This window comes from Roseovarius sp. D0-M9, from assembly GCF_037083805.1.
Taxonomy (GTDB): domain Bacteria; phylum Pseudomonadota; class Alphaproteobacteria; order Rhodobacterales; family Rhodobacteraceae; genus Roseovarius.
Map to the genome: position 1 here is coordinate 1 of NZ_JBAPKZ010000008.1, position 57,671 is coordinate 57,671.

Sequence of the window (57,671 nt, forward strand, 5' to 3'; positions counted from 1 at the left end):
TTGCCGACACCAAAGCAATCCTAGGATTTGTGAACTGCGCATCCGTGACTTCGCCTGACCTGAAGTTCGCCACTTGCTTTTCGGATAGGAATGGCTCGCTCCCGTCGGGCAGTCCTATCGCCGGGTCCCAATACTGCGGCGAAGTGCCAGAAAAACGACGGCTGACTTACGGATGCATTGTGGTGCCACCGCAGTCGGGATTTGAATGCTTCGCCCCCCTGAATAAAAATTCATGAAAACGTAAAGTCGCGGACACTCTCGCCTAGATCCGGTAGCTAATCTTGACCGTCTATCTTCGCATGCTCTCCCAGAGATTCATCCTCGTAATAGTGCTCTACCCTCGCGATCAGGTCCTGCATCCGAACGCCCAAACCGAGGCTCAAGGCGTGCAGCGCGGAGAGAGAAGGTTGCCGGCGTCCGGTTTCCAAAAGCGAGATGAACCGGGCTGAAACATCGGCACGCGCGGCAAGTTCTTCCTGCGTCAGTCGAGACTGCTCGCGCCCTTCGCTCAGCGCGGCCGCGAATGCTGCCACAAGTTGTTCGTTTTGCCGATCCATACGGCAACCAATTCCGCATGGGTTGACATGTCGCCACGAACAGTTGTTCTATCTGCGCAAATGAATGAATTCGCCATGCTGGAGTGTGGATGCAATACGCATCTCATAGCGGCGGGAACGCCGCCGTCTGAAGCCAGCTGGCGTTTCTGTCCGTATCCCTAGCTCGCAACGACCGCCACGGACTCAGCAGAGGCTGACGAAGTCTACAAGCCGCAATCAGCCACCTCGGGAGCCCCATGAGCTACGCAACTATTTCAATCGGAAACCTTCTCACCGACATCAATTCACGGTATTTCCTGCCTGCTATCCAAAGGCCATACGTCTGGGGGGCCGACCAGGTGATCACTCTCATCGACTCGCTCCTGAAAGGGTATCCGATCAGTTCATTTATGTTTTGGTCGATCGATCAGGCGCTAAAACGCGAACTGAAGATCTACAACTTCATCGAGAACTGGAAGCCGGGCATGCAGAACCCGACCGCATCGACGGATGGCCGGGATATCATTCTGGTGCTGGACGGCCAGCAACGCCTCACGTCGCTGTTGATCGCACTGCGGGGCACATTTTCCGAGAAGGCCAAATACAAGCGTCGGACGAGCGCCGATGCGTGGACGACGAAAACCCTCTACCTGGATTTGCTAAAAGACCCATCCGCCGAGAGTGAGGAAGATGAAACCGATCTCGGGGTCAGCTTTGGTTTGCGGTTTCACCCCCATTCCCCGCGAAATGATCATCGCCATCACTGGTTCCGGCTTGGCGACATGCTGAACTATCCGAGAGAAGATCAGCTAGAGGCCCTCATCGACGCGACTTTGGAAAAGGTGCACCATGGTGTGACAGCCTATGAGCGGGAGCTCGTCACAAAAACGCTACGCCGACTTCATCAGGTGATCTGGTCTGACGAAGTGATCAACTACTACACGGAAACCAGCTCGTCGGTGGACCGCGTGCTGGATATCTTCGTGCGCGCCAATGATGGTGGCACCAAACTGTCGAAATCCGACCTGCTCATGTCACTGATTACCTCAAAGTGGGAAAACGGGTCGGCCCGCGATTCAATCTTTGGCTTTGTCGATCACATAAACAATAACTTGGGCAACCCGAACAAGATCAACAAGGATTTTGTTCTGAAGGCCTGTCTGGTTCTGTGCGGCTTCGACGTGCACTACAAGGTTTCGAACTTCACAAATCAATCCATTGCCGAAATCGAGTCAAACTGGCCAGCAATCAAGGATGCCCTTGAGCGCACATTCCAACTGTTGAATGCGATGGGCATCAGTGCCGATAACCTCACGTCCTTGAACTCCGTGCTGCCAATTGCGTGGTATCTGTTTCATGAACCAGAAGCGACATTGCGCGGATCGTCAATTTTCGACCAGCAGAATGCGAGGGCCGTCCAGAGGTGGCTGCTCAACAGCCTGCTCGTGGGGGCCTTCGCGGGAACCTCGGATCGAACGATTGCAATCGCGCGTGCTACACTGAAAGAGGCGCGCCAGACCAGCCGTGATTTCCCTGAACAGCGACTATATCACTCCTTGGCTGTTGGTGGGCGCATCACACAATTGGATGAACGGGCCGTCGAGGATTTGCTCGAGCTCAAGTATGAAAAGGGCAAGACCTTTCTTGTCCTGTCGCTTCTCTACGGTGACCTTGATTGGAACGGAACGGTCTACCACGTCGATCACATCATTCCTAAAGCACATGCCAACCGCCGAGTTCTCATGGGGATGAACATGCCGGAACATCGGATTCAGGACATCACCGGGTCAGTTGATCGACTTGGAAACCTGCAATTGCTGTCAGCGCAAGAGAACATGGAAAAGGGTCCCCTGCCTTTTGAGTCCTGGATCACGGGGCGGAGTGATGCCTATCGAGATAAACATCTGATTGATTACACGCCTGACCTTTGGGCCGCGTCGATGCTACCGGATTTCGTGCATGGCCGAGAGCGGTTGATCCGCCAAAGGCTGCTGAATTTGACGCAACGAGAAGCAGCCTGATGCCAGAGGCGAGGTGGACCTATCTACGGTCTGCTGGTGGCCGCTCTGAAGGACATCGACCTACCGTGGGCGGAAACCCCGAACGGATGACGCGGCTTCCCCACCCATCAGGGGTTTTGCCGACACCAAAGCAATCCTGGGATTTGTGAACTGCGCATCCGTGACTTCGCCTGACCTGAATTTCGCCACTTGCTTTTCGGATAGGAATGGCTCGCTCCCGTCGGGAAGACCTATCGCCGGGTCCCGGCATTGACTCGAAGTCCTAGAGATTACCAGAGCGATCGATGGGGATGCGTCTTGGCGCCGCCGCTTCCGGGGGATGAAAGCTCCCATGTTGCGCCTATCTGTGCGGCTACCAGACGTTTGCGTGCATGATGGCAATCAAGATTACTCTGAGCGTATCCCTGTCGGCCCCCAATGTCGGCCAGAGCGCCCGAGAGAGCTACTTAGGTCTTGGATTGTGGCACGCTTGCGCCACTTCGCTACCGTCTTGGGGTTGATCCCAAATTCCTGGCTCAGTTCCGAGAGCGAAGCTTGCGAGCGCTGTATTGCTCCTCTGACGGCATGCGTTGTCGTGGCGCTCCCGTGACGAACTTGTCCCATATGGCTTCCTTCCATTCCATAGAAAGGAAGGATCACACCATCAAACCGGGGGATCAAACACCTAGGGGAAAGATGCTGACGCGCGCTACAAGGCAAATGATTAGGTTCTTCAGACGGCAGAAAAACTGGGACATCACCTAACCGAAAGATATGCATGTCGGGATCGATTCGCACCGATCCGAAAAGGTAGTTTGATATCGACGCCCGGGCAGCGGCAGAGCTTGGCGCGCACTACCGCGATTTTCAAAAAGAGTGGTTCATCTGCGCCAAGGCCGTTGACCGGGCACTCGTTTGACCGTGCGATTGATACCCAATTTGGTATCATGTGATGCAAACTAAGTATTGGATTAATCAATCCTGATCCTGTTCACTCGCTAAATCAGAAGTTTCCAACTGAAAGGATGTTATCATGACAAAACTATCCGTATTCAAGTTGTCTGCCATCGCCCTGTCCGCTTCACTTCTCGCAGCGCCTAGCACGGCGATCGCTGATGATGTCGTCGAGTTCAATGCGAGCGTCTGGCTGCCAGCCACTCATCCATTGGCCAAACACTCCTATGTCGAGTGGCTTCCCCGTCTTGAAGCCGCATCGAACGGGACGCTCAAGCCCCAACTTTTCACCGGCCCCGTCCTGCTTGCGCCCAGTGAGCATCTGAGTGGCATCCGTGACGGCATCGCGCAGGTCGGGTATCATGCCGGCACCTACACGCCATCGGACATTCCCGAGGACAATGTGCTGGCCCAGGTGGCCTTCGGCTACGACGATCCTTTCCCGGCCGCATTTGCGATCACCGAGGCGAACATGACGTTGCCGCAGCTTCAACAGCAGTGGAAACGCAATAACATCGCCTATCTGGGCGGATATTCCACGTCGCCTTACGTGCTGCTGTGTTCTAGCAGGATCGAAACGCTTGCCGACATGGCCGGCAAGAAAGTGCGTGTGCCGGGCGCCGCACAATCCGATTGGCTCGCGAGCGTCGGCGGGGTTCCGGTGAACGTGCCATCGAGCGAAATGTATGATGGACTGGACAAGGGCCAGCTCGATTGCGCTGCAATCTCGGCCATCGATCTCAAAAGCCGTTCGCTGTGGGATGTCGCCGATCATGTGACGCTCATAAGCCTTGGCCTTTACTGGTCGGGCTACTCGCAAGGCGCGAACCGCGATTTCTGGCAGAGCCTGACCGATGATCAGCGTCAGGCGTTTTTCGACACTCTGCCCGAGGCAATGATCGACGAGACTATCCAGTATATGGATGGCGACGCCGAAGCTCTGGCCGAAGCACCCGATCAGGGCGTCACCATAGTTCAGCCTGCCGACGACCTGATCGCATCGGTCAGTGACTTTAGCACGGTGGTCCGCGGAAATGCCGAGAAGCTTGGAGCGGATACGTTCGGTATCGATGACTCAGACGCGCTGCTGTCAGGTTTCGAGGAGATTGTCGCAAAATGGGAAAAGCGCCTCGAAGGCGTGGACCGGAGCGATCGCGATGCGCTGGTCAAGATCGCCCGTGAGGAACTGTTCGGCAAGGCGGACGCCTCGACCTATTCGATGGACTGAAGCAACTGAGAGAGGGCTGAGAGAATGCTTTCCACTGTTTCTCGGCTTTTGCGAGGCCTGAATGCTGCGATCATGGCAATTTCAGGCCTCGTTCTTCTCCTGATGATGTTCCTAGTCTCGGCGGATGTGTTCGCCGCGACCTTTCTGGGCAAGCCGCTCCAGAACGTGATCGAGATCGTCGCCTATTACATGATGGTCGGGATCGTCTTTCTCCCGCTAGGCAGCGCCGAATTGCGCGATGAGCATATCAAGACGGATATCTTCACGCAGATCCTTCCGCGCAAGCTGTGGCTCGTCACCCAGACGCTTGTCGGATTGGCGGGCGCCGGGATGCTCGGTCTTCTGCTCTACGTCTCCTTTGACAAGGCCGTGCAGGCAACAACGCGCGGCGAGATGATGATGGGCACCACAATGATAGACATCTGGCCGAGCCGGTGGATCGTGGTCTTCGGGATCGCCTTTTTCCTGATTTGTCTGATCTTCGCCACCGCGCGCCAGCTGTTTCAGGCGCCAGAGCCTGACGGGCGTCCGGCAGACCGCATTGAAGGGGGGCTGTGATGTCTGGAGAAGCAATCGGTGTCATCTGCGTCTCGCTCGCCCTTTTCATGATCCTGCTGCGGCTCAGTATCGGTCTCTCGCTGATCATCGTCTCGTTCATGGGATTTGTCTGGATCGCGAATGCAAAGGCGGCCCTGAGCATGATCGCTTCGGTGCCCTTCGCGTTTGTCGGCGACTGGAATCTCTCTGCAATCCCGATGTTCCTGTTCATGGGATATGTCGCCAGCGCGACGGGTCTGACCACCGGCTTGTTTCACACGGCGCGGCTGTTGCTATCGCGCCTGCCGGGCGGGCTGGCCGTGTCCAGCGTCGGGGCCAGTGGGCTCTTTGCGGCGGCGTCCGGGTCCAGCATCGCCACCTCAGCGGCGATGGCCAAGATCGCAACGCCGGAAATGCTCAAACACGGGTATCACCCCGGCCTCGCCACGGGGGTCATCGCGGCGGGCGGCACCTTGGGGTCGATGATCCCTCCCAGCATCCTGTTGCTGCTCTACGGTTATTACGCCGAAGTCTCCATCGGACAGTTGTTCATAGCCGGTATCATCCCCGGTATCCTCACAATGGTGTTCTACTCGGCGATGATCATCATACGCTGCAAGCTGAATCCGAGTCTTGCGCCGCCAGTGGACGACCATCCGCAACTGCGCGAAATCCTCCTCGCTCTGCGCGATGTCTGGCCGCTTCCCGTTTTGATCATGAGTGTCATGGTGGGTATATTTGTGGGATTCTTCACACCGACGCAGGCCGGCTCCATCGGAGCGCTCGTTGCCTGCCTGATCGCTGTGGCGCGCGGCGCGATGACGTGGCGGGCGCTGCGCAGCGCGATCAGGGAAACGCTGCACGGAACGGCTGGCATCTTCCTGATCCTGATCGGGACCACGATGTTGACCAATTTCCTTGCGCTGTCGGGTCTGCCGACCAGCATATCGGCGGGCGTGCTTGACGCCGGGCTTGGCACCTACACGCTGCTTCTCGGTATCGCCGTCGTTTACGTCTTTTTGGGGATGTTCGTCGATTCTATCGGCCTCATGCTCCTCACCCTTCCGATCATCATGCCTCTGGCGGATGCCTATGGGATCGACCTGATCTGGCTCGGCATCATCGTGGTCAAGCTGCTCGAGATCGGGCTCATGACACCGCCCGTTGGGCTCAACGTCTATGTCATCAGCGGCGCCGTGGGCAACGCGGTTGCCCTGAACACGATCTTTCGCGGTGTCGCGTGGTTCATCGTGACCGACCTGATTTGCCTGTCGGTGATCGTCGCCTTCCCCGAGCTTGCGACCTTCCTGCCGCAGTTCATCAAATAACGACGATTCTCCGAGCAACGGAGCCAGCATAAAGGATTTGCAGCAAATGACGCGCAAGACGACCCGTGTCGGTATCGAAGTCGGTGGCACGTTCACCGATATTGTCGCCATAACTGATGGCGTCATGCGTGTGGCCAAGGTGCCCAGCACGCCCGCCTCTCCGGATGTGGGCGCGATCAATGCCCTGTCCAAGCTGGACATCGCGCCGGCAACCATCAGTGAATTGATCCACGGCTCAACCGTGGCCACAAACGCAGTGCTGGAGCGCAAGGGCGCACGCCTCGCGATGCTCGTGACCAAGGGCACGCGCGATATTCTGTCGTTGCAGCGCCATGACCGCAAATCCATCTACAACCTGCAATATCGCAAGCCCGAACCGATCATCGAGCGAAACCATATCTACGAGATCGACGGACGGATGGCCGCTGATGGCGCCATCATCGAACCACTGGACGAGCACGCCATCCGCGCCTTGCTGGACCGGATCGTCACATCCGCAGACTACGATGTCGTCGTGATCTGTCTGCTCAACAGCTATGTGAACACGGCGCACGAGGCCAAGGTAAAGCAGATCTTGCTGTCGGTAGATTCCGGCATCGCCGCAATCTGTTCGTATGAAGTGTCGCGGGAGTTCCGGGAATATGAACGCGCATCGACCACCGTTCTGGCCGGATTCGTTCAACCTGTAGTCAAGGGCTATCTGGGCCGGCTCGCCGCCAGCCTCGCCGAGGACGGATTCGATGGCGGGCTGAGCGTCATGCAATCCAACGGCGGGCGAATGCCGGCAGCCTCAGTCGGCGACCAGCCCATCACCGCCTTGTTGTCGGGACCCGCCGCCGGGGTCGTGGGGGCAATCAAGGCGGCTGAGACGCTCGACATGAAGGACCTGATAACGCTGGACATGGGCGGCACCAGCACGGATGTCGCCATTATCCAGAACGGGCGCCCCGGCATGACCGCGCAGCTGGAAATTGATGGTCTGCCCATCAGGACCCCAGTTGTCGATATCGTTACCGTGGGGGCCGGGGGGGGGTCGATTGCGTGGATCGACGATGGGGCAATGTTGCGGGTCGGGCCCAGATCCGCCGGCGCCGACCCAGGACCTGCCAGCTATGGCCGGGGCGGGATTGAGCCGACCGTGACGGATGCCAATCTGGTGCGCGGCAGCTTGCGCGCCGAGACGCTGATGGAGCAGGGGATTAACGTCGACCTGGACGCGGCGCTTACCTCGTTCGACGCCATCTCCAATGCCCTGTCGCTGTCAAGCGGCGACATGGCGGATGCCGTCATCCGGGTAGCCGAATCCAACATCGTTCGTGCGATCCAGAAAATTTCTACCGAACGGGGCAACGATCCCAGGCGTTTCACGCTGGTCGCGTTTGGCGGGGCCGCCTCGCTCCACGCCGCCCGCGTCGCCGAGGAGTTGAACATCGACACGGTCCTGGTGCCGATGAATGCCGGCGTGGTATCGGCCACCGGGCTTCTGAGTTCCGATTACGTCCACTATACCGTTGCCACGCAGCGCCACCGGCTTGCCGAGCAAAATCTTGCCGACATCCAGATGACCATCGCCGGGCTCAAGGCGAAGGCTCGCGATCACCTCGTTCAGGAGGGCGTCAGCGGTCCGCCCAGTTTCGACGTCTTTCTCGAAATGCGGTATGTCGGACAGGCTTTCGAGATATCGGTCAAGTTGGACGAGGCGAACGACGCCCCCGGCATTGACGAAATCGGGCGCGCCTTCGCCGCCGAGCATCACCGGATCTTCGAGTTCTCCAAACCCGCGGGTGCATTGGCTGACATCGTGTCGTTCCGCGTCGGTGCGCGGATCGCGGCGCAAGCTGTCGAGCCGGAGAAGGAGACGGATGCGGATCGGGCCCCGGACCCCGCACAATTTGTCGAGTTGCGCGAAAAAGAGCAGACGCTGCGGTGCGAAGTAATGCGCTCGTTATGGCTCGGTGCCGAGGCGCGGCCCGGGCCTCTGCTGATCGAGGATGGCACGACGACCATTCTGGTGCCGACCAACTGGACCGCCCGCCGCACGCAATCGCAGCATATCGTTCTGAAACAAAGGACAGCATAAATGACGCTTTCAGACGTGGACAACGCAATTCTCAATCGGGCGCTCATCGCGGCGAGCCACGAAATGGGGGCTAAGCTGATCCGCAGCGCCCACTCTCCGATCGTGCGCGAGGCGCAGGACTGCTCCGCGGCGCTGACCGACCCTCAGGGCCGTGTAGTGGCGCAGGCGGAGCTTACGGCGATCCAGTTGGGATCGATCTCGCATACGCTCGAGACGTGCCTTGCGCTCTTCCCCGCCGAGACGCTCACGCCGGATGATTTCCTCATCAACAACGACCCGTTCAATGGCGGTCAACATGTGCAGGATATTTTTCTCTTCTCTCCGATCTTCTTCGGGCAGGAGCTTATCGGGTTCAGCGCATCGGTCGTGCATCACATCGACGTCGGCGGCGGCGCGCCTGGCCTGAACGCAGAGGCGCGTGATGTCTTTCAGGAGGGGCTGATCTTCCCGCCAACGAAATACAGCTTCAAGAGGGACTGGAATGGTGGGCCGCTGGAGCGGATGATCGCGGCCAATGTGCGTCTGCCGGAATCCACCATCGGTGACCTGAATGCGCAATTCGCGGCAAATCTGATTGGTGCCAAGCGCCTGACCGTTCTCGCGGAGCAATATGGCGTGCCAAAACTGCTGGCCGCGATGGCGGGCGCCTTGAATTACTCCGAGCGGCGCATGCGCAACGCGATCATCGAGTTGCGTGATGGCGTTTACACGGCCGAGGCCGAGATCGAAGGCGCGACCACCGCGATCGCGACGACGACGATCCGCACGCAAGTCAGGATCGACGGCGATCAGATGGACATCACATTCGACGGAACCGACGCGCAGTTGGACACCAATCTGAACTGCCCCTACGCCTCGACCATCGCGGCCGCCATCGCTTGTGTGAAATCCGTGCTCACGAGTGACGATGTGCCTTTTAATGATGGCATCGCGCGCGCCGTCCGGGTCAGTGCGCCGTTTGGGACTGTCCTTAATCCCCGGCCCCCGGCCGCTGTCAGGGCACGCCTTCTGGCCAGTCACCGGGTATTCAACAGCATCATGATCGCCCTGTCGGAGGTGTGCCCCGAGCAGGTCATCGCCGAAGGGTTCGATACGACAACACCGATCTGCCTGTCGCATCAGGGTGCGTCTGGATACAATATCTACCTTGAAATTCTGGGCGGCGGATATGGCGCGGGTGTGAACAATGATGGCGCGGACGGTGTTGATTGCCCTTTATCCAATTGTTCCAACATCCCCATAGAAGCGCTGGAAATGGATTATCCGTTCATGCGGATCGAGAACTATGCGCTACGCGCAGGCTCGGGCGGCATGGGGCGCAGGCGCGGCGGGCACGGATTCGAGCGCAGCTACCGCGTGCTGGAGGATGGGGTGTTGTTTTCGACCTATACCGATCGCTTCAACATCCAGCCGCGCGGGCTGCGCGGCGGAATGCCCGGCGCGACCTGCTCGATCCATGTCGAACGCGGCGAGACAAGGATCGCGCTGACCTCCCGGTCAAGCAGCAGCCTTGAAAAGGGCGATTTGCTGGTGGTGCGAACCGGCGGCGGGGCTGGCTATGGAGACCCCGATGAGCGCTCCGCACACCTGAACGACAAAGACCAACGTCTCGGTCTTTTGTGAAACTGAAAGAAGGATATCCGGCATGAGTGTCAAAGTTCTCTACCTCGTGAAATATGAAAATGATCAGAAAGCCGCCATGCTGTCGTCGGAGACGATGCGCGAGCGGGCCGCGATCCATCGCAAGGCCATCGCAGATTTCGGCGGCGTGCCGATCGCGCAATATGCGACGTTCGGCGAGTATGACATGGTCTACATCTACGAGATGCCCGACAACGCGCATCTGGCGGCTAATCTGCACCTAACCGACTCCTACGGGCTGGCAAAATATTCCAAGGCGATTGTTCTGATGTCGAACGAGGAAATGACCGAATCCATGGCCATCGCTGCGAACACGAAAACCGGGTATTCACCGGCGACTTGATGGCGATGCCGTTTCGGCTCATGGTGCGCAGTAAGCCGATGATCCGGCAACGCTCAAGGATGACCTAGGATGTCTGTCCGACCCACCATCCGCCATCTAATCGTCCTAAAAACGGTTGTCGAGGAGCGCAACGTCACAAAAAGCGCGGCGCTCCTGAATTCGTCGCAACCGTCTCTCAGCCGCACGATAAAGGAACTTGAGGCAATCGTCGGGTGCCAGCTTTTCGATAGAACTACGAGGTCGATCAACCCCACCAACGCCGGGCGCGAGCTCTATGCGCGCGGCATCCAGGTTCTCAATGATCTCGATGCCGCGGTTACCTTGGCACGAGACGTCGCCGATGGCCGGTCCGGGGAGTTGAAGATCGGGTATATGGACTTCGCGATTGTTGGTCAGCTTCCGGGCATCCTGCGGCGCTTCAGCAAAAAGAACCCGCGCGTGCGCGTCGATGCGCAATGGCACATGTCGCAAGATCAGATCGACTTGCTGATGAAGGGCCGGATGGACGTGGGGTTCATCAGCGGGTCGCCAACCGTCGGGGCACTTGAAAAGCGCGAAATCTCCCGCGAGCGCCTGATCGCCGTGTTTCCCGAAACTCATCCGTTGGCAAAGCAAAAGTCAGTCAGTCTTTCCGATCTGAATGGTGAGAACCTCGTGCTCGGGGATGAAAACTGGTATCACTACACTGATCTGTTGATCGAGCTATGCGTCCAGCAGGGGTTCGTGCCCCGCGTTTCACAAACGGCCAGAACGCGCGACGGCATCCTCGGGTTCGTCTTGGCCGGGGCTGGAGTTACGATCTATCCCGAATGCATTCTGAATGCGCCAAGGCAAGGTTTGCATTTTGTGCCCATCGAAGGCATCGGCCGCCCGGTGATCATTTCCGTGGTATGGCGGAAAAACAGTCAGAACCCTGTTCTGACCTCTTTTCTGAGAGAGGTTCATCCGCCTGAGGCGCATCCTGAAGCAACGAAAACCTGAGTTTCGTGCTGAGAGTGCGTATTCTGGAACATCCGCCCACCCATTCCGACAGCATGCGCCCACCTGTTCCGGGCTATCCGCCCACCTGTGACGCGTTGCCGTGAGGCAGCGTGTTTCGGGTATCAGGTTTGAGGCATTTCGTCATCCAGTTTGGCGATGGTTTTGCGCAAGGACGCCCCCTCGAGTTCGAGGCGGTAGGCATTGTGAACGATGCGATCGAGGATGGCGTCGGCGAAGGTGGGTTCACCGATGACGTCATGCCAAGCCTTGATGGGCAATTGGCTGGTGATCATGGTCGCACCGCGGCCATACCGTTCTTCGACGATTTCCATCAGGTCGCGGCGCTGCGTGCCCGTCAATCGGTCCGGTCCCCAGTCATCCAGGATCAGCAGCTGTGCTTTCGTGATGCTGCGGGACAAGCGGGGAAAGCGCCCGTCGCCATGGGCCAGTTCCAGTTCTTCGAAGAGGCGTGGCATCCGCTTGTAGACCACGGTGACGCCGTCGCGACAGGCCGCTTGCGCCATGTCCTCGAGGCTGAAGAACTGAAGGTTGCGCAACCGTGCCAGAATCCACCGCTCGACCAGCAAAACCGCGACCTCGGGCTTTGCTTTATCCTTCGGTTTGTGCGGTCGCGCCGGCACCACGGCCGTGTCGTAATGCATGGCTAGATCCGCGTAGGTCCGATTGATCGCAGGGTCGTAGAAGCAGGCCTTGGTGACCCGGCCTTCAGATTGTCGGACACAATCTTCGCCGTCACGCCCCCGAAGAAGCCGAAGGCACGCACATGGCTCGCGATCCAATCCGGCAATGATTGCGTCCAGGTCGCCTCCGCAAAGGTATAGCTCGAGGCCCTGAGGGCCGCGACAAACAGCTGTGCTGGGCGCACCTCGCCGGTCATGGGGTCGATCACGTCGACCGTGTGTCCCGCGTAATCGACAAACAGCCGCTCGCCCGCCGGATGGCGCTGACGCCGCACCGGCGACAGCCTGCCTTCCCACCGCGTGTAAAGCTCGCAGAACCGGGAATAGCCGTAGCCTTCCGAATGATCGGCGCGATATTCCTCCCACAGCAGCGACAGCGTCACGCCCTCGCGGCGCAACTCGCGGTGAATATGCGGCCAGTCAGGCTGGGTCGCGCGATTTGACACATCACGCGCCGTCCGGGAGTAGATTTGCCGTTCAAGGTCAGTGTCAGAAAGGCCTGGCGGCAGCGGCCAGCTCAGGCCCAACTCGTCGGCCCGCTCAAGGTAGCCCCGAAGGGTGGTGCGCTTGATCGCCAGGCTTGCCGCAATCTGCCGCGTCGACAGACCCTCGGCTGACAGCCGCAAAACATCTCGTATCTTCCGCATCGGCAATCTCTTCATCGGGCTTCCTTCGTGCCAAAAGGGCGGAAGGAAGCCGGTTACAGATTGCCTCGCAGCAGCACGTCACAGGGGTGGGCGGATCTCCAGGTCCAGCCGCATCGTGGCCATGCCTTGACGACGGGACAGCTCCTCGTAGCCGGCTGAGAGATAGGCATTGAAAGCTGGCACGTTGTCGAGCTCCACCTTCAAGGTCAGGATCAGCGCGCCGAGTTCCCGCGCCGCCTGCTCCACGCGCTCCGTCAGCTCCGCGGCAGCCCCGCCGCGCGCCTCTTCGGCGAGATAGACATAGGTGAGGTGTCGCACTTCCGGCCCGACGCCCTCCCGTAGAGCGAAGAACCCAACGTCCCGTCCCGCAACATCATGAAGGTAGAAGGAGACGTCCTCACGGTCTCCAAGCCACTTGTGATGCCATTCCATCTCGTCGAAGGGCACTTTTGCATTGGGATTGAGCAACGGAATTTCCGTGTCCAGCAGCATCGCTGCCAAGGGTGCTAGATCGCGGTCACGGTTGCGACGCAGGGTGAGTGCCATGGGTCCTTCCTTCGGCTGGGCCCGGCGCCAGTCCGCCAGGGTGCATCATGAACGTCGCGCGCCTCACACAGATGGCCCGTCCTCGTCAACCGGGGAGGCTGCTGAAACTCTGGACGGCCTGACTAACGGCGCAACCCAGACCCAGGCTCAGTAGCTCAGGGAGGCCCGCCTTCAAGCACGCCGGCAGGACCGATATCCTTTCAGCACGACTTCTTCAGAAGCAGCCTGTTAGTGCTTGACAGTAGTTCGCGGCCTTGAGCACATCCCTGAAACGAATCCCAATGTCGGTCAGAGCGCCGGAGAGACTCACTGAGCCCCAATATGCTCGTGAAGGCTCCTTGGGGTGGCCGATGGACCGACATGCGCACTCAGCGGCCACTATAGGCGCTCCCAGAGGTGCATGGTTCATGCTGGGAATGGGATGTGGCTGTGGCGTGGGTCGAAGAGCCCTCAGTTTCGTGTGCATACTTCCCTGTATGGTCAATCTGTGCGATGATGACGCAAGTGTGAATCATTGGTTTGCTCAAATAGCTCTTACCGCCGGATTTTCGGCGTTGATTTCCCGGATGGCACCACTGGCTTCAACAGATGGTTGCCGATGGGTAGATGGCGAGAACACCAGTAAATGCTTACTTACGGGCTTTTCCTTTGGTTCTTGGTTGGATGAGCACATGTGGGCTTCTAATAACTGGGTCACCTTATACTATACCTACCCACCCCACCTCTCTACACTGATAGCACACCCACACCCACACCCCACTCATTTCCTATAGCACCAGCAGTGGAAGCAAAGGCAGCGAAACGTTGGCACATGGCTGACAGGGCTCCCTGACAGCAGCCATGCTCCTCGTGCGCATTGGAACCTACTTCGTGGTGAAACCGCTCCAGCGCCTTTTCAGCTCATCAAGTGCATCGCCGATGACGTCATTCATCTCGCGCCAGTCGTCGAGCCCCATTCCTTCGCGTTCTGTCTTGCGTAGTAGTTGTTGACCTGCCTGCTTCTTCGCCTTCCTTCTCTCCAGATCGAGCGCACGCAGCCGTAGGTCAATCCCGTAGACGCCGCGTGTGCGCAACTGTGCCTCAGCGTCCTCTAGAAGGTGCTCCGAGGGCTCGGTCCTGGGAAGCTTGAAGGTGAGGAGGTCCTTGGTGAGCTTCCGGAATGAGATTTGGCTTAGATCGTCAATCGTGCTCAGATCACGTTTCTTCAAAGTGTTTGTCCCAGATATCGTGACTTCTATTCTGGCGCGGCGGTCTTGATCTGCCAGAACCTCCAGTGTGTTCTCATCTCGACTTCTTCGGTCTGCGATCTTGTGCTGAACGCTGACGTGGAAGGGTTGGTATTTTGCACCTTTCACGACAGTCGAGTTTAGGAAGATATCGTAACCGGGATTGGTCGTAAGAATGCGATCCCGGATCGAGTGATTGTAGATGTTCCCATCTGTCTCGTGACGGTCGTTTCTTCGGCGAGAATTCTCATGCGCGAACAGATAGCGAACCTTTGGAACAACCTTGCCGCGCTCTGTTTCCCGTTCATAAATCTGGCGCGCATCTGCATCGCGCGGCCTTATCGAGTCGGGATCTGAAAAAAGACTGGGGCGCGTCCAATGATGGCGTTGGAGAAGTCCAACCATCCTTTCCCGGCGCAAAACGGCCTCCTCCGGCGTGGTGGATTGCTTGGGATAGAAATCGACGGATATCTCGATGAGGTGCAGCTTCACCGACCCGACAATTCCATAAGCGCCATCAATGGTTCTCACGATTTTGGCGAGGACATCCGGCGTCGGCTCCTGGATCATGATTGCGAGCGGGTAACCTGCGAGGTTCTTTGGATCGAAAGCGAATAACGGTGCGCCCCATCCCTCTCCCAAATCTTGATTATGCAGAATGTCTTTAACGTAGCAAGTTGCCTTGGCTTTGTTCTTGATCAAACGATTGAGCACGCTCGCCTTCGTAGGCTTGTTGACCTGCAGAGTAATCACCATTCTGTCGATTAACGCATGGAATCTATAGTCGCGCCGGATATTCGCATCCGGCTTCATGGTGATCCTCCCCTCCCGATCAGCGCGCATACGTCCAGATGACGAAGTTGCGGACGCCGCTGTCGGCACATATCGGAGCCGGGAGGCCAGTTTGGTGCTTGATGGTAACCGCCGATACTCCTCGGCATGCGCTTCGGACTGATATTCGAGCGCGATCTCAAATGGGACGAGCGTCGCACGACTGTGCACGTCCGGCTCTGCAAAGATATCCGATTGACCAGTCCGTGAACCCGGCAGCAAGCCGGTTATCGCATCCAGAGCGCGCTTGATCTCCGGCGAGGTCTTGACCTTCTTGCCGCCGTGGGTGGCAGATCCGGATTCCAGATGCTGTAAATAGTCGGCCAAAATGCGCTTGGCAGAGCGGAGTGTGGCGTCGAGGTTCGAAGGCTTGATCTTTTCATCGAACAGTTCTGTCCATTGACGGGCTAGGGCGTGTTTTGTGATTTCCCGCTTGCGACCTTCGCGTCCTTGGTCCTTCCGTGCGCGTTTCTTATTCTGGACGGCCAGTTTGATCTCGGCCATTATCGCAGCGACGCATTTCAGGATCTTCTTGGTATCTGGCTGCCTTCCGGGTCGTAGGTTCGCACCTGGACTGCCGGCAATCAGCCAATTTCCCAAGACCACAAGCTCCGCGTGTCTTCTTAGTTCGCCTTTTGCGTTGATCGCATCGGCGGACGTGGGGGGTGTCTTCTTCTCCATGTCTGCCCGCCGCCGGGCCATTACGGTGTTCGCCCGCCGCACGAAGCTCTCAATGGTTGGCGCAGTTTCAAGCTCTCCGACCTCGAAAAGCTCTGACTGAGCGGCCAGTTTTTTCTCACGAGTTCGCCATACTAATTCTAAGCTGCGCATCCAATACCACTCCGGTGAGAAATCGAAATCGGAGTATGAGCAAACAGTGTAATCAGCAAGGCCGAGGCTGCGATCCACGATGCCAAGGTGTAACCCAATCCGATGTGAAGCTTGTCGCAAGAAGCAGCTCCCGCCCTGCCGCGCTTTTGCGCAGCGATCCGGACCCGAAAGGACTGGCTGTATCTGTCCACGATCCTGGATCTGCATTCCCATCGCGTGATCAGCTGGCGAGGCCCAAATATTTGACGCGATCGGCGAGCCTCCCTACTGTCCTCGCGTAAACCAAAATGGGAGAAACCTCGATGCTGACGAGATTAAAACGACCTTGTTTGGCTTTCGCTCTGGCAGCCGCGGTCGCCGCGCCACTTTCGGCACAGGACGCGCGAACCACTCTGCCCCTTGATGCCTTACAAAGCGGCGGCGCAGTTCAGCTGGTGGCCAACAGCGCCTACCTTCCCGCAGAAGGTCACGAGGCCGCCGCGACACCTTTCAACGGGACACTTCGTCTGGAGGCTGTTGAGATGCAGATGGAGCCGGCGCTGGAAAGCCGCGAGGTAATGGGACAGGACGCGATGATATTTCCCGGCGTCGAACTGCAATTCTTCACCCACGAGGGCGATCTGGTTCCCACCACGCAAGCGGTCATCACTCCGGACGAGGACATGTCCAATGGCAGCTTCTGGCAGATCATCATTCAGCCGGGCCGGGTCTGGTCCGAAGAGGGTGACAACGGCTGGTCGAGGGCCTCGTTTCCCTTCGCGCTGATGAACCGCCTGGAAACCGATACCCATAACGGGGTCGCGAGCTTCGCCTACAAGGATGGCGCGGTGACCGATGTGCGTTTCCAGATCACACAGCAGACTGCTCCTTTCTACATCCCGACGCATTTTCAGGCCTGGGGCGCCCTGGAAGCGGAATACACTCCAGCGACGCCTGCCGAATTCGACGAGGCGCGCACGAGCTATGCGACCGAGCTTGAGGATCGTATGCCCACGGCCCCTTGGTCCGAGCTGGTTGCCGCGTCGCCCGCGGGCGCGCTGGACGGATTCGAGGGCGATACCGTTCCCGAATTTACCGTGATGCATGCCGCTGTCAAGGACGGCACGCTCTACTATCAGCCCTCGGAGACGCCGCAGGGCCCCTATCCCTACCCCACGGAAATGCGCTTCGGCGTGTGGTCGGTGACAAAGTCCGTGGGCCCGGGGGTCGGCATGCTGCGCCTCGCCGAGAAATACGGCGACTGGGTTTTCTCGCTGAAGCTGATCGATTACATCGACATCGACCCGCCGCATGACGGCTGGGAGGATGTCACTTTCGGTGACGCGCTGAACATGGCCACGGGCCTTGGCGGCGGAACCGTGCAGGCGAACCCAAACAGCTTCTCGGTGGATTACAGCTTTGCTGGTGCCTATGACGAATGGTATCGCGCCCGCTCGGAAGCGGAGAAGGTGAAGCTGCTCGAGAAGGTCGGCAATTACCCGTGGGGGCCGGGCCATGTCGCCCGCTACCGCGACCGAGACATGTTCTCGCTCGGTGTCGCGATGGATAATTTCCTCAAATCCGTCGAAGGAGAAGACGCCAATATCTGGACCATGATCGCCGAGGAGGTCTTCGAGCCCATCGGAATCCATCATGCGCCCATGAACCTAACGTTCGAGGAAGACGGTAAGATGGGGCAGCCGATCATGGCATGGGGCTGGTATCCCACTCTGGACGATCTTGCCAAGGTCAGCGGTCTGTTGCAGGCACATGGCGCTCATGACGGGCAACAGATCCTGCACGAGGGCAAGACGCGCTCTCTCTTTTCGATCGAGGGTGCGCTCGAGCAAGGGCCATCGACAGAGCTGAAATATGGGGCGCTTCGTTACAAGATGGGGCACCACTACGTCCCCTTCAAAACCTCGGATTCGAGCGAGACGATGTGGATTCCCTTCATGTCCGGTTGGATCGGAAACCGTGTCGTCCTGGCACCAAACGGGATGACACTGATCCGCATCTCCAATGCGTGGCCCGCCCCCGATGAGGCAGCCGCTGCCGCCGAGGATCCGACGCCAATGATGGAAGCGGCGCACCGTCTGGTGCCGTTCGACAAGTGATTTGAACGTTACTGGCCTATACAGGGAGCCGCCCGAGGTAAAGCGGCTCCTTCTCATTTTTCACTCTGCCTTGGCGCATCATCAAATTCAGAAGAAATCATGGGGTGGGCTCGGTAACCTGAATGCATGTCTAAGATCTACGCCAACACAACACCTACGGACGCCATGCGGACCCTCTTCAAGGTCGCAGCGGAGGACAAAAGACACTCTTTAGATCCCTTTTGGCGGGTCTTACCCCTGCAACGAAATGAATGTGGCGACGGCGCAGAACAGTCCCACCAGCAGCAGTGCCAGACAGGTGAGCTTGATATTCCCTGAGCGCACAAGCGGTCCCGCTTCCAACCCCATGATGCGACTGGTGATGAGAACATTTGCGGTGAATGGCGAGGATGCCGCAGTGATGCCCCATCCAATAATAGCGGCAAGCGCCAGCCAGACCAACGCAGGTTCTGGGACAAGCGGGTGAAGCACGCCCAGCACGATGCTGGCCGAAACGATTGGGTTGATCGCCCAGAGCCCCGCACAGACCATTCCAGCAGGCACTAAGGCGATGATTGCGGGTAGGAAAAGGTCAGGCGGTGCTGACAGCGCTCCGTCGAAGGACGCGATGGCATTGGCAATCACGGCTCCGAGGAAGCCTGCGCCGGACACGATCACGATCTCATTGACCCCTGTTTCCGCCGTGACGGCCAGTTCGTGATGCAACTTCGGCGCGGTGCCAATCCATGTCTGCAGGGCCCACCACGACAGTGAAAAAGCCAGAACACCCAAGAGCACTGACGCAGGCATCGATAGTTCAGCCAGCTGGTTCAAACCAAATGCGACCGCGACCAGAAAGACAACCCTCAGCACCACTCGCACAAGGATCATCTGTTCAGGTAGCGAGGGCAAAGCTCGGGCCAAATCGGGTTGAGCTGCGGCGCTTTTCGAGAAGAAGTAGCCGGCGGCCACGTAAAGCACTCCAGCACCGATCCCGAACGGCAGAATCTGAAAATAATCGACCTCCGGCAGGATCGACAGTGTGATGATTGTCGACAACGCCAGTGGCGACCACATAGGCATCGCGGCAAAGCCACGGAGCATGGCAAGGGTCAGATCTTCGACCGCATTCTGACGCATGAGCGTGTCACGGCTTTGGGCGAGCAGCGTCGCCATCAAGCTGGCCGCCCCGAAATTGAGGAAGATCGCAAAAATATGCGTGCCAAAGGTGACGAAGAGATACCGCGCCCCGCGCGGCCGACTTGCGACGATGGACGCGGCGCGGCGGATGTCGGGCGCACGCGAGGCGGAGCGGCTCAGCATGCCGAGTGCGATCAGGAAGGCCCCGAGGAAAATCACTCTCGACATGGCGTCGGAAGCCGCAAGCCAGCCAGCGATCCAGCCCCATAGGAACAGGACCGTGACAATGCTCCCGATGATCCGCGCGGGCCGGTTGAGCTGGTGCCGGTTCAGCACCGCCAGAGCGATCAAGGCAAAGGCCACAGGTTTTTCGGGCACCGGTATCAGGATCGAGGCAGCCCCTGCCCCAAGAAGGTAAAGGGCAAGAGCGGCGTTGAGCATGTCTTTCTTGGGGTTTGCCATGGCGGGCCTGTCAGCCGTCCATAGCTTGGCGAATGCTGGCCGACAGGCCACCATCGACCATCAGTTCGGTTCCCGTTATGTAACTTGCCCTGTCCGAGGCCAGAAAAACCGCAGCCTCCGCGACGTCCCAAGCAGTGCCCATCCGGCCAAGTGGACACTGCTGTGCCCGGGCCTCGCGCATCTCCGTTTCGCTCCGGGCTCCATAGCTTTTCGCAAGAGTTATGCCGATCCGGGGCGTATCGATCAAACCGGCGATGATCGAATTCACTCTTATTCCGTCTGGAGCCAGCTCGACGGCGAGGGCACGTGCGAATTGGTTGGCGCCGGCCTTGGTAGCAGAATAGGCTAGATGCGGATAGCCAACATGCCGAACCGACGCGATCGACGAGGTAACGTTGATCACACCCCGTCCTTGCGCCCGCATCATTGGCAGCGCAGCTTGGGACGCAACATGCAGTGAGGTCAGGTTGGCGTCGCTGATGCGCCGCCAGTCCGCAGGACTGGTGTTCTCGGATGGCCCACTTTTGCCAAGGCCGACGTTACAATGCAGGATGTCCAGTCGTCCGTGCCGACTCTCTATCCCGCCTATCAGGTCTGTGATGCTGGTGTCGTCCAACACGTTAACCGAGCACGCCTCGGCGCTGCCACCCTCGTCGTGGATTAGCTTTACGGTGCCGTTGGCCGACTCCAGATCCATGTCCGCTGCGACCACGTGCGCACCCGCACGCGTCATGCTTATGGCGATCGCCCGGCCGATACCGATGCCTTCGGCAATCGACCCAGCGCCGATCACAAGCGCAATCTGGCCCTCGAGCTCATTTCTAGATGCCGTGCTCATGGCGCACCCGAGGCGCGGATTGCGTCCCGCTTGACGCGCGTTGCTCGCAGCTCACGCCGAATACCCACAAACAACGAGAACAACGTGATGACAATAAAGATCCAGCAGATCGGGCTGCGGAAGAAAATCAGGATATCCTCGGAGATCAGGAACGACCGGCGCAAGTTGTCCTCGAATAGCGGACCAAGGATAAAGCCCATCAGGAAAGGGGCCGCAGCCATGTTGATCTTCATCATGATGAAGCCCAGAAGGCCAAAGGCCAGCATCACCCCCACGTCGAACATCTGGCTTTGAACGGCATAGCTGCCGAAGACACAGAACATCAGCACGATCGGTAGCAAGATATGGCGGGGAATGTCCGCGATCCGGGCAAAATAGCGGATTGCCAACTTGCCCGACCCCAGCAGCACGATGGAGCTAAGCATGATCCCGATGAATATTGCATAGATAATGGTAATGTTATCCTGGAACATCAGCGGCCCCGGCGTAAGACCCTGCAACATGAACGCACCGAGGATCACCGCTGTGACGACATCACCGGGTATGCCCAGTGCCAGAAGCGGAATGAGCGTCGCTCCAGCCACGCCGTTATTCCCCGCCTCTGCAGCAGCGACACCCTCAATATTGCCCTTACCGAAGGTCTCTGGTGATTTCGAGGTGCGCCGCGCCTCGCCATAAGACAGAAAAGCTGCGGCGGTGGCACCAGCACCCGGAATTGTGCCGATGATGACACCGATGAAACTGCCGCGAAAAATGGACAGCAGACTGCCCTTGAATTCCGCGAGCGTGACGCGGCTCTTGTCGGCGGTCTTGACCGTGAATGGAGCGACCTTGCGCACATAGAAGTCGATTACCTCGGGCAGTGCGAACAGACCGATCAGAAGCGGGATGTAGCTCATGCCCCCCATCAAGTTGAAATTTCCGTAAGTGAAGCGCTGGGTGCCGTATACGAGATCGAGCCCGATTGTTGAGGTCAGCAATCCCAAAAGCCCCGAGATCAGCCCCTTGGTCAGTGACGATCCCGAGATCGAGATCACCACCGTCAGTGAGAAGCAAATCAGCCAGAAATATTCCGGAGGTCCGAAGGCCAGCGCCAGACCCGCGATGAGACTGGCGAAGAAGATCAGCGACAGGTTGGACAGGAAATCCGCGATGCAGGACGCATAGAGCGCCATGTTGAGCGCCTTGCCCGCCTGCCCTTTCTGGGCCAGAGGATAGCCGTCTAGGAGGGTGCACGCCGCCGCAGGCGTGCCTGGGGCGCGGATCAGGATCGCCGTAATCGACCCTCCGAACACGCCGCCCTTATAAACTCCTACCAGCAGCAGGATGCCTGTGACCGGATCAAGATTGAAGGTGAAAGGCAGCGCCAGTGCCACGGCCATCGTGGCCGTAAGGCCTGGTATCGCGCCTACGACAACACCCAGACAGACACCGGCGGTAACCGCCATGATGTTTCCCAGTGTAAAGAACAGCTCGAAGCCAGTTGCGATGTTTTCAAACATGGATCACATCCAGTCTTCAAAGATGCCCAGCGGCAGGGGAACCTGCGCGACATGGGCGAAAAAGAGATAAACCAGCAAAGGCACAGTAATTCCGACACCAAACAAAATGACGGGCCGGCGTTCGCCGCCGATCGCAAGCAGCACAATGGTGACCAACATGGAGGTCGCAAGCATCCCCAGGTGACTGGGAAGAAGAAGATAGACTAGCAGCAGCGCGCTCAGCATCAGAACGCGGCTTCTCCACTTGGGATGCGGGTCGAGCGACCCCGCTTCGTCTTCGGCTGGAATATGTGGTGCAAAGATCGCCTCTAGCAGGTGGATCAGAGCGAAGACTCCGATAGCCACAGTCAGCAGATAGGGCAGGAAGGCAGGCGAGAGCGGCAGATGCTTGACGGAAGACGGCGTCGCGACGCCGCCCGGAATGACGAACAGCCCAAACAGGATTGAGGCTGCAAGTGTCAGAGACGCGAATACAATCTCGCGGCGGCGCCCCTTGCGGGCACTGGTTTCAGTAATTGTTCTGCTCATGGCTGCCCTCCCCTGCCGCCCGTCGATAGTGGCGGCCCGTTCGGGCCGCCACCTATGATTAATTGGATTTACTCAACCGTGACTCCAGCTTCCTCAACGACGGTTTTCCAGCTGCTCAACTCGCTAGCGATGAACTCGCTGAACGCTTCGGGGCTGCCACCTTCGATGTTCGCACCGCGTGTGTCCGCGAACTTGACAAATGCATCGCTCTCGATGACCTCACCGAGCGCGTCGGACAGGGTTGTGACGATTGCCGCATCCGTGCCAGCCGGAGCCAGCAACCCAAACCAGGAACGCGCAGCGAACCCGTCAAGTGCCGCGATATCAAGCTCGTCCAACGTGGGCACGCCTTCAAGCTGGTCCGACCGATCCGGCGTTGTCACAGCCAGCGCGCGCAGGGCACCCGACTGGATATGCGGCATGGCTGAAGGCAGGTTGTCGAACATGACATCCACGTCGCCAGACAGCAGTGCAGGCACGGCCTCGCCGCTACCGCGGAACGGAACATGGGTCATGTTGACGCCGGTCCGCGATTTGAACATTTCACCCGACAAATGGATCGAGCTGCCCACTCCGGATGACCCGAAAGTCATGTCTTCGGACTGCGCCGCTTCCAGGAATTCTGCGGCCGTTTGGTAGGGGCTGTCCTTGTTAACGACCATGACGTTGGGAATGGACATCAATAGCTTGATCGGAGCGAAATCCTCGACCGGATCGTATTGCAGGTTCTTGTAGACCGCAGGCGCGATCCCGTGCGACGAGACCTGGCCCATGAACAACGTGTAGCCGTCGGGGCGGGCCTGAGCCGCCTGGGTAGTGCCTAGGGTTGCACCCGCGCCGGGGCGGTTCTCGACTGTCACGGTTTCGTCTAGAACCTTGCTCAGCCCGTCTGCCACCTGACGTGCCAGGATATCGGTCGCACCGCCTGCGCTATATGGGACAATTATGGTGACGCGCTTGGTCGGATAGTCCTGGGCCATGGCCGAGGTGCCGAATGCTAGGATTGAAGCCGCTCCGACAGCACTGATGACCGTTCTTCTTGAAAGTTTCATATTCTTCTCCTCCGTTGGGTCTTGGTGTCTTCCAGGGTGTTCGGATAATGTTCAGGCAGATCCGATCGTCATGCCTCCGCATACGAAAAGAACCTGCCCGGTCACGAATCCCGATCTCTCCGAACAGAAGAACGACACGGCGTCTGCCATGTCTTCGGGTGTTCCGGTGCGCTTGATCGGCACGGATTCAATAATCTTCTCCGTGCGCGGATCACCTGGCGGATTGACCTTGTTAAAGAGTTCGGTGGCAATCGGCCCAGGACCTATGGCGTTGACGGTGATCCCGTGCTGACCCAGTTCCAAAGCCCAGGTCTTCGTCATGCCATGCAATCCTGCTTTGGTTGCCGAATAGGCAGTGCGTAGTTCCTTGCCCAAGGCGACGCGGCTTGAAATGTTGACGACCCGGCCCAGCCCTGCGGCTTTCATCGAGGGCAATGCTGCTTGCAGGCATAAAAGAGGCGCGCGGAGGTTCACTGCGGCGACCCGGTCAATCGAATACGGGTCGGTCGAGGCCACATCAGCAGGCTCCACGATTCCAGCATTATTGACCAGTCGCGTCACGCGGCGGCCCTCACAGAAGGCCCCAAGTGCAGCCTGCGTTGCCTCGACATCGCAAAGGTCCAACTCGATAACTTCGTCTGCGTCGTCGTGCTCGGGCGGTCTGCGGTCCACAATGGCAACGCGCAGGCCATCAGCCCTGAGCCTTTTGGCAACGGCCGCTCCAATCCCTCGGGCGCCACCAGTGACAAGTGCGAAATCCTGCATCCGCTCAGTCTTCAAACGATATGGCTTTGTCGATCGTTTCCCAAATGAAACGACCCGACGGTTTGCGCTGTTCTTCCGCGATATGAGCAACCAGCCCTGCCGCCCGCGAGATGACCGCAAAGCCGCGCATCAGCTCGACGGGGATATCCATGTCCCCCAGAAGTGCCGCCGTGGCGCCCGTGGCGTTGATGGTTATGTGTCTCTGGAATTCCGCATCCACCGCGCTGGCAAGCGTTCGCAGCGCAGTCAGATACCGGGGGTCTTCACATTCTTCCTCGCCGATTTCGAGCAGCTTCAGGGCCCGGGGATCGTCGGGCTTGTGCAGGTGATGGCCAAAGCCAGGCAGGTGCGCCTTTCGCGCGCGATGTTCCCGCACGATTTCGGCGGCGCGCGTGGCCTGCGCCTCGGCATCCAAGTCAACAAGTTCAGCCAGTAGGCGGGCATTGTTCTCTATGGTGCCGACAAACTGGCTGCCGACCGCCATCAGGCCCGCAGCCACGGCCCCCTGCAAGTTCTCAGGTGCGGACATGTAGATAGACCGCGTGGCGATGGCGCTAGGCGTCAGACCGTGCTCCATCATGGTGATCAAGATCGCGTTCATTACGCGCATCTGGCTGGGCGTCACGTCGCGCCCAAGAATGTGCTGCATCATGACAGTCACGAAATCGCTGTCCGTCGTCAGCAATTCGTCCACAAGATTGCGGTCACGATAGAAAATTTCGGTATCAGTGTAGCGGCAGAGCGATGTTGTCGGAGCTGGTTTGGACATGGTTAGCCTTTCTTCAGTGCTTCGGCGTTCTCCGCCAAATGCTGTTCAGCCAGTTGCATCTTCTGGAGCTTGCCGATCGCGTTGCGGGGCAGCGTCTCCAGAAAGCGAATGGATTTGGGTGTTTGAACCGGGCCCAGCCGATCCCTTGCAAACGCGATTATGTCGGCCGCGCTTACAGCGGCCGCATCGCGGACTTGCACGGCGGCATGAACCGCTTCGCCCCATTTCTCGTCCGGCACGCCATAGACGGCACAGTCAATGATTTCGGGATGTTCGCCCATCACTGTCTCGACATCGGCGGGGTAGACATTAAAGCCGCCGGTGATGATCATTTCCTTGGAACGGCCGCGGATGAAGACGTAGCCATCCTCGTCCTTCAATCCCAGATCGCCGGTGTGCAGCCAGCCGTCCACAAGGGTTCTCGCTGTCACATCAGGCTGCTCCCAGTAACCGGTCATCAACAAATCACCACGAATGACGATCTCGCCAGTTTCGCCTGTCGGCAGGATGCGGCCCTGCGCATCCATGATCTCGACCTGGCTGAAGAATGTCTCGCGCCCGACCGACGTTCGCTTGGCCGGATCAAGTAACTCTTTCGCCGAGATCATGGTAGCAATCTGCGGTGCTTCGGTTTGGCCATAGGTCGAGGCGAGGCACGGCCCAAAGATCTTCTGCGCACGCTCGATCGCATCGGGGCGCATCGGGCCCGCGCCATAGATCAGGTTTTTCAGATGCTCGTAATCCGACGCGCCGACATCCTCGAGTTCCATAAGCATATAGAGAACGGTTGGCGGAACAAATGTCGTGGTAATCTTCGCATGTTGCAGGAAATTAAGGGTTTCCTCCGGACGAGGGCGATCCAGCAGGACAAGGGTTCCGCCGGTGGCGAGTGTGGGCAGGATGTAGGTCGACGTCCCGTGGGTGATAGGCGCCGCCGCCAGATACCGCTGACCCTCGCCAAGCGACCAGGCTGAGACCTGGATCGAAATATTGGTGTTCCACGCGCGATAGGGCTGCATCACGCCCTTGGGCAACCCGGTAGTGCCACCAGTGAACTTGATCGCCTGTGTGGCCGACAATGGCAGGTCCGCCATCGCGGGTGTCTGTCCGATATTCTCTTCACAAAGTGCGATCGTGGTTTCTGGCCCGCCATTTGGATCCGACATCAGCAAACGAGTGTCCGCTCCAGCAAGTTTTCCGACGGTATCGGGCTGCGCAATGACTATTGAGGCTTGAGTGAACTCTATCGCGCGCACAAGTTCGGTCTTGGCGTTCATCGGCTGCAGCGGAACCCAGACCTTGCCCGCAGCCAGAACGGCAAGCCAGCTGATCAGATGGTCGATCGAATTATAGCAGCAGATACCGACCCTTGAGCCGAATTCCGGATCGCGCTTCTGGAGACCTGCGGCCAGCGCTTGAACCCGACCATGAAGCTCCTTGTAACTTAGGGTTTCGTCGCCATGCTCGACGGCGATGTGATCCGGCCAAAGCCGGACAGCGCGATCAAAGAAATGGATTGGATACATTCTTGAGTTGCCTCACGTCTTGAGGCCCACGCGCTTCAGCGCATGGGTCATTACTGCTACGATTTCTTTACGGCGCATCGGGCCGAGGCGTGACTTCAGGGCTGAAACCGAAAGTCCGGCTTTCAAGCTGCCCGAGCTGTCAAACACCGCAACAGCGATTGCACTAACCTCGGGAATGATGATCGAGTTGTTCACGAGATACCGGTGATCGCGCCAGTGCCGAACCATGCGGCGCACTTCGGACACCGTCAAATCACCATAGCGCCCATAAACCTCACTGTTGGAGGCTATGATCCGGTCACAATTGTCATCTGGGAGCGCAGCGAGGATGGCGGCGCTCCCCGCTCCAACCCCCAAGGGCCGCCGTGAGCCAACATGCAAAGTGTTCGCGCTGAGAGGATAGGATCCGGTAGCTGTGTCGATACACAATGCTTCGTCGCCAAAGGGCACGGTAAGGTAGGCTGTTTCTCCCGATATCGCTGCTGTTTCTAACAGCGCGGGTCCCACATTCATACGGACGCCATCGAACTGTCTCGGCGAGCCGGCCGCCCCTGCTAGGTCGAAGATCCTTATCCCTAGGGTGTATATTTTCAAGTAGGGGTCAAAACTGAGCAGGCCACCATCCACGAGACCTTGTAAAAGCCTGCGGGCTGTAGCGGTTTTGAGATTTGCCTTCCGAGCCACCGTAGAAAGGGTGGCACCGGTTGCGTTGCGCTCGGCAACGATAGGCAGCAGCCTTATCGCCTTGGCAAGCGATGTTTCTGTCCGCCGATCCGTGTCTTCGTTCGCAATGACCAACCGCTCCTCCTCTGGAACAAGTCAAACCTCACCTCGCTCCACAGCATCAAGCCTCGCGACGCGAACTCTTGGAGTCCAGTCAAAACTTATCACCCAACAATAAAATGTTACCACATATCGGTATCATTTTTACCAAGACGCTGATTTTATATTATTTTCCACCCTTATAATGATCTTGGTCTCCTGAACGCTTTTCGAACGTGGGCGCTCTTCTTCAGCGATATTTGTCGGCCTCCGGGTCGTAGACGAAGTTGGTCGCCGGATAAGCAATCAGCGCCAGAACTCACCGGCGAAGAAACCGGAATGGGCGAGACCGAAAAGCAATACGTGAATCGCGTTTACACGGACGTGCTGGGAGAGATATCCGATGGTGTCGTGCGATGAGAGGGTGTTCAGTGACAGACGGAAGGGTCTGGTAATGTGGTCCACGGCATCGTGCGGACTTTCGTCCATCGGAGTGTTCTGACACGCGGCAAGCCGAGCCCAGTGAACCTTGAGGGCGACCCAATCCTCCTGTTCTTCCAAACCATCCCCAAAGCCTTAATCGTCACCGACATGCGCCTCATCCCCGGTCCAGCGTTTGTCACGTGACAAGAGGTTTCGCGCTCGGGCTCTGATACGACCTCGGCAGCTTGGGCGAAGAGCGTCGCAGTCTCACCCAAGCGGAGCGCTGAGCCGATAGATCACTCCCTCAGGATGATACTCGATCTCGCTTTCGCCTTCCATTTCGCTGCCAACCACTCCTTCTAACAGCATCGTTCCGAACCCATTCTGGTCCGGCTGCGCGACCTTTGGGCCTCCGCGCTCTTCCCACGTAAGCAGGAATAGGGGCGGGTCCGCGTCTTCATTGACAGCCCATTTCAACTCAACAGACCCTCCTGATGCTGCTAGCGCGCCATACTTGGCTGCATTGGTCGCAAGCTCGTGGAGTGCCAGACCCAACATGCGCCCTTTGCGTGCAGGCAAGCGCACCGCAGGGCCACTGATTACGATCTTCTCGGACCGAGCCCCCCTATGCGGCGCGAGGATAACTTCAGCGATCTGCTGAGGGTCAGCTGCGTCGCTGTCGTCATCGAATACAAGGACTTCTGCCTTCGACAAGGCCTGTAGGCGTCCCTTGAAAGCGTCCCGGTATTCCTCTGCCGAGCGGCCCTCGACCGCCGTCTGCGACGCCAGCGCCTGCACGAGGCCAAGGACATTCCTCACCCGGTGGCTGAGTTCGCGTGCAAGGACCGACTGTTCACGGGCACGCTTGTTCACCTCCTCCTGCCGGCGTATGCGTTCGACCGCCAGCGCAAGAAGATTGGCGTAGGTGTGCAGAAAGTCGATCTCATCTTCGTCGAAGTCGTTCTGTTCTTGTGCATCGACTTCCAGGACGCCGAAAGGCTCATCCTCGCCGACGATGATGACGTTCACCATACTTCTAACCCCATGTCGCAGGAGAAGGTGGGGAATGCTGAACCGGGTTTCTTGCGCGATGTCGCGGGACACGACCGGTTCTCCAGTAAGCAGGGCATGTCCGGCCGGTGACTGCGTATGATCCGCCATCGTGGCATTACCGACAACGCCAGGAGCCCAGTTGACGCCGGCGCGAAGTAGGAAGTCGTGATGTTCGGGGCGGTGTTCCAGCACCTTGACCAGTTTGATGTCGAGTGCAGTCGAAACGAGCTCCGCCGCTCGTGTCAGGAGCGCATCAAGATCTTGGCAGCGAAAGGCGAAAGATCCGAAATCCGCAAGCGCCTTACGTTGGGCTCGAAGTTCATCTGACATTGGATAAGTTTCCTTTCGTGCGGTGTGATCACTGAGGGCCGCACGGTCAAGGTAAAGCAGGTGTCGCGATTCAACCATCACCTTTCAACCACTTTCGATACCGACGTGTCCTGGCTCAAGAGTGGCTTGTTGATGAGCGGGACTTGTAACAGCACCCGGCTCGGTTTCAAGAAAGATCGATCAATTTCCTTTGACGGTCTACGCGGAGGCAATCTGGAACTTGGGCTGTCCTGGCGGGTTTGAAGACAACTATACTTTCGTTGTGAAGGAGACCAACCGTGGCAGGCAAGGAAGATCAGCAACCTTTGAAAGGTCGTCGTATCCTCATCGTCGAGGATGAGATACTGCTGGCGCTAGATCTTGAATTGTTTCTGGAAAGCCAAGGCAGCAACGTGCTGGGATCGGCCAAAAGCGTCGACGCTGCGCTTGCCTTGGTCGAGGCCGAAAACCCTGATGCCGTCACATTGGATATGAACCTCAACGGAGAATCGTCCGCACCCGTCGCCGCCGCCCTGCAAGAGCGCGGCATCCCCTTCGTTTTCGTCACAGGAAACGCCGGGAAGGATCTGGACTATCCTGCCTTTCACGACGTCCCGCTGGTGAAAAAGCCCTACGACCCGACCGAGCTTGTCTACAAGCTCGTCCAGACGCTGGCCTAAGCCCATGACCGAGCTCAGGCGATGTTTTTTTTCATACAAGCACGGCGGAATGCGCCATACCAAATCGAGCGCTCGGACAAGGAGCCGCAATAGTATTTTTATCCCGCACGTTCGTCCCTCAACCGCTCGAAATGCTGTGCGATGCACGAATGGCCGGTGCGGTCACGCTGTGATGCAGCTTCCGGTCGAACGGCCTAGTCCAGATGCATCCATTTCAGTCCTCGTGAGGTGAAGCGGATCGAGTTTATTCGGGCCCCCTCTGCTCGCAGGGCGGAATGGCAGGTTTGGCCAGTCTCTATAGAGGTCACGTCTAGCATGGCTGCCATCAAGGAGTATTATTCTTTAGCAGCAAGCCGTCACGAAAGCGTTTGACCGGTTTCCGGCAAAAATTTGTGAATGCAAGCGGACAACCATGCTGTCCCGTGGTTTCCAATCATCTATGCCCTTACGGAAAGGGCATTGGTGACCTGGTCATTCGGTTCAATCTTATCCCAGTAGCTGACCGTCAGGCGACCCGCGGCCGATTATGAACGCACACCTGCCCCTTGCCCGCGTCCTTGGCGCAGTATAGCGCTGTGTCGGCTGCAGCGATAACCGTTTCCATCGCTTCTCCAGGCTGGAAGAACGTCATTCCAACACTGACGCCAATCTTGTCCGCGCCGCTTACCTTCATCTCGGCCAGGTTTGAAACCACCTGTTCTGCAAAAACACGCGCTGCATCAGGCGTATATCCTTGCAGGATGGCGACAAATTCGTCACCGCCAAGTCGCGCCATGAAATCATCTCGGTGCAGCGTAGACGCCACATAACCCGCGAAGTGCCGAAGGATCTCGTCCCCCGCCATATGCCCAAGGTAGTCATTGATCGCCTTGAACCCGTCAAGATCGAACAGGAGCATGCAGGTTGCCTCTGCCACGCTAGGCGACTGAGCAAGATCTTCCAGGTGCTTCTCAAGCGCTGCCCGGTTGCCGATGCCCGTCAGGATATCCTCAAGTGCAAGACGCTCCAGGTGCTCTGTCGCGGTCCGTCGGTCGGTGACGTCCCGCTCTATCGCGCCAAAATACCGTATAGTGCCGGTTTCGTCGCGCAGGGGAACGATGTGAATGTCGAGCCAGTAGGGCGTGCCATCTCTGGAATAGTTCAGCAATTCTTCTTGGCATTCCTGGCCCGCATTAAGGGCGTCCGCGATCCGACCAAGCGCCTGTTGGCTCGTGCCTGGACCCTGTAGAATACGCGGCGTCTTCCCAATGACCTCTTCCTTGGCGTAGCCAGAGATTTTGCAGAATGCCGCATTTGCATAGATGATACGCGGCCCTGGACGGTCTAGGTCGCTGGCCGACGTGATCACTATGGCGTCGTTCGTCGCCTCAATCAGATCGAGCAGGGCTCTGTTCACAATATCAGTGACTTCGGTCATGACCGCACTGTCCTTTGTCAATTTAAAATCGACGCACTGTGCAGTATTCGGGACCCTGACAAAACTACCGGTCCGCGTGCCGTCACCGGACGGCGAGCACTTCCTTATCGGAATTGAGCGTCGTGCACAGTCACACGGAATGATCGCCGGTGGAAAGCACAAACGGTGGGCGCGTCTTGCAGTGCCCGCTTTGATCGACACGAGAGCGGGCGAGTCTTAAAATGGGGTCGTATGGTGTTGTAGAGGATCATCCAGGTGTCGATCACCCGTCTTGCCTTGAAGCCATCGTCATTGCGGTGAGCCCTTGTGTGGCGAGAGGCTTTCACCTCGTCGTGCGGCAACTGGCGGCCGCGTGGAGGTCACGAATGGCCCTATAGGATCCCAATCGCGAATGCTCTGGTGCTCGCCTGATGTGTGCACGTAGCTATCGAGCCAGATAGCTGCAAAGCAATCCAGCTGCGCCCGATCGGATACACCGCCTAGAAGAGTATCACGTTGTCAGAGACTGCAATTGAACTGCGTTCGTTATGGTTCGGTGTCCGGTTAGGAATGGCTCGATGTCCCGGGAGCCACCGACGCTGCCATTCCCAGACAGAGCGAAGTCCTAGGTTTTCCAGAGAGAAGCCATGGGGATGCATTCTGGCACCGGCACTTCCCGGTGTCGAAACCTCCTCTAGGATACCCATAACCGCTTCCACGTTTCGGAATGGAGTGGAGATCCAGCAAAGCGCCTGTGTTGAGCGACAAGCCGCTTGAGGCTGATCTGCATCAGTGCAGCGATCCTTAGGAGGCCATAAGCGTCACCGACTGTGGAACGCTCCTTGCGTCGAACGGAAATCAGTTCACACAAAGGAAGCCCCCAGATGTCCAGATCACTTCGTATCGCAGTCGCTTCGACGCTCGTTGCGCTCCCCTTAAGCATCGCGCACGTCGAGCAGGGTGCTGCGCAGGCCCTTGAGGATTTCGCCGTGATTGCCGGCCAATCGCTGACCAATACTGGCCCCACGACGATCGTCGGTGACATCGCGGTCAGTCCAGGAACCTCTTACACCGGCTCTGGCAGCGTGACACAGACTGGAACGGCATACCTCGCGGATGCCGTTGCCGAGCGTATACAAAATGATCTGACTACCCTTTACACCTTCCTGGAAGGCCGTGCGACGTCAAGCGGGGGAAACCTGACAGGGCAGGATCTCGGCGGCCTGACCTTGTCTCCTGGCGTCTATAACTTCGACACATCCGCAGGCCTCGCAGCAGGCCAGACGCTGACGCTTGATGCTGGCGGCGATCCGGATGCGGTCTTCATCTTCAATATTGGATCCACCCTTATCGCGGAAAGTGGGTCATCCGTGGTGCTCCAGAACGGCGCCCAGGGCGGGAACGTGTTCTACCGGGTCGGTAGCTCTGCAACGCTGGATACTTCGTCCACGCTGGAGGGCCAGATCGTGGCGCTGACAAGTATTACCATGAATACCTCTGCCAAGATTGTCTGCGGCTCCTCCTATGCGCGCGCAGGATCAGTGACCCTTGACACCAATACCATCAATGTCTGCACCCTCGCCGCTGATGGATTTGATACAGTTGTCGACAATCCCGTGCTGACAGAGAACGAGAAATCCGTTGCCAAGGCATTGTCCGATCACGTGGCGGACGGTGGCGTGCTTCCGATTGGCTTTGCTATTCTGGCCGCGACCCAAGAGCCGGACGAGCTGGCCCTGAGCCTGGCGCAACTGTCAGGCCAAGTCTCGACGGGCGTTGCCCCGATGGGTATGCAGTCGATGAATGCTTTTCTTGATACCGTCCTGAACTCTGGTCACAAGCCGCGCATTCAGGCGTTGCCCCCGCGCGACCAAGGCGTTCAGGTCGGTATGGTCCGCGAAGAGGTCAACGTGATCTATGAAGGGAAATACGGGCCCGTAGAACCGGCCGAGGGCCAGCTATCCTTTGCTGCTTCGACGACATTGGTCGAGCGATCCAACCCTTGGGATGTCTGGGCCTCCGGGTATGGCTCCCACAGTGAAACCGATGGTAACGCAAGCTTGGGCCATCAGAAGCGCACCTCTGAAAATCGTGGTCTTGCAGCCGGCTTGAACTTCGCACCGAATGCATACAGCGATCTCGGTATCGCATTGTCCTGGAACCAGGCAGACTTTGCTCTGGGCAATGGTTTTGGATCGGGGTCCAGCGACACGGTATTTGTCGCGCTCCGTGGTCAAACGTCAAACGCTCAGTCATACGTAAAAGGGGCGCTTGCCTACGGGCGGAGTGACATCACGACCGACCGCTCCGTAACGATTGCCGGCGTGGACCGGTTAGTCGGCGACACAAAGGCAGACAACTTCGCAGCGCATGTCGAAGCGGGTTATCACATGGGTGCGTTCACGCCGTTCGTGGGACTGCGCGCGCAGTCCTTCACGACCAAAGCCTACTCGGAAACTGCAGTCTCAGGATCATCGAGCTACGCGCTGCAGTATGATGAAAACACGACCAACTCGCTTCGCAGCGAGCTGGGAGTGGATATGCAATGGCCCACAGAGCACGTCGGTGGCGGGAGGACGACATTTGGATTGCGCGCAGCTTGGGCACATGAGTTCGCATCGAATGAGGCGGGCAACAGATCGTTCGTGACCATTCCGGGCACGGGCTTCACAGCATCTGGAGCCACTCGAGACAGAGACTCCCTGATCCTGGCTGCCAATGCGGGTGTGGCCGGATCCAACGGCCTTTATCTTGATGGGGCCATCAATGCGGAATACGCCAAGAACTTCCAGGACATCGGTGGATCGATCACGGTCGGTTACAGTTGGTAGGATCGCCTCGATAGTCTACCGTGTTCACCGGAGACACTGTGTCACCAGCGGAAAGTCCGGAAGAGCCGATGACCAGTCACTCTGACGATGGTGTGGAATCCGGAAAGAAGTGAGGCGTGGCTATGAAGAATCTCGACCCTCTGGCCATCCTCAAAACGATGCATCAGCCGCTCGTCGTCCTGGACCGCAATCTCGTCGTCAAAGGTGCAAACAGGGCGTTCTACCAGACATTCAAGGTCGAACCGGATGAGACAGAGGGTGTCGCGATCTACGATCTTGGCAACGGGCAATGGGACATTCCAAAGCTGCATGACCTTTTAACTGACATCCTTCCAAACAATGGGTCCGTAGACGACTTCATGGTCGAGCATAACTTTGAAAGCATTGGCCGACGCATCATGAAGATCAATGCGCGCGAGATCCCGGAGCAGGATCCCGATGTGATTTTGCTGGCAATAAACGACGTCACGCAGCAGGAAGACCTGCGCTCAGAGCTGGAATGGCAGAAGAAGCTTGCCGAAGAGACCATTGACGCCTCGCCCGTCCCCTTCCTGGTTCTTGGCGAAGACCTCAGGGTTCAGAGAGCCAATGACACGTTCTACAAGACCTTCAAGGTCGACCGCGAAGAGACCATCGGCCGCCTCGTCTTCGAACTCGGCAACAACCAGTGGGACATCCCGAAGTTGCGCGAACTGCTCGAAGACGTTCTCCCCGAGAACCACACCGTCCACGATTTTGCGGTCGAACACGATTTCGAGGACATCGGGCATCGCGTGATGGTTCTGAATGCCCGCCGCATCGACCACTTGCAGCTGATCCTGCTCGCCATTGACCTTACGGCACACCGCGTGCTCGAGCGGACACAAATTGAAGAAGCGGACAGGCGCAGCTTCATCCTGGACCTTCTGGATCAGCTGCGAGGAGAAAAGGATCCCGAAGCACTTGTCGACGTGACATGCGCGGCGATCGGGCAGCGATTAGGGGCAGATCAGGTCGTCTATGTCGACATCGGCGAGAGTGATAGGGACCGGACCCTGCCGCACCTCTGGAGCAACGGACGCACGCCGACGGCGAGCCCAGGAATTGAAGATTTTGGACGCCCCTTCCTCGATATGTTGCGCCAAGGCCAGACGATCGTCATCGAGGACATGCAACTGGATGCGCGCGCCGAACCTGCGAGGTCTCTTGCGTCGTTGGAGGAGACCCCAGCCACTGGTCTGGTGTATGCACCGTTGCTGGAAGACGGGCAGATGAGTGCGTTTCTGGGCGTTCATTTTTTCAAGCCACACCGATGGCCACCTGCAGACGTCAAGCTGGTGGAGGAAGTGGCCGAGCGGCTGAGGGACGCGCTTGCACGATGCCGGACAGAGACCGAACTCCGTGCCAGTGAGGAGCGCTTCTTCCTTCTGACGAAAGCCACGAACGACGTGATCTGGGATTGGGATATCATCGCCGACACATACTGGTGCAATGAGAATCTGCAATTGATGCTCGGCTATGACGCGGCGCAGATGGAGCCCGATCCTGAATTCTGGGAGAGCGGGATCCACCCCGAAGACAAGGAACGGGTGGTTCACGGCCTCTACGCGGCGATCGAAGGGTCAGCCAGCACATGGGCTGAGGAATACCGCTTTCTGCACGCTGACGGCCACGCGCTGACAGTCGTTGACCGCACCTTCATCATCCGCAACGCTGAGGGCAAAGCGGTCCGCATGCTGGGCAGCATGGTGAATGTGACCGCAGACCGCGACATGGAGAACCGCCTCCGCCAAGCCCAGAAGCTTGAAGCGGTGGGGCAGATGACCGGTGGCGTCGCGCATGATTTCAACAACCTGCTTACAGTGATCCTCGGCAATGCCGACATGCTCACCGAAGATCTTGGCGATCGACAGGACCTCCGCAGGCTGGCCGAGATGATCACAACCACTGCTGAACGTGGGGCCGAGCTGATCAATCGCCTGCTGGCCTTCTCACGCACGCAGATGCTGGCACCGAGCCTCGTGGATGTGAACGCCCTCTTGAATGGAATCGAAGGCATGCTTCGTCGCACTCTGCCCAAGAACATCGATATCGCGTTCAACCGCACGGGTCGCCGGTGGAAGACTGAAGTCGACTCCTCGCAACTTGAATCGGCGATCCTGAACCTCACGCTGAACGCCCGAGACGCGATGCCGGAAGGCGGTATCCTCACCATCGAGATCGCCAACGCAGAACTGGATGAAGACGATGCCGCACGGGAGCAGGACGTCGCTCCAGGGCAGTATGTGATGCTTGCCGTTACCGACACTGGCGAGGGCATCCCTCCAGACGTGATGGCGCGGATATTCGAGCCCTTCTTTACCACCAAGGGGGTGGGCGGAGGTTCTGGCCTCGGGCTGAGCATGGTCTACGGCTTCGTCAAGCAGTCGGGTGGCCACATTCAAATTGTCTCCGAACCCGGCAAAGGCACTAAGGTCAAGCTGTATTTCCCACGTTCGCCTGCACTGGAGGTTCCTGCCGACGTTCCGGAGAAGAAGAATAAAGTCGTCGGCGGGGCTGAGGCGATCCTGGTGGTCGAGGACGATACGATGGTGCGCGAATATCTGATCAACCAGCTGAAGGGGCTGGGCTACCGCGTCGTCGGTGCCGCCTCCGGTCCCATCGCCATGGACCTCTTGAAGCAGGCGCAGCAGTTCGACTTGCTCTTGACCGATATCATGCTTCCAGACGGAATGAACGGTCACCAGCTTGCCGAGACCATTCGGAAGATGCGGCCAGAGATGAAGGTCCTCTTCACATCAGGCTACACGGAAAAAGCCATAGTGGATTGCGGGCGGCTCGACGCGAACGTCGAGTTCCTCAGCAAGCCCTATCGTCGTGCACAACTGGCCGCCAAGGTGCGAAAGGTGCTCGACAGCCGCTAAGCTGGCGCGAGGGAGATCCTGACAATACCAAAATATTGGGTTTGGACTGCCTCTACAGCCAATTGCGGTGCTTGAAGTATAGGTATGGAAGGATTGCCGCAGCAATCATCAAGCCGATGGCAAATGGATAGCCAAAAAACCATGACAGTTCGGGCATATGCTCAAAGTTCATGCCGTAGATGGATGCAAGCAGCGTCGGCGGCAGAAAGATGACCGCGACCACCGAGAAAATCTTGATCGTCGCATTCTGCTGGATGTTGATCATTCCAAGGCTCGCATCGAGCATGAAGGTGATCTTCTGCGACAAGAACCCTGAGTGGTCGCTCAAGGAGCGCGCGTCGCTTGAGAGGGTTTTCACCCTTTTGCGCAGGTCAGGTCCGCATTCCCGATCCATCGCGACCGAACCGAGGAAACTTACCAGACGCTCAAGCGTCGCCAGACTGTCCCTGATGTTGGAGTTCAGATCACCCTTGCGCCCGATTTTTTCCAACACCCCCTGAAAGTCCTGCGGCTCGTCCTTGGTATTGGCCCTGCGAAAGATCATCGCCGACACCGCGTCGATGTCGCGGCCCGCCCTTTCCAGAACGTCCGCCAGCCGGTCGATAATTGCCTCCAGAAGTCCGACCAGTATCGTATCGGCATCTGGCAGTTTCGTTGCCATCCGCTGGGCCTGTGTCGGGAAGGTCGTGAAGGCGCGAGGATCGTGATAGCGCACCGTGATCAACTGATTGCCAGTCAGGATGAAGGAAACGGGCGCCATCTCCGGCTCATCGCCATCAGTGTCGGCAGGCAAGATCGCAGTCATGAAAACGGCCCCATTCTCATGGTAGAGGCGCGACGAGATTTCAATTTCCTCCATGTCGGCGCGGTCTGGAATGTTGATCCCAAGACGCTCGCCCAGCGGCTTGACCTCCTCAGGCTCGGGGTTCAGCAGATCGATCCAGACGGCATCAAGATCGGGGGCTGCGGCCATGTCATCTGGATGCAACCGGTTTTGAGCGATGTGGTATGTCTGGATCAATTCAGTTCCTCCGATGCCGTTTTAAAGCAACTGCTGCGCCGCACACTGACAGAAAACTCCCAAAGAACCAGCCGTGGCAGTCGCATGCATCGGAACAAGGCGCGTCTATTTACACAGCAATGTGAAATCTCCAGAAGCCACGGACGCAGCCACTCTCAGACAGAGCGTCGTTCTAAGCTTTGTCGGTGGCGCTCAGACATGATGCAAAAGCCGCCAATGCTCTAGAGATACCGTCATTCTCAAACAGTGCGGATGAACGTGATGATAAAATCACCTGAGATCTGGAAGCATCTCCTCGATCGCGGCGATGCGGGATTGCGGAGCGGGGTGCGTCGCAAGAAACTCGGGCGCGCGGTTTGTCACAGCTGCCTCCATCCGCCGCCAGAGCGCCACGGCTTCAGCAGGGCGAAAATCTGCCGCCGACATTGTCACGAGGCCCAGCCGATCGGCCTCCAGTTCCTGGCGCCGGGAGTAAGGCAGGATCAGCCCATAGTCGACACCCATACCCAGCGCAGCTGCGATCTCCTCTGAATATTCGACATCGCCCAACTCGAGGATCAGCGAGAGTGCCCTAAGACCAAAGCCCTTGGCCGCCTGCGCGTCCATCCGTTCTTGACTATGTTCGGCCTGAAGGTGGCCGATTTCGTGACCGACGATGGCGGCGAGCTGGTCTTCGTTCGCCACTACTCCAAACATTCCTTCATAGACGCCGATCTTGCGGCCAGGCAGGGCGAAGGCGTTGACCTGAGGGCCAGCAAAGACCAGTGCTTCCCAATCGCCGGGCGCTTCGTTGGCAGCCCTTAGTAGCCGTGCCGATACACCATTCAGTGCCGCCTGAAGGTTTGCATTGGTCGCCGGCGGGGTGGTCTCACGGATATCTGTCCAAGCTTGTAACCCCATCTCCTCGACGGTCGCATCGGAGACGAGGTCGACATCGTCGCATCCCCCAAGTAGCGGCAGCGAGGCTGCGCAGGAAAGTCCGAGAAGCCTGCGGCGTGTTATTAGGCAATTACACATCTGCTGGGATATTCCTGTATCCATTATTTAACCCGTGTCTTTTAACCCAGCGAACACATCTAGATCCGAACAGGTTCCGCAACGGGCAAATGCTGGCCGAGTTAAAGGACGCGGGTCTCACGAAACTATACCGATTGATGGGGGGTGGCATCAGTGTCAGTTGTATCAAGATCAAGAACGGGACCATCCTTGCAATTTCGAGTGCGACATCAGTCCAGGAAAACACTGAAGTCTTATGTGACACGTATTCCCGAAAGCTCATCATACTCCAGCGGCGAATGAGGCGGCGAAGCGCAGCGCAAAGCAGGTAGCCGATGCCGCCGAAGCAAGTGCCGCCCTGCGGTTGAGAATGGCACTTCGGTTCATCGAGACGACCATCCGATTGAGGTCGGCCGCATCGAGCGTCTCGCTGCGCGAGATGCGGCGCACTGTCCGAGCGCCAGCTTGATACCAGAGCATCGCCGCGACAAGCGAGGACGCGATGGCTGCGATGTCGAGAAAGGTGAAGATTGTCATCATGTCAGTCTCCATCTCGGTCCGCAGCCTCACGCGCGACTTCGGTCGAACCTCCCGACGCCATTGGCTGGAAGGCTGCCAGGATATCGCAGGTGATGCCGCCCTCCAATTGATCGGCGGCCTGCGAGGGACAGAAGAGCGTCACATCGAGTCGCAATTTCCCCAGATCGGAAGTCCGCAGGCGCACCAATGGCTCGGGATCGGGCAGGTCAGTTCGGGTTCGACGTTCGACCGCTGTATTCGCTTGAAGAGCTCGCTCACGGAAAGGCGCGAAATGACTATGAACGATTTCCTCCGCCCTTACGCGCGCATGGCCGACCTCCGGTGAAGGTTCTAGTGTGACTGCGAAGCTGTGGTAGGTATGATCTCGGAGCGCGGTGTGGTTCCGCAATGGTGTGCTCAGAAGCATGCTGTTCGGAAAGACGACGAGGCGGCCCACGGGCATATAGGCGTGCGACCCGGTGCCGAACTCTTGCACCGTCGTCGCCAGCAGGGTCAGGTCAATGACTTCTCCCCGGATGTCGCCAATCTCGATCCAGTCGCCGACACCGAAGGCGCGCGACGTGGCGCGCAGGACTGAACCTGAGAGGCAAAGAATAAGCTCTTTGGTGGCCACAACGATCGCCACTGCCACCGCGGTCAGTGAAAGCGCGAAGGTGCGGAGCTGCGGCGCCCAGATCAGAACCAATCCGACAAGCACCAGAAAGAGAAAAACATTCCGGCTCGTTGCGAGAAGTCGGCGCTGGTCATGTGGTGGCAACTCGGCGCGCGCACGGATCACACCGACGGCGATCTTGCGTATGATCCAAAGCACCACGAAGAGCAAAAGGGATGCAAACAGATCGAACTGCGGCAGCATCGCAAGGTAGTAGGACAGAGGCTGGAGGTCGAGCGCGTCGAACATATTTGATTGGTTCAATAATTATTGTCGGAGGCACCTTGCAGGTCCTCCCCGGAATATACAACTCACCTCTCAAGGCGGATTAATCGCCATTGAGGGTTCGGGACGTGGACTATTTCTACCTTGTTGCCGGGCTGCTCGGTTTGTTCTTTGGCGGCGAAGCTCTTGTGCGCGGCAGCGTTGGCATCGCCCGGCGCATGGCGATCCCACCGCTGCTGATCGGCTTGACCGTCGTTGGCTTTGGAACGTCCACCCCTGAGCTTCTCGTCTCGGTAGATGCCGCTTGGCGCGGTGTCCCTGACATCGCGCTCGGCAACATCGTCGGCTCGAACATTGCAAACATCCTGTTGATCATCGGATTGTCCGCGCTGGTCTGGCCGATCAAGGTCATGGGGGCGACCCTGCGCCGCGACACAGCCGTGATGGTGGCTGCCGCGCTCGTGCTGGTCCCCATTTTTGGCATGGGCCAGATGGGGCGCCTCTCGGGAGTGCTGTTGGTGGGCGGTCTGGCCGCCTATCTCGTCTGGGCCTACCGGCAGCCGGGCGAGGCCGTGGTGGAGGAGGTCGGCGTGCCTGCACCGGCCTCCGTGCTTGTGTCAACGCTATGGGTCATCGGCGGTCTGGTCGCCCTGATGGTTGGCGCAAGGTTCCTCGTCGATGGTGCGGTGAACATCGCCCGAGGTTACGGCATCTCGGAGGCGTTCATCGGCCTGACCATTGTTGCCATCGGCACTTCACTGCCTGAACTCGCAACCTCTCTGATCGCCGCCTTCCGCCGCCAGTCCGAGATTGCCATCGGCAATATCGTCGGATCTAATATCTTCAACGTGCTGGGCATTCTGGGTGTGACCGCGCTGATCACGCCAATTCCGGTGGCATCGCGCTTCCTGACCTTTGATTTGCCGGTGATGATTGCCCTCTCGATCATCCTCGCCGCACTTCTGCTGACCCGTCCGGTGATCGGGCGCGGCATCGGCGTTGCAATGCTGGTGGGCTATGTCGCCTATGTCTGGGCCGCACAATGACGACACGCGTGCCGGGGCGCGATGTGAGAGGCGCTTGCGCGATCTTGTCGCGACTTCTCGTCTTGCTGACGTTCGTGGTGTTTGGAGCGCCTCAGAGCCAAGCGGATGGGATGACCAACGCTGNGTCTTGTCGCGACTGCTCGTCTTGCTGACGTTCGTGGTGTTTGGCGCGCCTCAGAGCCAAGCGGATGGGATGACCAACGCTGGCCCTGCTGCCGATAGCAATGTCGAGCAGGCCCAAGGCGTCCTATCCGACTCTCGGCACCTGCTGAGAACGCAGCTGCACGACGATCCTTCGGCAGATCTGGTATCGCCCGGTGGCCTATCTGGCAGACATTCTCGACCGCATCCACGATCACAAGATCAACCGGTTGGATGAATTGCTGCCGTGGAATTTGGTGCCGCTAGCATCCGCGATGGGCAGTCCAGCCGCATAAGCTGCGGTTTCAATGGCGCGGTTACCTTTCTCCAGTGGACGGGATTGAACTGCGTGCGGCATGGTCCCGTTCCGAGGATAGGAATGGCTCGATGTCCCGGGAGCCACCGATGGACGCACCCATGGGATACTCGAAGTCCTAGATTTTTACAGCGTGATGTGAAGGCGTGGATGATGCGCCTGTGGCGAACGTAAGTTTCGAACCAGCCCCTTGCATTTCCTGGTGCAAGATTAGGCCACGGTCGCCGTCACGACGAAGCCTCGTAGACATAAAGCTCCTGGGGGAAATCGCAGGAAGGCGCCGTGTTCTGGATGTCGGCTGCTCGGGCGTTTCTGGCCTTCGCTCATCTCCTGTGACAAAGGCGTCACCTTCGCCGCCATCCTACTCAGTCGGCTCGTCCAGCACGCGGTTGCGGCATACTTAGAATATTTTGTGTCCAAAACTTGTTGGTCGCCCGCTCGCGGGCTTCACGGAGCTCCATGCTATGCGTTCATACCGGCAATTTTCCTGTCCACCTGACCAGGGTGCGGTGGCCATCTGGCCAGCTACTGCACGGCAAAGCGAAGTCATATTCAGTTAAAATAGAGCTGAAAAGCTGATGCCGGACGCAGGGTCGAAATCTTCCTTGTCGGCACAATGCTGAAGTTGCATCCGGGACCTGAAAGCCAACACTACGGCGACGAACAAGAGATAGGCCAAGTTAAAGCGACATCGAAACTTGGCCTGGCCGCGCCCAAGCAGCACGGTTACAGATGTCATCATAAATCACCTGCGATATCACTGAAAATCAAGAGCAATTGCGCACTACGTCTCGAAAAATTGGTGCCGAGGCAGAGGAAGGACAAGCACTATGCCAGGGGCTATATTGATACCGGAAACCGTTGGTCGGCGGCCGGAGGAGATCATCGCCGCGGCATTGGCGACAGTCCGGGAGCATCTGGGCATGGACATTGCTTATCTGTCCGAGTTCGTCGATGGGAGAAGTGTGTTCCGCGCTGTTGACGCACCAGGGCTGGATCATCTAATTGCAGTGGACGATAGCCGTGATCTGAACGACGTCTACTGTCAGCATATCCTCGACGGGCGCCTTCCCGAACTGATCGCGGACACCAGTGCCGAACCTCTTTGCATGGAAATGCCAATCACTTTGGCGGCTCCAATCGGCAGCCACGTCAGTGTGCCGATCCGGCGCCCCGACGGTAGTCCCTATGGCATGTTCTGTTGCCTTAGTCCTCGGGCGAACCCGACGTTGACGCCGCGCGATCTAAGCGTGATGCGAGCCTTCGCTGATCTGGCGGCCGAACAGGTCAACGGCGCGCTGGTCGAGCGCGATACGCACGCAGCAAAGGTCGCAGCGATCCGAGCAGTGATGGAGACGCGCGCGCTCAGGATCGTGTATCAACCCATCGTCGACCTTTCTACCGGCATGGTTCAGGGATTCGAGGCCCTGAGCCGCTTCGATATCCAGCCTTACCGCACGCCCGATCTGTGGTTCGCCGACGCGGCATCCGTAGGTATGGGTGTCGATCTTGAACTTGCCGCGATCGAATTGGCACTGATGAGCCTGACGGACCTACCCGAACACGTCTATCTTTCGCTCAATGCTGGGCCGGACACCATCGCCTCTGGCCGTTTGGGCGAGGTGCTGGAGGGCAAGCCCTTGAAACGACTTGTGCTCGAAATTACCGAGCACGACCAAATCGATGTGGAGCAGCCGTTCCTCGACGAACTCTGGATCTGGCGTAACCGGGGCATGAATATTGCCATTGATGACGCCGGTGCCGGATACTCAGGTCTACAGCAAATTCTCCGAATTGCCCCAGATATTCTCAAGCTCGACCGTTCACTCGTCACTGGCATCCACGCTGATCCGGCTCGCCGGTCGCTTGGTGCTGCGATGGTGCATTTCGCTGCTGAAACGGGTGCGAGGATTGTCGCTGAAGGCATCGAAACTGCGGAGGAATGCAGCACATTGCAGACCCTTGGAATGCATTGTGGGCAAGGATGGTATTTCGGTCGCCCCGGTGACCTGACTGCCGCGCTGGCATCGTGCCAACTGCCCAGGTTTGGCGATGGGAGCGTTGCCTGATGTGGCGGACCCTCGTGCGCCCAAAGCCCTACGGCTATCAGTGTCACGAATGTCTAATAAGGGGGCGCTTCGCAGCTGCACTCATTGGGGATCGAATGTCAGCTAATGGGATGTGTCGGCTGCTCCCCACCGTTGGGCTATCCTTAACCGGGATTAATCGCGCAGCAAAAAGAAGTAGCCATGTGTGCAATGAAGACAGGAAGCATCGAAGACCTCGTCGTCGTCGGGGTCGACATCGGAAAGACGCGCCCCCCGATGCAAGAGCTACGCTCGGGCAAACTTTCCCGCCGCTCCCTACGGACACTCGATCTCTGCCGTCGACGCATGATGAAAGAAGCAGAGGACGCTGCAAGTCTCGGCTGATCTGTGCGGATCAGCCGAGGGTATCGCAACTACATGTTGATCGCGCGGACCAGTCGCACTCCCCAGTTGGCATCCGGGTTCGTTGTGCCGTCGCCAACACGCTCCTGGATCACGGCCACGCTGAGGTCTCGACGTTTCGGCAACCGCTTCTTCTCGGCCGCAGCCAGAGCCGGACCCATCTCGTCGCGTGTCAGGTCCGTGCAGTAGACCGGCGCGCCCGGTTGCTGGCGCCAGGAGTCTTCCAGAGGGCCAGCGTCGACTGCATCGAGGCCGGTGTCTTCAACCAAGGCCATGGCGACCTCGCGGTCGCGATCCTCGTCCGCTGCGACTGGTATGCGTTCGCCGGGTTTCGGCCGGTGGCGAAGGCGTTGGGCTGCGGCGTGTCGATCAGGTAGACCTTGGGCTCGGGCAGCCCCGCGTTCAGCGCAAGCTCCACTGTCAAGGAGTGCAGTCCCATCCGGTCTCCGGCTGAGCGTTGTGCATGCGCAGCAGCATGCGGTCCGAGTTCCACCAGATGAAGGCGTTCATCGCCGCCGCGCGCAGCCCTCTATATTGAGATGAAAGACGGCCGCGAAATCGCTATACAATTTGCTATACACTTCGCTATACAGCACTAACTTTAATCAATATATTACAATTACTTAAACTCATCTGACTTTCAGATCGGCGGACACCTCCTCCGCCAACCAATCTTGTATTTTCTTTTAATATCATGTAGTTGAGACCCTGGCTGGTGGTCGCTTACCACAAAATTTCCCACATTCATTTTTGGATGGTAGCGGCTTTTGAGGGACTCAACTTTTTTCCTCAATTTTGACCGTGCACAAATTTGACTGACCGCGCCGGTCCTGAGGCCGTTCCTGTAGAGATTCGATAACCCCTCCTGCATCTCCGTGCGCCCAGCGCGCTCACGTCTTTTGGTGCGCGAAGCAACTTGATCGGTGCAGGGCGATGTAACAACGCGCAAAGGTGGACATTCTATTTGGAGAATCTTGGTTTTGCAGCCTCAAGCTAATTTATGTGTCCGGGTCCTTAGCCATACATCCCGCGCCAAGCATAGCCTCGCCACTGCCGCCTATAAAAATGATGCGAAAGGTGTTCTGCCCCTTAACCCGGCAACGGGTGCATCTCGCGCGCTTGGCCGCGTCCCGCGCATCCATATCCATTCCGAACGCCTCAATCAGCGCCTTCACCGGCATGTGCGCACTGTGGCCGCATAGGTCACACGTCAGCGCAAGGTGGTTGTTAGTAATGCTGGCTAGGCGCGTCATACAAAGTGCCCTCCCAAACTCCAGTCTTTCCGACAGGTCAGACGAAGTGTTGCCTTACTAAAAACAAGGCGCTTGCTGCCAGAGCAATGGCTATCAGGAAGTTTATTGGGCGACCGCCAAGGTGGAAAGCAGACTTTCACTGCGCTGCGCTTGAACCTGTTGAGCGGGATAAACCTGCTGTTGAAGACAGCGGCATCGCCATAACTTAGTCAACATTTGACCTCGGTTACCTCCATCATCCATGCTTAGATTAGGGTATGGTATTTCCATTAGCTTGGAGGGGCTTCGATGCTTAGAACTAGATACTTCCTCCTATCCGTTTTCGTGTGTGCCGCTGCGTTACTGGGCACCGCTCCTAAGGCACAAAACTATGAGGCCATTTTTCAAGGCTTCACGACAGACGGCCTTTCGTACAACGAGCGCAGATACCTCCAAGCGGCACTGGCCTTTGAAGGACATTACGTTGGACTGCTTGACGGAGATTGGGGCCGCTTGAGCAGAGAGGCAATGCAGCTGTACACAACGAAGGAATTCGGAGCGCAGCCAGAAGAGTGGCATACGGCCATGCTTGCCTTTAGCTTTTTTGGGCGATACGAGCGCGATGGATGGGATATGCAGTACTTTTCTGCACTCGACATGTCGGTGATGCTTCCCCTGAAAACACTGATTACGGATCCGAGTTCTGAGCATCTGGTCAATTTCCGTCATCGCGACAGCACATTGGCAGTTTCGATAGGGCGTCATAGCCTAGAGACAGCCCATGGTTTGCATCAATACACCATGGATGCCCATTCGACCGCTGATTCCCCCTATTCGGTCCGGAAAGATGGCTTGGCCATTAGCACAGCGACGACGAGAGACGGGACAAAGCTCTATACTCGCTCGAACTTCATAAACGGGGCGTGGTCGACAGTCATGGTGTCTGCAAAGCCTTGGGACATTAACACCTACCAAGCTGTGGCATCTAGTATCGCTAAGGGTAGAAGCGCACCCTTAGACATTACGGAAAATGGCAAGCTTATCGAGGTTGTAAGGCAGACCATGGCTTTTGCAGAGTCAGAAGAACCTGCCGAAAAGACGCCCTCTCACCGCTCCGCCGAACCTGAACGTGCAGGCGGATCTGGGTCCGGTTTTGTCGTGTCAAGCGACGGCCATGTTCTAACCAACGCTCACGTCGTTGATGAATGCTCAGCGATATATGTGGATGGCGTTTCGGCCTCTTTGGTTGATGTGTCCAACGAGTTCGACCTAGCTTTGCTCAAGGCGACTTTGGAAGAAACCAAAACCGTTGCTGTATTCTCAGCGAGTCCGGCAATGCTCAACTCGGACGTAACCGCTGTGGGTTTCCCATACGCAGGTTTGCTAGGAGGAATTAACGTGACACGGGGCACAATATCCTCTCTGAAAGGCCTGGGAGGTGATTCAAACACGTTTCAGATTACGGCGCCTGTACAAAGTGGAAACTCGGGCGGACCATTGCTCGCATCAGATGGTGAAATAGTTGGCGTCGTTGTATCCAAGCTGGATGCAACGGTAATGGCTCAGAATGGCGGTGATGTACCCCAAAACGTGAACTTTGCAATCAGAGGGGAGATTGCCAAAGTGTTCTTGGCTCAGAACCAAGTTGAAGCAAAGTTGAGCTTGGATAATGTAGTGCTAGCGCCTGAACAATTGGCCAAGTCGGCGGCAAATTTCACTACTTTCGTTGAGTGTAAATAAGAAATTCTCGACTGTCGGATTTGGCGCAAAAGTGAGAAGCGGTAGTTCGCTGCGCAAGGCACCAATGTCTCCTTGTCAGGTTTATCGCCGCTGAATGGCGAGAATCCAGCAGCCACAAACCTTAGACAAAGCGGACATCGATATCTGCTTGATGGCTTCCACGCCTTTGGACCCTGACGTCTTGCGGGCATTGCGAAACAAAAGGGCTAAAGGATGGATGCGCTGCTCTCGTCTCAGTGAAAGCAGCGCAACTATGCTTATGCCTGGCCGAGGCCGCGGCTCTTGGGAAACACGTCACGCAGACGTGCAAAACCGGATTTGAACAAGCCGGAGATATAATCCCTGCGCATTTGATGCGCCTGAGCAATAAGCCTGTCGACATCGGCCTGTTTCGGCGTCTGGAAGGATACTTGCGTACTCATTGGGTTTTCTTTCATGTTTCGCGGCATCTTCGCCGCCCTCATGATGTGTGGGCTTTGCACACGAAACACTAACCATAGTCGACATGCGCCTAGCACATGGCTCAGCCCTGTGCGGCAAGGTCATGCAGTTTACGCTGGCAACTGGATTACTCCCAGCTCCTGGATACCCTCACTGTCCATGTACAGGCGAGTGTCACTGAGGCCGAAGTCGAGCAACTCAAGGACAAGCCAGTTCACTGATCCTATAGGTCCGTTCCGGGCTCTTAGCGGGCATTCGCTGCGTGAACCTAGAAGGTCCGCAAAGCTATCGTTGGAACTTGTTCGATCAATGGCCCTGGGGTAGGGTTTGGCTTTCATTAGCCGTCCATCGCCTTGGCCTTAATTTTTAAGTATTGCCGCACTCTCACGGATGAGCGCATTCAACAATGACCTAAGGTCATTGGCTTCTTGGCTCCGTTCCCCATGCTTGTAATTAGGATGCTTCATGCCAGGTTTTGCGCCTCCACCAGCGCCATGCATTCGGCAGACCGTCCAGCCGCGAACCGCCGGGCTTTTGCAAGGCTGGCCGGTACGCTTTGATTTCGCGGTGCATCTCAGCGCACAGTGCATGGGGTAAGCGTCAGATTTCGTCACTACCTCGCCCCCCTCTATCAACATTGCCCACGATTGCCTGCCCGCCATCCTGAACGGTCACACGTTCCACGCGCACGGTCTGCTGCCCCTTAGAGCGGTACCGTTTTAGCGTATCCATTTGAGCCGCATAGCTTCGCGCAAGTTTGTTTAGCGCCCGTTCCGCTGAATCCTGTTGCGGCAAGTTTCCGATGTGATTGAGTCGCCGCGCCATCATCATCGTCGCCTGATGTGTTGCCGCCATCTGGGTCAGCAACAAGGCTTCGGCTGCGTCCTTCGGACTCATCGCATCAACAAAACCCAGCGCGAAGTTGGCCCCTTCTTGATCAACACGTGTGCCTTGTGAGCCAAGGCTTGCAATCTGACCTATCAGACCCAGCGCCACTGTCTTTCCGTTCGTCTTGTTCGAGATGCGCGAATAATCTCCGTCAATGGCAATTTGGAGAGTGTTTTTTTCATCTTCATGCACGCTCAATGTCGGAGCTTTTCGTTTTGACGGATCTGAGCTTTGCACCGCCGTTGTTTGTTCAAGAGATTTGGTCATTCTTTTGGCCTTTCGGTTTTTTCCAATTTTGAGTGATGCCGCACCAGTGTTGCCCATCTGGCCCATGCCTCTCCCAGTCAGTCAGGCTGCGCCATGCGTCCAGCGAAACAACTTTTCCTGTATAGGTCAGCGGCCTGCCCCCGATGGTTTCGCCATAAGTCAGGGCCATAGCTTGACGTGCGGCGCTGGGCGGCGTTTCCGGCGCGCCCGCCTCGGCCCCTGCTATTGCTGCTATTCCTGCTACTGGGTCTGCGCGAGTGTCAGGCCGCACAGGGCGCGCTGGCGGCGTGTCGCGGTCGCCTATTCTTGCCAGTGCGGCTTGCGCATCAAACCACATTGCCAACGCCTCGCTTGATCCGCCACGCATCCTTTCGGGCAGAGCCTCGCACCACCGTCCCTTTGTTTAGCCTCACTATCCAGCCGCATTGCTCCAAAAGCGCCAGCGCCGGTTTCGCCGCCTTCACATCGCGCAGCGCATAAGGGCCGGATTGCACCACCTCGGCCTGCGCAATTTCCGGCTCTCCCCAGCTTTCCAGCAGCCATTTACGCAACTTTTCCGCCCGCTCGATTTCCACCGATACCGTTGCAGCCTCGGCCAAACGGGCCGCCTCGGATAGATAGAATTGGGCCAGCGTGATTGCGTTTGCCATATCCTGCGGCAACACCTCGGCGGCTTGCAGGTCTTGCCAGAGGGTCAGCACACCTGCGATGCGCGCCGCCTGTTCCGCCGCCTTGGATGCGGTGCCGGTGATATGGGCCAGGTCGCCGCCGGGTGCCTGCAAGGTTTCAATTGTATCGTGAAACTCTATCAAGAGGCTGCGCGCGCCATCGCTCAGGGGCAGGATGCGCGGCTGCAATTCGCGCGTGTCAGCGTCCATCGGCATAGGCGTATCCAGTATCTCTCGCAGCCGGTTGCCAAACGCGCCCAGCGCGCCGCTATCTGGCGTCATAAGCCGATGCAGGCGGGTGCCGATTGCGCTGGGCGGTTCGCATATCAGGAAGCGCGCCAGAAACCCGCTATCCGCCGCCAGCGGATCGGCCATGAAGGCATGGGCAACACCCGGTTGCGCCATCAGGTGCACGGCAAGCCTGCGGCCATAAAGCGTATATGCCCCATCGCCTGCGCGGGTGCGCCTGATCGGGTTGCCTTGCCACAGGTCATTAAGCGCGGTCAGCGTCTTTTGCCGATTGTCGCTATTCATGGCGTGCCCGCCAAGGAATTGTCCACCTTCATCCGAAAAGATGCCCAGCGATGGTTGCCCGGTCGCGTAAAGCCGCGTCAGCCCCTCAAATGTCGGTTCTGTCACAACGCGGTCAGGGCTAGGCGGTGCTGCCGGTTCGCCGCCCAGCGCGGCCAGATCTGCCTGTGCCGCCGTGCGCTTTTCACCTTTGCCTTTCTTGGCTTCGCTCAGGATGCGGTCGCGCTCGCCCTTCCAGAGCGCATGCGCGTTTTGCCAGCTTTGCATATCATCGCGCTGGGCAACTGCCGCCTCGCGCTCATGGTCACGCACCGCGTCCAGCAGGGGGCCGAAACACGCAGACTTGCGTTCACCACTCGCCGCAATGGTCAGGCAATAGAGCGACAAAGCGCGCGGCCCACCTAGCGTTTCGACGTTGGCAAAACCCTGCACCCCCAAAGATGCAACCGCCAGCGCCGATTGCGCCGGGATAGCGACAGGGGCGAGGGCTATTCCTCGCACCGCCTGCACGGCCCCTTGTAGCGGTCCTAATGCGGCAACCGGGTAAGGTGCGCCCGCCGGGATTGCGCGCAAGAGCGGTTGCGGCGCCTCAGCCTTGAACGGGATAAATTCGGGGACGGTCATACGCTTTCCCCTTTCATGGTTAAAATATCATTCCAGTCGCGCCCATCCGGTGCAGGCAATAGCGACACATCCCAGCCCAGCCCGCTTGCGCGTTCGGCTAAGGCGTGCGCGGCCTCGCGCCCCGGCGCATCGCCATCAGGCGCAATCGTCATCCGGTGCGGACTTGTGGGCAGATGCAGCCCGCGCATGCCAGACGTTGAAAGCGCGGCCCAAATGGTCGCGGGCCTTTGCAAGAGGCCACAGGCAAGGCTAAGAGCGGTTTCGATACCCTCGGCCACTACAAGCGGCCCTTGCGCGCTGGCCACCCTCACAGCGCCGCCGGAGACGCGCCCCAGCATCAGTTTGCTAGGCTCGACCATGGCCTTGCGGCCATCGGGTGCCAGATAGGTGCGATGCACCGCGCAGCCCGCCGCCCCGTCCACCAGCGCCAGCATTGCCGGAAAGCGTTTTGCAGCCGGGTGCCAGCAGTCAGGCAAAAATCGCAGGGTTTCAGGAAGGGGGCAGGATATGCCCCGCCCCCTCAGATATGTTTCGGCCAAGGTGCCGCTGATCGGTTGCGCCTCTTGCCAGAGCCGATGCGCTTGCGCTGCGCGCTTTGCCGCGTCAGCCCGTTCCTGCGCCTCACGCTGTGCCACCTCGGACGGATCCGGCGCGGCATAGTCACCTGGCGCAATGCCCGCCGCCGCGCGTATGTCGCCAAAGGCACATCCCGATTTCTTGCAATGCAGCAAGAGCCGCCCGCCGTTGCCATCGGCCAGCGTCAGAGCGTTTTGGCCTTTCTGCCGGTCGAATTGGCAGACATCCCCTCCTTCCGGTGAACAGTCCGCGGACGTGGACCATGAACCCCAACCGCGAACACGTGATGGATGTAGGTCTGCGCGCTCCGCTAGTGGCGGGGAATGCGCGTTTTGATGTCCACCGCTCGGAGGAACCACCGAGATCAAAAGGGAACGGATGTCGCGAATTGCCATTGGAGGGACATAGAGGCTCGATGCCTCCAGTGGCAGCATAGGGAAACATCATGTTCCATCATTCAGAAAAACTGCAATATGAGGTAAAAGTCGACACGCCTGATCCTCAGTTTGCCAAGTTCCTGCAACAGGCGATCGGCGGTGTCGAAGGTGAGATCCGCGTCGCGATGCAGTATTTCTTTCAGGCCATGGGCGCACGCGGGGACAGCAAGTATCGCGACATGCTGATGATGACGGCGACCGAGGAGTTGAGCCATATCGAATTTCTGGGGCACGCCGTTGCCCTGAATCTGGAAGGTGCCCCTGTGACGACGCAGGAAGACGCCGCCAAAGACCCCATCGTCAATGCGATCATGGGCGGAATGAACCCGCGTCACCTGCTGTCTTCGGGCTTGTCGGCAATGCCGGTCGATGCCAATGGCGTTCCCTTCGACATGAGCCACATCTACGCGACCGGCAACCTTGCCGCTGACATGACCGCCAACGCGATGGCAGAAGGGTCGGGGCGCGTTCTGGCCTCGCGTCTTTACAACATGACGGACGACAAGGGGATGAAGGACATGCTGTCGTTCCTGATCGCCCGCGACACGATGCACCAGCAGCAATGGCTGGCCGTGATCGAGGAGTTGGGCGGCATGGCCGAGGCGCTGCCGATCCCGAACTCGACGCCCGAAGCGCATGAGGCAGTCAAGCACAGCTACTACTTCCTCAACACCTCAATCGACGAACCAACGCCCGAAGGCCGCTGGACCTCTGGCCCCTCACTGGATGGCAAGTCCGAGTTTTCGGTCGTCAGCCCGCCTGTGCCGCTGGGGCAAAAGCCTGACCTTGGCAAGGCGCGCAAGAACAGCGGCGCCCAAAGAGAACAAATGTAGGAGACCACCATGACTACGACAGTTGGAACTGAAAAAACGGTGGAGAAACTGGTAAGCAACCTGCTCCGCCTCGAGCACGACGCGATCGCCGCCTATGAGGCCACCATCGAACGGCTGAACGATGCGACGAGCCGTCAGCAGATCGAGGCATTTCGCCATGATCATCTCGACCACGTCGTGCAGCTCGAACAGTTCGCGGCGCGGCTTGAGATCGACGCGCCGACGGGCGGCGACATCAAGCAGATGCTGACCGCAGGCAAGGTGGCGCTTGCCGGGCTTGCGGGCGATAACGCCATGATCAAGGCAATGAAGACCAACGAAGACGACACGGTCAAGGCGTATGAACAGGCAAATGCCAATAGCCTCGCCGATGCAGACATGCAGCCCTTTGTTGCCAGCGCCCTTGCCGACGAACAAAGGCATCGCGCGTGGATGGAAACTGCCGTCACGAAGTGAGGTCGAGCTCAAGGTTTGGGGCCGCCCACATGCGGCCCCTTTCCCCCCCGTGACCTCGCAGGCTCAACGTCGATTGCACCGAATGGCGTCTGCTTTCGGTCACCATTCGAATGCCTTAGGCTGAGGCTGCATCCCAAGCGGTGCGGCACCCTGTCGAGAGGCGTTTCCCAATGCGGCCATGGCATCACCTCTATCCGGCGCTTCCGCCTTTCGACTATCTGGAACAGCTGCGTGCGGGTGTCGGCGCGCTGCTCGGTATCAGCCTCTGCGCCTTGGTGGTGCATCTGACATCCGGCCTTGGCGGCCTGCCGCTCTATCTTGTCGCCCCACTTGGCGCCACGGCAGTTCTGGTCTTTTGCGTTCCCAACTCGCCCCTCGCGCAGCCGTGGTCTGCAATTGCCGGCAATACCGTGGCGGCATTGACGGCTCTTGTGGCGCTTCGCTTCGCTCCCGAGGTCTGGGCCGCAGGTATTGCTGTCGGTGGTGCCATCGCGGTGATGATGTTCGTGCGGGCACTGCATCCGCCCGGCGGCGCGGTGGCCCTGCTGATTGCCCTCGACCCCGCCCCCGCGCTCGAGGCCGGACCGCTATTCGCCCTGACACCGATCGGAGTGACCACAACAATCCTTGTTCTGGCCGCAATATGCTACAATCGCGCGACAGGCCGGGCCTATCCGTTCCGCCAGACCGAACCGGATGATCCCGCGGCGCACACCCCGCGCCTTGGCCTTTCGAACGACCAACTTCTCGACTTGCTCGAGAGGTTCAACCAATCCACGAATGTCGGTGTGGCCGACCTCGGCCGATTGCTGGCCGGCGCCGAAGCAGAGGCGGCGCAGCACCGCTTTGACGGCACGGTCTGCGCCGACATCATGACCACAGATCTCATCACCGTCCGGTCAGGCACACCCCTGACGGACGCCTCGCGACTTTTTCGGGAGAATGCCATCAAATCTCTGCCAGTGGTGGATGACGACATGAGGCTGCAGGGCATTGTGTTTCAGGCAGATCTGCTTGAACCGCAAGCGTCTGCAGGCCGCACGATCATAGGCAAAGGGCGACCCCCGCGCCGTGTCGTCAGGGATGTCATGTGGCCCGCCGATCAGGCCGTCGCACACGACGTTCCGGTCGGCACGCTTCTTGATCGACTGGCAAAACACGGCAGCGAGGTCGTTCCCGTCACGAAAGAGGGCCAACTGGTCGGCATTCTCACCCGGTCAGACATCATTCGTTTGCTTCTGCGCGGACAAGTCGGCAGATCTGCAGCATCGCGCTAGGGCCAAAGGTCCGGGCAGTTGTGGTCGATCCGCCGGATCGCGAGTATTGCCGCGAGACTAGGATTGGCTCGCTCTCGGCATGGACTGGCCTTGAGCCGCCAAGCGCAGCAACGGTGCGAGGGTCAAAGTGATGTCACGAAGTCCAGCATGGTCCGCGCGCGAGACAGCTTCAGCAGCACCCCCGGCGGGTTGTCCCCGAACTCACTCCGATCCTTTCAGGCAGGTTGCCTCGGTTATACGCACGATTGCCGATACCCCATCAAGGGACTTGGCGCCCGCCTCGCTCATGCCGAAGGGGTATCACTGCTCAGGACGCCCCAGCACACCCCGGCTTGCCAGAGCCTCTATCGTGGCGCTGTCGCATCCCAGCTCGGTCAGGATGCTTGCGCTGTCCCTGCCCAAGGGCGGCCCGACGTGCACGATCCGCCCCGGCGTTCTGGAAAGCCTTGGCGATACCGCATGCATAGGGAACGACGGCAGCGCGTCATCGGGCACCTCCTCCAGGACGCCGCGACTCTGAAGGAAAGGATGATCTGCCAGCTCCTTGATGGTCGCGACTATTCCCACCGTTACATCGGCGTCCGTGAACAATTGGATCAGATCATCCCGATCATGCCGCAGCATGAATTCCGCGACGATGTCATCGCACTCGCGCAGGTGCGCAACCCGGTCGGAATTCGTCCTGAACCGCGCATCTTCATTCAATTCAGGGCGACCGATGACGCGGAAAACGCGCTCGGCCATGGCCTGTGTCGACGCCGAGAGGGCGACGAACCCTCCGTCTTGCGCCTCGTATATGTTTCTCGGCGCGGAAAGCTCCGACAGCGAGCCCATCCGCCGTGGTTCGCGCCCGGTGAGGCGGTGATTGGCGACCTGCGGCCCAAGGGCGGCAAACATCGGCTCGAAAAGCGACAGATCAATGACTTGCCCCGGGCCGTCGCGTTCCCTTGCGCGCAAGGCCATCAGAACGGCCGACGCGCCGGATTGCCCGGCGATCATATCCGCCAGCGCCAGCGGCGGCAGGACGGGCGGGCGGTCTTCATATCCATTCATCGCCGCGAACCCCGACATCGCCTCGATCAGGCTGCCAAAACCGGGGCGACCTTGCCAAAGGCCCGTCTGCCCCCAGCCTGAGATTCGCACAACGATCAAACCGGGATTGCTTTGAAGCAGATCCTCGGGATCCAACCCCATCCGTTCAAGCGTGCCCGGACGGAAATTCTCGACAAGCACATCAGCGGTATCGATCAGCTTGCGCAGCAGCCCCATGCCCTCGGGATCCTTGAAATCCAGCGCCAGGCTTCTTTTGTTTCGGCAATATGCCTTCCAATAGGTTGATACGCCATTGACCTTCCAATTGCGCAGATCGTCGCCGCGCCCCGGCTTTTCAACCTTGATCACGTCGGCTCCGAAATCGGCCAGAACGTGGGTCACGATGTTGCCCGCCACAAGGCGGGACAGGTCGACGACCCGAATGCCCTCAAGGGGCGGTGCCGATGGATCGGGCTGCATTCTTGTCCTCCGAGCCTTTCCAGCTGGGCCTGCCGCGCCCTCATTTTGATCAGTGCGGGGTCGCCGTCATTCTACTGCAGGATGCCCTTGGTTCGGGATTGCCCGAGCCACGCCCAAGCCGGCAGGGCGCCGCCCGCCCCCTCTCAGATGCCCATCTCATCAAAGACTTCCTGGGCCGTGCGGAAACTGTCGATGGCCGCCGGCACGCCGCAGTAAATCGCGACCTGCATGAAGATTTCGCGGAGTTCTTCCTTGGTCAGGCCATTGTTGATTGCGCCGCGCACATGCAGCTTCAGTTCATGCGTCCGCCCCAGCGCCGAGATCATTCCAAGGTTCAGGATGGAGCGCTGCTGACGCGTAAGACCCGGACGGTTCCAGATTTCGTCCCAGCAATATTCGGTTACAAGCTGCTGCATGGGGAAGTTATACTCGGTCGCCTTATCCACCGATGCCGATACATATTCATCCCCCAGCACGTCGCGGCGGGTCTGAAGACCCCTCTCGAACTTCTCGGTAAAGGGGGTTCCGTCGGGGGCAGTCTTGGGCGGGGTGGTCGTCATTTCGTGGGTCTCCTCTTGAAGCCAGACAAACTCATGCGATTGGCACGGTTGCCTGATGGTGTTATTATTGTTTATAACTTCCAGCCATTTATGCCACACAATGGAAGTATCACATCACGTCGCCTTGCTGTTCAGATAGCGATACATCTCGGTATGGTCAGCGCCGCGGTCCAGCGTGGCATCTGCCTCCCGCCAACGCGCCGAGGTTTCTGCAAGAGCCCCGAGGTCTAGCTTCAGCTCATTTGCCAAGCCCTCGGCGATGCCGATGTCCTTGGCCATCAGGCCCAGCGAAAAGCCCGAATTATACGCCTCGCTCAAAACGAACTGCTTCATCTTGGCTTCGGTCGTGTTGTTTCGCCCCGTCGAGACATTGAGGATATCGACCATCGTATCCCCATCCAAACCAAAGGCCTTGCCAAGGATGACTCCCTCCATCGCGGCCACGGCGCCAGCGCCTGAGACGTAATTGTTGATGGCCTTCATGGCATGGCCGGTGCCAATGGCGCCCGTGCGGAAAATCTTTGCGCTCATCGGCTCCAGCACGGGGACCACGGCGTCGATGACAGCGGCGTCGCCACCGATCATCACACTCAGATCCCCGCTGACCGCGCGCGCACGGCCACCCGAAACCGGCGCATCCACAAGGCTCAGCCCCAGCTCAGCGAGGTCATCGGACAGCGCTTTGGTATCGGTGGGCGCGCTGGAGCTCATGTCGATGACGACCGCTCCCTTCGTCATGGCCGCCGCAACAGCGCCCTGCCCCAGCAATACGTCACGGACGATCCCGCCGTTGGGCAGCATGGTGATCACGGCCGCAG

The 57,671-nt window shown here is 58.4% G+C and carries 46 protein-coding genes and 3 pseudogenes (1 of these 49 running past the window's edge); 19 read left to right on the forward strand and 30 right to left on the reverse strand.

Features of this window, described 5'->3' with window-relative positions:
- Positions 1 to 275: 275 nt before the first annotated feature.
- Positions 276 to 557, reverse strand: coding sequence for a helix-turn-helix domain-containing protein (locus tag V8352_RS07175; protein WP_336423594.1), 282 nt, complete (start codon positions 555 to 557; stop codon positions 276 to 278).
- Between the two features lie 236 nt (positions 558 to 793).
- On the opposite strand from V8352_RS07175, the gene V8352_RS07180 reads away from it, so the two are divergent.
- Positions 794 to 2,557, forward strand: a complete 1,764-nt coding sequence (locus V8352_RS07180) for a DUF262 domain-containing protein (protein WP_336423595.1) — start codon at positions 794 to 796, stop codon at positions 2,555 to 2,557.
- Positions 2,558 to 3,004: 447 nt separating this feature from the next.
- Here the strand turns inward: V8352_RS07180 and V8352_RS07185 are convergent.
- Positions 3,005 to 3,160, reverse strand: a pseudogene (locus tag V8352_RS07185) (IS481 family transposase); the annotation flags it as partial.
- Positions 3,161 to 3,569: 409 nt separating this feature from the next.
- Here V8352_RS07185 and V8352_RS07190 point away from each other — a divergent pair.
- From V8352_RS07190 to V8352_RS07220, 7 genes are all read left to right on the forward strand, one after another.
- On the forward strand, positions 3,570 to 4,718 hold the full coding sequence (locus tag V8352_RS07190) for a C4-dicarboxylate TRAP transporter substrate-binding protein (protein WP_336423596.1): 1,149 nt from the start codon (positions 3,570 to 3,572) through the stop codon (positions 4,716 to 4,718).
- 72 nt (positions 4,719 to 4,790) lie between these two features.
- Positions 4,791 to 5,276: a TRAP transporter small permease subunit gene (locus V8352_RS07195; protein ID WP_336423597.1), complete on the forward strand. Its 486-nt coding sequence runs from the start codon at positions 4,791 to 4,793 to the stop codon at positions 5,274 to 5,276.
- Complete coding sequence (locus V8352_RS07200) at positions 5,276 to 6,583, forward strand: TRAP transporter large permease (protein ID WP_336423598.1); 1,308 nt, start codon at positions 5,276 to 5,278, stop codon at positions 6,581 to 6,583. Before V8352_RS07195 ends, V8352_RS07200 begins: the two co-directional genes overlap by 1 nt.
- Positions 6,584 to 6,629: 46 nt before the next feature.
- The gene (locus tag V8352_RS07205) at positions 6,630 to 8,663 is read left to right on the forward strand and encodes a hydantoinase/oxoprolinase family protein (RefSeq protein ID WP_336423599.1); all 2,034 of its coding nucleotides are present in this window, start codon (positions 6,630 to 6,632) and stop codon (positions 8,661 to 8,663) included.
- Positions 8,664 to 10,286, forward strand: coding sequence for a hydantoinase B/oxoprolinase family protein (locus V8352_RS07210; RefSeq protein WP_336423600.1), 1,623 nt, complete (start codon positions 8,664 to 8,666; stop codon positions 10,284 to 10,286).
- Positions 10,287 to 10,308: 22 nt separating this feature from the next.
- Positions 10,309 to 10,647, forward strand: coding sequence for a GYD domain-containing protein (locus tag V8352_RS07215; RefSeq protein WP_336423601.1), 339 nt, complete (start codon positions 10,309 to 10,311; stop codon positions 10,645 to 10,647).
- Between the two features lie 69 nt (positions 10,648 to 10,716).
- A complete protein-coding gene (locus V8352_RS07220) occupies positions 10,717 to 11,628 on the forward strand; it encodes a LysR family transcriptional regulator (protein ID WP_336423602.1) in 912 nt (303 codons plus the stop codon).
- A 122-nt stretch (positions 11,629 to 11,750) separates the two neighbouring features.
- Here the strand turns inward: V8352_RS07220 and V8352_RS07225 are convergent, their stop codons facing one another.
- The 4 genes from V8352_RS07225 to V8352_RS07240 all read right to left on the reverse strand — a co-directional run bounded on the left by V8352_RS07225 (position 11,751) and on the right by V8352_RS07240 (position 16,488).
- Complete coding sequence (locus V8352_RS07225; RefSeq protein WP_336423603.1) at positions 11,751 to 12,290, reverse strand: ATP-binding protein; 540 nt, start codon at positions 12,288 to 12,290, stop codon at positions 11,751 to 11,753.
- A gap of 2 nt (positions 12,291 to 12,292) precedes the next feature.
- Entirely contained in the window at positions 12,293 to 12,976 is a 684-nt protein-coding gene (gene istA / locus V8352_RS07230) for an IS21 family transposase (protein ID WP_336423604.1), read from the reverse strand.
- A 78-nt stretch (positions 12,977 to 13,054) separates the two neighbouring features.
- Entirely contained in the window at positions 13,055 to 13,522 is a 468-nt protein-coding gene (locus V8352_RS07235; protein WP_336423605.1) for a GNAT family N-acetyltransferase, read from the reverse strand.
- Between the two features lie 863 nt (positions 13,523 to 14,385).
- Entirely contained in the window at positions 14,386 to 16,488 is a 2,103-nt protein-coding gene (locus V8352_RS07240; protein ID WP_336423606.1) for a hypothetical protein, read from the reverse strand.
- 251 nt (positions 16,489 to 16,739) lie between these two features.
- Here V8352_RS07240 and V8352_RS07245 point away from each other — a divergent pair, with 251 nt between their 5' ends.
- Positions 16,740 to 18,506 (forward strand): hypothetical protein, encoded by a 1,767-nt coding sequence (locus tag V8352_RS07245; RefSeq protein ID WP_336423607.1) that lies wholly within the window; start codon positions 16,740 to 16,742, stop codon positions 18,504 to 18,506.
- A gap of 231 nt (positions 18,507 to 18,737) precedes the next feature.
- Here V8352_RS07245 and V8352_RS07250 read toward each other — a convergent pair whose 3' ends face one another.
- The 10 genes from V8352_RS07250 to V8352_RS07295 form a co-directional block, all read right to left on the reverse strand.
- Complete coding sequence (locus tag V8352_RS07250) at positions 18,738 to 19,976, reverse strand: hypothetical protein (protein ID WP_336423608.1); 1,239 nt, start codon at positions 19,974 to 19,976, stop codon at positions 18,738 to 18,740.
- Positions 19,977 to 20,097: 121 nt separating this feature from the next.
- Positions 20,098 to 20,925 (reverse strand): SDR family NAD(P)-dependent oxidoreductase, encoded by an 828-nt coding sequence (locus V8352_RS07255; protein ID WP_336423609.1) that lies wholly within the window; start codon positions 20,923 to 20,925, stop codon positions 20,098 to 20,100.
- The gene (locus V8352_RS07260; protein WP_336423610.1) at positions 20,922 to 22,427 is read right to left on the reverse strand and encodes a tripartite tricarboxylate transporter permease; all 1,506 of its coding nucleotides are present in this window, start codon (positions 22,425 to 22,427) and stop codon (positions 20,922 to 20,924) included. The genes V8352_RS07255 and V8352_RS07260 overlap by 4 nt, the downstream gene beginning before the upstream one ends.
- Before the next feature lie 3 nt (positions 22,428 to 22,430).
- Positions 22,431 to 22,955 carry a tripartite tricarboxylate transporter TctB family protein gene (locus V8352_RS07265; protein ID WP_336423611.1) on the reverse strand — a complete coding sequence of 175 codons (525 nt, stop codon included), beginning with the start codon at positions 22,953 to 22,955 and terminating at the stop codon, positions 22,431 to 22,433.
- Positions 22,956 to 23,023: 68 nt separating this feature from the next.
- Positions 23,024 to 24,007 carry a Bug family tripartite tricarboxylate transporter substrate binding protein gene (locus V8352_RS07270; protein ID WP_336423612.1) on the reverse strand — a complete coding sequence of 328 codons (984 nt, stop codon included), beginning with the start codon at positions 24,005 to 24,007 and terminating at the stop codon, positions 23,024 to 23,026.
- Positions 24,008 to 24,058: 51 nt separating this feature from the next.
- Complete coding sequence (locus V8352_RS07275) at positions 24,059 to 24,772, reverse strand: SDR family NAD(P)-dependent oxidoreductase (RefSeq protein WP_336423613.1); 714 nt, start codon at positions 24,770 to 24,772, stop codon at positions 24,059 to 24,061.
- A gap of 4 nt (positions 24,773 to 24,776) precedes the next feature.
- Positions 24,777 to 25,541, reverse strand: a complete 765-nt coding sequence (locus V8352_RS07280; protein WP_336423614.1) for a citryl-CoA lyase — start codon at positions 25,539 to 25,541, stop codon at positions 24,777 to 24,779.
- 2 nt (positions 25,542 to 25,543) lie between these two features.
- Positions 25,544 to 27,067, reverse strand: a complete 1,524-nt coding sequence (locus tag V8352_RS07285) for a class I adenylate-forming enzyme family protein (protein WP_336423615.1) — start codon at positions 27,065 to 27,067, stop codon at positions 25,544 to 25,546.
- A gap of 12 nt (positions 27,068 to 27,079) precedes the next feature.
- On the reverse strand, positions 27,080 to 27,865 hold the full coding sequence (locus tag V8352_RS07290) for an IclR family transcriptional regulator (protein WP_336423616.1): 786 nt from the start codon (positions 27,863 to 27,865) through the stop codon (positions 27,080 to 27,082).
- Between the two features lie 654 nt (positions 27,866 to 28,519).
- The gene (locus tag V8352_RS07295) at positions 28,520 to 29,635 is read right to left on the reverse strand and encodes an HWE histidine kinase domain-containing protein (RefSeq protein WP_336423617.1); all 1,116 of its coding nucleotides are present in this window, start codon (positions 29,633 to 29,635) and stop codon (positions 28,520 to 28,522) included.
- Positions 29,636 to 29,913: 278 nt separating this feature from the next.
- Here V8352_RS07295 and V8352_RS07300 point away from each other — a divergent pair, with 278 nt between their 5' ends.
- On the forward strand, positions 29,914 to 30,294 hold the full coding sequence (locus V8352_RS07300) for a response regulator (protein ID WP_336423618.1): 381 nt from the start codon (positions 29,914 to 29,916) through the stop codon (positions 30,292 to 30,294).
- Positions 30,295 to 30,799: 505 nt separating this feature from the next.
- Here V8352_RS07300 and V8352_RS07305 read toward each other — a convergent pair.
- Complete coding sequence (locus V8352_RS07305) at positions 30,800 to 31,711, reverse strand: diguanylate cyclase (protein WP_336423619.1); 912 nt, start codon at positions 31,709 to 31,711, stop codon at positions 30,800 to 30,802.
- 863 nt (positions 31,712 to 32,574) lie between these two features.
- Between V8352_RS07305 and V8352_RS07310 the strand changes: the two genes are divergently transcribed.
- The gene (locus V8352_RS07310; protein WP_336423620.1) at positions 32,575 to 34,521 is read left to right on the forward strand and encodes an ice-binding family protein; all 1,947 of its coding nucleotides are present in this window, start codon (positions 32,575 to 32,577) and stop codon (positions 34,519 to 34,521) included.
- A 122-nt stretch (positions 34,522 to 34,643) separates the two neighbouring features.
- Positions 34,644 to 37,424 (forward strand): ATP-binding protein, encoded by a 2,781-nt coding sequence (locus V8352_RS07315; protein WP_336423621.1) that lies wholly within the window; start codon positions 34,644 to 34,646, stop codon positions 37,422 to 37,424.
- A 52-nt stretch (positions 37,425 to 37,476) separates the two neighbouring features.
- On the opposite strand, the gene corA is transcribed toward V8352_RS07315, so the two are convergent.
- The 4 genes from corA to V8352_RS07335 form a co-directional block, all read right to left on the reverse strand.
- Positions 37,477 to 38,397 (reverse strand): magnesium/cobalt transporter CorA, encoded by a 921-nt coding sequence (corA, locus tag V8352_RS07320; RefSeq protein WP_336423622.1) that lies wholly within the window; start codon positions 38,395 to 38,397, stop codon positions 37,477 to 37,479.
- A 318-nt stretch (positions 38,398 to 38,715) separates the two neighbouring features.
- Positions 38,716 to 39,486 carry a M48 family metallopeptidase gene (locus tag V8352_RS07325; RefSeq protein ID WP_336423623.1) on the reverse strand — a complete coding sequence of 257 codons (771 nt, stop codon included), beginning with the start codon at positions 39,484 to 39,486 and terminating at the stop codon, positions 38,716 to 38,718.
- Between the two features lie 237 nt (positions 39,487 to 39,723).
- Complete coding sequence (locus V8352_RS07330; RefSeq protein WP_336423624.1) at positions 39,724 to 39,981, reverse strand: hypothetical protein; 258 nt, start codon at positions 39,979 to 39,981, stop codon at positions 39,724 to 39,726.
- A 1-nt stretch (position 39,982) separates the two neighbouring features.
- Positions 39,983 to 40,882, reverse strand: coding sequence for a mechanosensitive ion channel domain-containing protein (locus V8352_RS07335; protein ID WP_336423625.1), 900 nt, complete (start codon positions 40,880 to 40,882; stop codon positions 39,983 to 39,985).
- Between the two features lie 104 nt (positions 40,883 to 40,986).
- On the opposite strand from V8352_RS07335, the gene V8352_RS07340 reads away from it, so the two are divergent.
- The 3 genes and pseudogenes from V8352_RS07340 to V8352_RS07350 all read left to right on the forward strand — a co-directional run bounded on the left by V8352_RS07340 (position 40,987) and on the right by V8352_RS07350 (position 44,430).
- Positions 40,987 to 41,904, forward strand: coding sequence for a calcium/sodium antiporter (locus tag V8352_RS07340; protein WP_336423626.1), 918 nt, complete (start codon positions 40,987 to 40,989; stop codon positions 41,902 to 41,904).
- 314 nt (positions 41,905 to 42,218) lie between these two features.
- Positions 42,219 to 42,341 (forward strand): annotated as a pseudogene (locus tag V8352_RS07345) (transposase domain-containing protein); the annotation flags it as partial.
- Between the two features lie 865 nt (positions 42,342 to 43,206).
- Entirely contained in the window at positions 43,207 to 44,430 is a 1,224-nt protein-coding gene (locus V8352_RS07350) for a sensor domain-containing phosphodiesterase (protein ID WP_336423627.1), read from the forward strand.
- A 392-nt stretch (positions 44,431 to 44,822) separates the two neighbouring features.
- On the opposite strand, the gene V8352_RS07355 is transcribed toward V8352_RS07350, so the two are convergent.
- Complete coding sequence (locus V8352_RS07355; RefSeq protein ID WP_336423628.1) at positions 44,823 to 45,086, reverse strand: hypothetical protein; 264 nt, start codon at positions 45,084 to 45,086, stop codon at positions 44,823 to 44,825.
- Between the two features lie 41 nt (positions 45,087 to 45,127).
- Positions 45,128 to 45,330 (reverse strand): annotated as a pseudogene (locus V8352_RS07360) (M48 family metalloprotease); the annotation flags it as partial.
- A gap of 1,241 nt (positions 45,331 to 46,571) precedes the next feature.
- On the opposite strand from V8352_RS07360, the gene V8352_RS07365 reads away from it, so the two are divergent.
- Positions 46,572 to 47,783: a S1C family serine protease gene (locus V8352_RS07365; RefSeq protein ID WP_336423629.1), complete on the forward strand. Its 1,212-nt coding sequence runs from the start codon at positions 46,572 to 46,574 to the stop codon at positions 47,781 to 47,783.
- Between the two features lie 257 nt (positions 47,784 to 48,040).
- On the opposite strand, the gene V8352_RS07370 is transcribed toward V8352_RS07365, so the two are convergent.
- From V8352_RS07370 to V8352_RS07385, 4 genes are all read right to left on the reverse strand, one after another.
- Positions 48,041 to 48,205 carry an RSP_7527 family protein gene (locus V8352_RS07370; RefSeq protein WP_336423630.1) on the reverse strand — a complete coding sequence of 55 codons (165 nt, stop codon included), beginning with the start codon at positions 48,203 to 48,205 and terminating at the stop codon, positions 48,041 to 48,043.
- Positions 48,206 to 48,824: 619 nt separating this feature from the next.
- Positions 48,825 to 49,379 (reverse strand): hypothetical protein, encoded by a 555-nt coding sequence (locus V8352_RS07375; RefSeq protein ID WP_336423631.1) that lies wholly within the window; start codon positions 49,377 to 49,379, stop codon positions 48,825 to 48,827.
- A gap of 326 nt (positions 49,380 to 49,705) precedes the next feature.
- Positions 49,706 to 51,202 carry a YfjI family protein gene (locus V8352_RS07380; protein WP_336423632.1) on the reverse strand — a complete coding sequence of 499 codons (1,497 nt, stop codon included), beginning with the start codon at positions 51,200 to 51,202 and terminating at the stop codon, positions 49,706 to 49,708.
- Positions 51,199 to 51,933, reverse strand: a complete 735-nt coding sequence (locus tag V8352_RS07385) for a DUF7146 domain-containing protein (protein ID WP_336423633.1) — start codon at positions 51,931 to 51,933, stop codon at positions 51,199 to 51,201. Before V8352_RS07385 ends, V8352_RS07380 begins: the two co-directional genes overlap by 4 nt.
- Before the next feature lie 290 nt (positions 51,934 to 52,223).
- On the opposite strand from V8352_RS07385, the gene V8352_RS07390 reads away from it, so the two are divergent.
- The 3 genes from V8352_RS07390 (at position 52,224) to V8352_RS07400 (ending at position 54,781) form a co-directional block, all read left to right on the forward strand.
- On the forward strand, positions 52,224 to 53,048 hold the full coding sequence (locus V8352_RS07390) for a manganese catalase family protein (protein ID WP_336423634.1): 825 nt from the start codon (positions 52,224 to 52,226) through the stop codon (positions 53,046 to 53,048).
- 39 nt (positions 53,049 to 53,087) lie between these two features.
- Positions 53,088 to 53,504, forward strand: a complete 417-nt coding sequence (locus V8352_RS07395) for a ferritin-like domain-containing protein (RefSeq protein ID WP_336423635.1) — start codon at positions 53,088 to 53,090, stop codon at positions 53,502 to 53,504.
- Positions 53,505 to 53,674: 170 nt separating this feature from the next.
- Complete coding sequence (locus tag V8352_RS07400; protein WP_336423636.1) at positions 53,675 to 54,781, forward strand: HPP family protein; 1,107 nt, start codon at positions 53,675 to 53,677, stop codon at positions 54,779 to 54,781.
- A 300-nt stretch (positions 54,782 to 55,081) separates the two neighbouring features.
- Here the strand turns inward: V8352_RS07400 and V8352_RS07405 are convergent, their stop codons facing one another.
- From V8352_RS07405 to V8352_RS07415, 3 genes are all read right to left on the reverse strand, one after another.
- On the reverse strand, positions 55,082 to 56,293 hold the full coding sequence (locus tag V8352_RS07405; protein WP_336423637.1) for a CaiB/BaiF CoA transferase family protein: 1,212 nt from the start codon (positions 56,291 to 56,293) through the stop codon (positions 55,082 to 55,084).
- Between the two features lie 143 nt (positions 56,294 to 56,436).
- Positions 56,437 to 56,853 (reverse strand): carboxymuconolactone decarboxylase family protein, encoded by a 417-nt coding sequence (locus V8352_RS07410; protein WP_336423638.1) that lies wholly within the window; start codon positions 56,851 to 56,853, stop codon positions 56,437 to 56,439.
- Positions 56,854 to 56,967: 114 nt separating this feature from the next.
- Positions 56,968 to 57,671, reverse strand: partial view of an NAD(P)-dependent oxidoreductase gene (locus V8352_RS07415; RefSeq protein ID WP_336423639.1) — the 3' portion only. The gene runs 190 nt beyond the window's last position; 704 of the gene's 894 nt are visible here — the last part of the coding sequence; its start codon lies beyond the right edge, outside the window; it ends in the stop codon at positions 56,968 to 56,970.

Bases quoted from the DNA above. Each gene is read 5' to 3' on its own strand.
- V8352_RS07200 (WP_336423598.1), top strand. From the start codon at position 5,276: ATGTCTGGAGAAGCAATCGGTGTCATCTGCGTCTCGCTCGCCCTTTTC.
- V8352_RS07220 (WP_336423602.1), top strand. From the start codon at position 10,717: ATGTCTGTCCGACCCACCATCCGCCATCTAATCGTCCTAAAAACGGTT.
- V8352_RS07405 (WP_336423637.1), bottom strand. From the start codon at position 56,293: ATGCAGCCCGATCCATCGGCACCGCCCCTTGAGGGCATTCGGGTCGTC.
- V8352_RS07390 (WP_336423634.1), top strand. From the start codon at position 52,224: ATGTTCCATCATTCAGAAAAACTGCAATATGAGGTAAAAGTCGACACG.
- V8352_RS07215 (WP_336423601.1), top strand. From the start codon at position 10,309: ATGAGTGTCAAAGTTCTCTACCTCGTGAAATATGAAAATGATCAGAAA.
- V8352_RS07365 (WP_336423629.1), top strand. From the start codon at position 46,572: ATGCAGCTGTACACAACGAAGGAATTCGGAGCGCAGCCAGAAGAGTGG.
- V8352_RS07275 (WP_336423613.1), bottom strand. From the start codon at position 24,772: ATGCAGGATTTCGCACTTGTCACTGGTGGCGCCCGAGGGATTGGAGCG.
- V8352_RS07210 (WP_336423600.1), top strand. From the start codon at position 8,664: ATGACGCTTTCAGACGTGGACAACGCAATTCTCAATCGGGCGCTCATC.
- V8352_RS07265 (WP_336423611.1), bottom strand. From the start codon at position 22,955: ATGAGCAGAACAATTACTGAAACCAGTGCCCGCAAGGGGCGCCGCCGC.
- V8352_RS07330 (WP_336423624.1), bottom strand. From the start codon at position 39,981: ATGATGACAATCTTCACCTTTCTCGACATCGCAGCCATCGCGTCCTCG.
- V8352_RS07225 (WP_336423603.1), bottom strand. From the start codon at position 12,290: ATGCATTACGACACGGCCGTGGTGCCGGCGCGACCGCACAAACCGAAG.
- V8352_RS07270 (WP_336423612.1), bottom strand. From the start codon at position 24,007: ATGAAACTTTCAAGAAGAACGGTCATCAGTGCTGTCGGAGCGGCTTCA.
- V8352_RS07375 (WP_336423631.1), bottom strand. From the start codon at position 49,379: ATGACCAAATCTCTTGAACAAACAACGGCGGTGCAAAGCTCAGATCCG.
- V8352_RS07355 (WP_336423628.1), bottom strand. From the start codon at position 45,086: ATGGCCTTGGTTGAAGACACCGGCCTCGATGCAGTCGACGCTGGCCCT.
- corA (WP_336423622.1), bottom strand. From the start codon at position 38,397: ATGGCCGCAGCCCCCGATCTTGATGCCGTCTGGATCGATCTGCTGAAC.
- V8352_RS07315 (WP_336423621.1), top strand. From the start codon at position 34,644: ATGAAGAATCTCGACCCTCTGGCCATCCTCAAAACGATGCATCAGCCG.
- V8352_RS07325 (WP_336423623.1), bottom strand. From the start codon at position 39,486: ATGGATACAGGAATATCCCAGCAGATGTGTAATTGCCTAATAACACGC.
- V8352_RS07280 (WP_336423614.1), bottom strand. From the start codon at position 25,541: ATGTCCAAACCAGCTCCGACAACATCGCTCTGCCGCTACACTGATACC.
- V8352_RS07205 (WP_336423599.1), top strand. From the start codon at position 6,630: ATGACGCGCAAGACGACCCGTGTCGGTATCGAAGTCGGTGGCACGTTC.
- V8352_RS07175 (WP_336423594.1), bottom strand. From the start codon at position 557: ATGGATCGGCAAAACGAACAACTTGTGGCAGCATTCGCGGCCGCGCTG.
- V8352_RS07380 (WP_336423632.1), bottom strand. From the start codon at position 51,202: ATGACCGTCCCCGAATTTATCCCGTTCAAGGCTGAGGCGCCGCAACCG.
- V8352_RS07285 (WP_336423615.1), bottom strand. From the start codon at position 27,067: ATGTATCCAATCCATTTCTTTGATCGCGCTGTCCGGCTTTGGCCGGAT.
- V8352_RS07260 (WP_336423610.1), bottom strand. From the start codon at position 22,427: ATGTTTGAAAACATCGCAACTGGCTTCGAGCTGTTCTTTACACTGGGA.
- istA (WP_336423604.1), bottom strand. From the start codon at position 12,976: ATGCGGAAGATACGAGATGTTTTGCGGCTGTCAGCCGAGGGTCTGTCG.
- V8352_RS07195 (WP_336423597.1), top strand. From the start codon at position 4,791: ATGGCAATTTCAGGCCTCGTTCTTCTCCTGATGATGTTCCTAGTCTCG.
- V8352_RS07180 (WP_336423595.1), top strand. From the start codon at position 794: ATGAGCTACGCAACTATTTCAATCGGAAACCTTCTCACCGACATCAAT.
- V8352_RS07295 (WP_336423617.1), bottom strand. From the start codon at position 29,635: ATGTCAGATGAACTTCGAGCCCAACGTAAGGCGCTTGCGGATTTCGGA.
- V8352_RS07335 (WP_336423625.1), bottom strand. From the start codon at position 40,882: ATGTTCGACGCGCTCGACCTCCAGCCTCTGTCCTACTACCTTGCGATG.
- V8352_RS07190 (WP_336423596.1), top strand. From the start codon at position 3,570: ATGACAAAACTATCCGTATTCAAGTTGTCTGCCATCGCCCTGTCCGCT.
- V8352_RS07370 (WP_336423630.1), bottom strand. From the start codon at position 48,205: ATGAGTACGCAAGTATCCTTCCAGACGCCGAAACAGGCCGATGTCGAC.
- V8352_RS07235 (WP_336423605.1), bottom strand. From the start codon at position 13,522: ATGGCACTCACCCTGCGTCGCAACCGTGACCGCGATCTAGCACCCTTG.
- V8352_RS07310 (WP_336423620.1), top strand. From the start codon at position 32,575: ATGTCCAGATCACTTCGTATCGCAGTCGCTTCGACGCTCGTTGCGCTC.
- V8352_RS07400 (WP_336423636.1), top strand. From the start codon at position 53,675: ATGCGGCCATGGCATCACCTCTATCCGGCGCTTCCGCCTTTCGACTAT.
- V8352_RS07255 (WP_336423609.1), bottom strand. From the start codon at position 20,925: ATGAGCACGGCATCTAGAAATGAGCTCGAGGGCCAGATTGCGCTTGTG.
- V8352_RS07410 (WP_336423638.1), bottom strand. From the start codon at position 56,853: ATGACGACCACCCCGCCCAAGACTGCCCCCGACGGAACCCCCTTTACC.
- V8352_RS07305 (WP_336423619.1), bottom strand. From the start codon at position 31,711: ATGACCGAAGTCACTGATATTGTGAACAGAGCCCTGCTCGATCTGATT.